The organism is Desulfococcus sp. (assembly GCF_041737845.1).
In the GTDB taxonomy this organism is placed as follows: Bacteria; Desulfobacterota; Desulfobacteria; order Desulfobacterales; family Desulfococcaceae; genus Desulfococcus.
On record NZ_JBGSQX010000131.1, the window covers coordinates 1 to 56723 of the forward strand.

The window sequence follows — 56723 nt, forward strand, 5'->3', positions numbered from 1 at the left end:
GCCGGCCCCGCCACGCTTCGATGCGGTGGAGGTGCCTCGGGAACAGGCCGATGACGGCTGCGGGGGCTTCCGCCCGGAGGGCTACGATGATGCGGGCCGCGTCGGCCTCCTCCTCCCGGCGGACGGAGCCCAGGATCACGAAGGGCGATCCGGGCGGCGCAGGCCTTGCGATGGGGCGGTTTTCGCCGTCGGCCGCTGACGGCAGGCTGCCCAGCCGGTCGAACTTGATGTTGGGCATGACCCCGACGCGGGCGGCCCCGAAAAGCCGCCGAAACCGGGACGCGTCAGCTTCGGAAACGGCCAGAACGCGATGGGGCGCAGCCCGGCCCCAGAAGGAGGGCCAGGTCAGGTAGCGGTTCAGGCTGCGGGGGGAGAGCCTCCCGTTGAGGATGAGGATGCATGCCCCCGACAGCCGCAGCTCTCGGAGGAGCCCCGGCCAGATCTCCGTCTCGAGCAGGACGGCCACGGCCGGCCGGACCCGGCGGACGACGCGTCTCATGACCCGCGGCCGGTCAAAGGGGAAGCAGGCGGCCGAGGGGCGGATATGGCGCGAGGCCAGGGCGGGAATGCGGAGCGTCTCGCGATGGATGTCCAGCCCCTGCCGGGTGTTGGCGGTGAGCAGCACCCTCAGGGGAAAGGCGCCGGGCTCCAGGCGCTTCACGATCTCCCGGGCAAGGTAGGCCTCCCCCACGGAGGCCGCCTGAATCCACAGCGGCGAAGGGGGCGGCAGATCGATGCCCCGGCGCTGGGCGAATCCGTCCGATAGACGGGGGCTCATGCGGAGGAGCGGCATAACCGCGCCCCACAGGAGGTCATAGCACAGATAGGCCGCCCGAATCCCCGGCGAGTCGATCTTCATGGAGTCATTCCACATTCAAGAGGGTGATGACGGCGAAGCAGGAGAAGAGGAGGTTGGCCGTCCACGCCGCGAGGATCGGGGGAATCACGCCGCCGTAGCCCAGGGAGATGCAGAAGCTGTAGAAGATCCAGTAGAGGAAGGCGATGCCGATGCCGGAGGCGACGCCCACGGGAATGCCGTCCCGGATGGCCTTCCGGCCGGCGATGCCGGCGCTCACGAAAGCGAGGATGAAACAGATGAGGGGAAAGGCGGTCTTGCCATGCAGATCAACCCGGTATCGGGTGGCATCATATCCTTCCGATTCGATTCTGCGGAGATATGCGTAAAGCTCCACGAGGCTCATCTCCTCGGATTTCTTGACGACCGCTTCGAGGCTCTCGGGGGAGATGCCGAGACGGAGACCGATCGGCCCGGGGTCGACGTGGACCCGGTACTGCCCGGTGGCCGTGTCCAGCACCTGCCGCATCATCCCGAAAACCTCACAGCGGCCGGATTCGATGCCGCCGGGGCCACCGTTCGGGCGGGCAGCATTTTCCGCCGGGCCGGGGGGCGGTTCCGAAAAAATCGCTTTTTCGGCGTCCATCCTCTCGACCAGACGGAAATCCCTGTCGAAATCGTAGACGGTGATGCCGAAGGCCGCGCGCCTGTCCCGGTCGTAGTATTTGATGTGTGTGATCCGCTGGTTCTCCTTCAACCAGATGTTCTTCTCCCGGGAGACCACCGCCGCCCGTTTCTTCACCTCCCCCCACCAGATGGCGTTGGCCCTTGCGGCCGTGACGGGTACGAAGACCTCGGCGGTGAGGAAGAGGAGGAGGCTGAAGGCCAGCCCCAGGCCCGCAAGGGGTTTGAGCAGGGTGTGGTAGCTGACGCCGCCGCTTTTCAGGGCGATGATCTCATTGTGCCTGCCCATGAGGCCGAAGGTGACCAGGACGGAGAGAAGAAGGACCACGGGCAGGACCTGTGCGGCGATCATGGGGATCTTGTAGGCCAGATACGCCGCCATCCGGGTCAGGGGAACGCCCGCCTCCATGAAGTTGTCGATACGCTCGAAGAAATCCACCACCAGGTAGATTCCGACGACGGAGATGAGGAGGATCACGGCATATCGAAGGATTTCCCGGATCAGGTATCGGTAGAGGATGGGCATGGGCTCTTCCGGCGGGTTCAGGCGCCCTGGGCGTCGACCCGCGTCTTCTCCGCCGGGGTGAACTGCATCGTGTGGAGCTTGAAATATTCTCCGCGGCGGGCCATGAGGTCGTCGTGGGTGCCCTCCTCGACAATCCGGCCGGCGACCAGCACGAAGATCCGGTCGGCATGGGCGATGGTCGACAGGCGGTGGGCGATGACAAAGGTCGTCCTCCCCTGCATGAGGTTTTCGAGGGCCTGCTGCACGAGCATCTCCGATTCCGTGTCCAGGGCCGACGTGGCCTCGTCGAGGATCAGGATCGGCGCATCCTTGAGAATCGCCCTCGCGATGCAGATCCGCTGTTTTTCTCCGCCGGAGAGGCGGCCTCCCAGCTCTCCGATCCGGGTGTCGAATCCGTCAGGAAACCCCTGAACGAAATCAAAGGTATAGGCGGCCCTGGCCGCGGCCGCTACCTCCGGCATGGGGGCCTCCGGCCGGCCGTAGGCGATATTGTTCCGGACCGTGTCGTCAAAGAGGATGGTGTCCTGGGTCACGATGGCGATCTGCCGCCTGAGGGAGGCGATGGAGAACTGCCGGATGTCGATGCCGTCGATGCATATCCGGCCACGGGTGACATCGTAAAACCGGGGAATCAGATTGACCAGGGAGGTCTTGCCGCCGCCGCTCATGCCCACCAGGGCGATGATTTCCCCCGCGCGGACCCGCAGATCCACGTCCGAAAGGGCGGGATTCTGGCCGTTGTAGGTGAGGCCGACCCCCTCGAACGCGATCTGCTGAAACGCCGGATCCAGGGTCAAGGGGCTCGCGGCATCCGCGATCTCCGACTCTTTTTCGATGACGTCGAAGACCCGGTCGGCGGCCGCGAGCCCCTGCTGGACCTTGTTGTTGAGCTTGCTCAGCTTTTTCACCGGATCGTAGAGCATGAGCACGGCCGCCATGAACGAGAAGAACGTCCCGGCGGTGGAGGTGCCGTCCACGACCCGGGAGCCCCCGTACCAGATGATGAAGGCGATGCCGATGCCCGCCAGGAATTCCATCACCGGGGAGGAGAGGGCGTTGACGATCACGGCCTTCATTTCAAGCCTGAAAAGATCTTCGGTTTTTCCGGCAAAGCGCTTCTTTTCGTAGGACTCCATGCCGAAGGCCTTGACGATCTTGTTTCCGGCAAAGGTTTCGTGAAGGAAGGCGTTCATGTCCGCCATGGCCCGCTGGCAGCCCGTGCTCACCTTCCGCATGCGCCGGCCCATGGCGACAATGGGGTAGAAGGCCGCCGGCAGGATCAGGAGCGCGAATACCGCCATCTTCCAGTCCCGGTAAAAAATCACCGCCGTCAGGCCTGCGATGGTGAAGACGTCCCGGAGCAGGCTGGTAACGGAGGTGGAGACCATCTCCTTGATGATATTGACGTCGTTGGTGATGCGCGACATCAGGACGCCGGTCTTCTCCTCCTGGAAAAAGGACAGGGGGAGGTCCTGGATATGGTCGTAGAGGGTGTTGCGGAGCCTCCGGATGACGTCTTCGCCCGCGTAGGCCATCAGGTAGTCCTGGCCGTAGGTGCCGATCCCCCGGAGAAAATAGATGGCGACGACGGCCATGGGGATCAGCATCAGCATCCTCGCGTCCCGGCTGAAAAAGATGTCGTCCAGGACCGGCTTGACCATGAACGCGGTGGCCGACGTGGTGGCGGCGATGACGAGCATGCACCCCATGGCCGCGGCGAGCCGCAGCCAGTTGCTGCGGATCATGCCGAGCAAACGTCTATGCCGGTTTTTCAGAGCGAATCGCTTCATCACATCCATCGGTGACGCGGCCGAAATACCGGTCGGCGTTCAGGGTAATGCGGCACAACTCCCCTTCGAGACGGAGGCGGCAGGCTTCCCTCACAAGGTCGTCGGCGTCCGCAGGGATGGAAATCGGATCGCCGTAGACGACGCGGCATTCGGTAAACGGACGCGGCAGCATGAACCGGTCCCAGCTCGAAAAAATTCTGGCATGCCTGGCGCTGTATGACGCAGGATAGATGGGGATTCCCGTCTTCTGCGCCAGCAGGATGACGCCGGGCTGGACCCGAAAACGGGGCCCCTGGGGGCCGTCGGGGATGATGACGGCCGACCCGCCGCTGCGAAGGCGCTGGATCAGCGTGCCCAGGGCCCGGCGCCCCCCTTTGTTCGTCGAGCCCCGTATGGTTTCGAACCCCTGGCGCTCCAGGATGCGGGCGATGATCTCGCCGTCATCCGAACGGCTCACCAGAATCGAGGCCCGCCAACCCCTGTAGAGGTAGGCGAACATCAGGATCCGGGAATGCCATATGGCGCCGATGCACTGTATCCGGGCGCCCGCCGCTTTGAGGTGGTTTGGGTCGCCGCCTTCAAAATGGATCCGGGTGGTGGAAAAAATCGCCTGGATCAGCCATGTCCCGAAAAGTCCGACCAGCCGCCATTTGAGTTCAGTCATGACAAAACCTCCGCTTAGCCCCGGCAAGCAGCTTCAGCGCGATTTCCGCCGTGCGCGCGGACGCGCCGGATTGCCCCAACCGCGCCCTCAGCGCCATGAGCGCCCTCCTCGTTTTCATGAGACCCTCCCTGTCCGAAAGCAGGGCCGTGACCGTCCCGGCGACCCGCTCAGGGCATGCGTCCTCCTGGACAAGCTCCGGAACCAGGCGCTTTTCCGCGATCAGGTTGACGAGGCTGATGTGGTCGACGCGGATCAGGGCCTTGCCCAACCGGTAGGAGACGGGCGAAACCTTGTAAATGACGACCATGGGTAAGCCCGCGAGGGCCGTTTCAAGGGTGGCCGTCCCGGATGCGGCGACCACCAGGGTCGCGCGGCGGTGGATATTCGCGAGATCCCCGGAGACCACCTCGATATCCGGCGGGTGCCGCTCTGCGGCCATGACGGCCGCAAACCGCCCGGGGCTGACGGAGGGCGAGCGGGAGAGCAGAAACCTTGCCCCGGGATGACGGCGGCGGAGGATGACGGCGGCGTCCAGCATGACCGGCAGGAGCCGCTCGATCTCTCCTTCGCGGGAGCCCGGCAAAAGCCCGATCACCGGGGGACCCCCCAGGCGTTCGGCATAGTCTTCCGACCCTGGTGTCTCCTTTGCCCCGTCCATGAGGGGATGTCCCACAAAGGTCGCGGCAATGCCGTGACGCCGGTAGAACGCCGCCTCAAAGGGCAGGATGACGGCCATGTGGTCGATCCGCCTCCCGATCTTATGAACCCGTCCCGATCGCCACGCCCAAATCTGAGGGCTGATGTAGTAGAGCACGGGAATGCCCCGTTTTTTGGCGCAGCCCGCGACATGAAGGTTGAAATCGGGGTAGTCGATCAGGATGAGAAGCCCGGGGCCCTGCCGCAGCAACTGTTTTGCGGCGGACATCGCCCTCAGGATGTTTTTCGCTTTGGAGAGAACCTCCGTGATGCCCACCACCGACAAATCCGAGGCATCGACCCGGATGTCGACCCCGGCGGCCGCCATCCGCCCGCCCCCGATGCCCACAAAGGGAATACGGGGATTTTTCTCCCGCATGGCCAGAACGAGCTTGGCCCCGTGGGCGTCTCCGGACGCCTCTCCGGCGATGATCATGACGGTGTCCGGGGAGAGGGTCGGACCGGACGGCAGGGCCTTCGGCATGGCTACTGCTCCAGAAATCGGCGGTTGGCCGCCTGGATCTGATCCATGACGGAGAGGGCCACCCGGAGGGCGTCCCGGCCCATCTGGCCGGTGACCTCGGGCGCCTCGCGGAACCGGACCGCCCGGACGAAGGCCCGGAGCTCGTCGTCGAGGGCATCCCCCTGGGTGAACCGGCGCCGCTCGATGTCCATGCCCGGAATGATGCCCCCTTCCCGCCCGTCCTTCCGGATGATGGTGATCTCGTGGTTGGCGAAATCGACGGAAATATACGCGTTTTTCTGGAAGAGCCGGATCTTCCGTTCATTTTTGATGGATATCCGGCTGGCCGTTACGTTGGCGACGCACCCGGTTTCGAACTCAAGGCGGGCGTTGGCGATGTCCACATGGTCGGAAACCGCGGGGATCCCGGCGGCGTGGATGCTCTTGACCTCCGATTTCACCACGGTGAGGATGATGTCGATGTCGTGGATCATGAGATCGAGAACCACGCTGACATCCGTGCACCGGCTCTTGAACATGCTGAGCCGGTGGGACTCGATGAACATGGGCTTGCTGACCACATCCTTCAGCGCCCCGACGGCGGAGTTGAAGCGCTCCAACTGGCCGACCTGAATGATCCGACCGCCCGCCTCGGCGATCTCGATGAGTTCATCGGCCTCCGCCAGGGTTGTGGTCATGGGTTTTTCAATGAGCACATCCACGTCATGGGCAAGAAAGAACCGGCTGATTTCATGATGCCGGGGGGTCGGGGCCGCGATGCTGACGGCATCCACCTTCCCCAGAAGTTCACGATAGTCTGCAAAGGCGGTGGTGCGGTTGGCGGCTGCCACCGACGCCGCCCGGGAGGCATCGGGGTCGACCACGCCCGCCAGGGCGACATCCGTCATGTTCGCATATTTTTCGGCGTGAAATTTTCCGATATACCCTGCCCCGATCACGCCAACCCGCAGTTTTTCCATGGTAATCCTGCCTCAAAAAGCAACGGGGAGCCGGTCGCTCCCCGAACATGAATGGTCAAGGTTCCGAGATCACTCGTTATCCAGCCGTCACCGGGTGATGCCCCGGCTGGAAGACTGAATGAAATCGACAAACTGGACCACCTCCGGAAGCTGATCCACCTCGGCTTTCACGCGCTGGATGGCCTCGTTCATCGTCAGTCCGATGCGGAACACGATTCTGTAGGTTTTTTTCAGCGCGGACAGGGTCTCTTCGTTCATGCCCCGCCGTCTCAGGCCGACCTTGTTGAGGCCGTGGAGCGTGGCCCGGTCGCCCGCTGCGATCACGTAGGGGGGAATGTCCTTGACCACCGCCGATTTGCCGCCCACATAAGCGTGCTTCCCGATCCTCACGAACTGGTGGATGGCCGTCAAGCCGCCGACCGTCACGTAATCCTCGATGGTGATGTGGCCGGCCAGGGTGGCGTTGTTGGCCAGGATCACCTGCCTGCCGGTCTTGCAGTCGTGGGCGATATGGCAATAGGCCATGAGAAAATTTTCCTCGCCGACCTCGGTGATGCCGCCGCCGAAGCCCGTTCCCCGGTTGATGGTGACAAACTCCCGGATGACGGTCCTTCTTCCGATCCTGACATAGGTTTTCTCCCCCTCGAACTTGATCGCCTGGGGCTCGGCCCCGATGGAGGCAAACTGGAAGATCCGGCACTCCTCCCCGATGGTCGTGTAGGGATCGACGGCCACATGGGGGCCGATGACCGTGCCGGCCCCGATGACGACCTCTTCACCGATGATGGCATAGGGGCCGATGGTGACGCTGGAATCGATCTCCGCTTTGGGGTCGACGATGGCTGTGGGATGTATCATGGCTGCTCTCCAATGGATGCAAGAACCTCGGCTTCGGCGACGCGGTTTCCATCCACCGTGGCGACGCCGGAAAGCTTTGCCGCCCTGCCCCGGGACTTGATCATATCGATTTCGAATATCAACTGGTCGCCGGGCACGACGGGCTGCCGGAACCGCGCCTTGTCGATGCCCATGAAATAGACCAGGGACCCGTGCTTTTCCGGCGGCAGGGATTCGATGACGAGCACGCCCCCGGCCTGGGCCATGGCCTCGATGATCAATACCCCGGGCATGATGGGCGTCCGGGGGAAATGGCCCTGGAAAAACGGCTCGTTGATGGTGACGTTCTTGAGGGCCTTGATGCGCCTTCCGGGTTCGAGTTCGAGAATCCTGTCCACCAGAATGAAGGGATACCGGTGGGGCAGGAACCTCATGATGTCGGTGACGGTATAGGGTCTATCCATTTTCCTCCACCTTGGCGATGCGTTTTTCCAGTTCGGATATTTTTTTCTTCAGTTCAGGCAGTCCGGGAATGATCCTTTGGACCCTGAGCCACAGCTTGTGGGGCATCTCCGGGGAGCCGGAAACCACCTCCCCTTCGGGCACGGGCCTGCCAACGCCCGCCTGGGGACCGACCACTGCGTTGTCCCCGATGGTGAGGTGTCCGGCGACGCCCGCCTGCCCGGCAAGAATGGCGTGCCTGCCGATGGTGACGCTGCCCGCGATGCCGACCTGGGCCACCAGGAGGGTGTCTTCACCGACGGTCACGTTGTGGGCGACATGGACCAGGTTGTCCGTCTTGACGCCCCGCTGGATCCATGTTTGGCCGAACGTCGCCCGGTCGATGGCGTTGAGCGCCCCGATTTCGACGTCGTCGTCGATCTGGACGATGCCGGTGTGGGGAATCTTGTGGTACCGTTTCCCGTCGGGGGAAAACCCGAAACCGTCCCCGCCGATGACCGTGCCCGCGTGGATGATGACCCGGCTGCCGATCCGGCAGCGGTATCGGATCGTCACATTCGGATGGATCTCGACGTCGTCGCCGATCACCGCGTCGGCCTCGATGACCGCACCCGCGTGGATGCGGACCCGGTCTCCGATGCTCACCCGGTCCCCGATCACGGCCGACGGCCCGATGGACACCGGGCTCCCCATCCGGACGCCTGTGCCGATAAACGCCCCGGGGCTGATATCGTCTGGAATTTCGGGCGGCGGGAAAAAGAGCGCGATGGCTTTTGCGAAGGCCACGGCGGGATTGATCGCCGCCAGGGTCGCCAGGGAGGCCGTCGTGAAGCCGCGGGGGACGATGGCCGCCCCGGCGCGGCAGTCGTGAATGCGCTTCAGGAATTTGGGGGCGGCCGCCAGGGTGAGGTGTCCTTCCGCCGCCTGATCGAAGGGGGCGACGCCGGAAATCTCCGTGTCCGGGTCCCCCTGGACCTCGCCGCCGATCCGCCGCGCGATCTCCGAAAGCTTCATCTTCATGGTCGCCGTCCCGCTATTTTTTGTCGTACATCTTGATCAACTGATCGGTAATGTCGATCCCGTTCGGATTGTAGAGCGCTGCGCTTTTTTCAAGGATGAGGGTGTAGTTTCCACTTTTCCCGATGCTTTCCACCAGGCTGAAAACATCCTTCTGCACCTTTCGGATGATCTCCATCTCATAGTCCTTGAAGTCTTCGGCGGACTTTTTCTGAAGGGCCTGGAAATCCATGATCTTGATCTTGAACTCGCGGGCCTTGGTTTCGCGCGCATCGGCGTTCATCACCATGGCTTCGGCCTCCAGCTTTTTCTTTTCAGCCTCCAGAGCCTTGCCCTTGCCGACCAGGGACGACTCGACGCTCTTTCCTTTTTTTTCGATCTCCGCCTTTGCGGCTTTCCCGCTCTTGGATTCCCTCAGGACCTTCTGGAAATCGATGACGCCGATCTTGATGTCGGCGGCAAACACCTGCGCGGTCAGCAGCACCGTGAGTAAAGATACCATCCATGCGAATTTGTTGAATTTCAAAATTTCCTCCTTCATGAGCAGGCGTGGCTTTGCACCCTGCTTTTTTGATGTTTTATTGAACAAACGTCTTTCAGGCGAAAACACCCCGGGTGGTAAACGATTTAAAAAGCGCTTCCCATGGCGAATTCCCACTTTCCGGCGTCCTCTCCCTCCTCACGGTCCAGTTTGTAGCCGTATTCGATGCGGATGGGGCCCATGGGGGAATACCAGCGGATTCCTGCGCCGGCGCTCTGGCGCAGGTTCCCGAAGTCGATGTTGTTCGATTCGGCGAACACGTTGCCCGTGTCGTAAAAGACCACCCCGACCATGCCGGCTTTCTGGATCAGCGGGAAGATGTATTCGGCATTGAACTGAACGAATTTCTCGCCGCCGATCTCGGCGCCGTCTTCATCGAAGAGGCTGATCTCCTGCCAGTCAAAACCGCGCACCGTATCGATGCCGCCCAGATAGAACTTTTCATAATCGGGCAGAAGCAACCCGGAAGATTCAGTTACATATCCGGTGCGCCCCCGCAGACGGCCGACGGTCTGCCAGAACAGGGGAACGTACTGACTCAGCTCTCCCACCACCTTGGTAAAGCCGATATCGCCCCCCAGGCCGGCATATTCCAGCGCCACTTCGTGGAACCCGCCGCGGGTGGGATTGAAGGCCCGGTCCCGGGAATCGTAGCGAAGCGTTGCCATGACGGCGCTGGTGGTGTTTTCACCCTCCAGTTCCTTCACGTCCCGGGAGGCATCCTCGGTGATGTCCGAGATGTCGCTGATGTCGTACCGGTAGCTCAGGTAGGCCCGGGTGTAGTCCCAGACCGGATATCCGAAGCGGACCACGCCGCCGACGGCGTTCTTGTTATAGGTATCGTATTCCCGATCCCAGTTGTAGAGGTCGAAACCGGCCGACAGGGGGATGTCAAACAGCCACGGCTCCGTGAAGCTCAGGGTATACCGGGTGGTCTCGGAACCCAGTTCGCCCCGGAGCTGGAGGGTCTGGCCCCGGCCGAAGAGGTTCCGCTGGGCGATGGACGCCATGACGAACAGATTTTCCGTGCTGCTGTAACCGCCGCCGAAGCTGAACATGCCGGTCGGTTTTTCGGTGACATCCAGCTTGAGGATCATCTTGTCGTCGCTGCTCCCCTTGCGGGTATCGACCTTGATGTCTTCAAAATAGTCGAGTCGGGTCAGGTTGGCGACGCTCCGCTTCAGCTTGCGGCCGCTGTAGAGGCCGTCCTCGGCGATAGTCAGCTCGCGGCGGATCACCTTGTCCCGGGTTTTGGTGTTGCCGCTGATGAGGATCTTCTCGAAACGAACCTGCTCTCCCTGAGTGACCTCATAGGTGATGTTCACCTGGAGATCCTCTTCGCTTTTGTCGATGATCGGGGCGATATCGGCGTAGGCATACCCTTCGTCGGAGTAGATGTCGGTGAGCCGAAGTACGTCCCCCCGGACCACCTCCCGGCTGTAGTACTCCTGCTGGGTGATCTTCAGAGAGCCCAGAAAATCCGCTTCCGGCAGGATGAGGTCGCCTGTCATGGAAACCTTTCCCACCTTGTACCGCCGCCCCTCGTCGAGCTTGATGGTGATGTAGATCCAGTTGTCCTCATAGGCGACCTCGGGATTTCCGACCTTGGCATCGATATACCCGCTGTTCTGGTAGTGGGCGATCAGCAGCGAGGCGTCCTGATTGAGGTTTTCCGTGTTCAACTCGCCCGAGGAGGTGATCCATGACCAGAATCCTTTTTCGGAGGTCTTCATGATCTTTTTCAGATCGTCTTCCGTAAAGGCCTGGTTTCCCATAAACTTGATCTCCTTGATGCGGACTTTCTCCCCTTCCTCGATGATGAAGGCCAAGTCGGCCTGGTTTTTTTCCAGGGCAAGCACCTCATAGGTCACCTTGACGTTATGATAGTTCTTTTCCTTGTACATCGACTCGATCCGTTTGATGTTGCTGTTGACCATGTAGATGTTAAGGATCGATCCCCGTTTGATGCTGAGCGCCTCTGAAATTTCCTTGTCATCGAAAATTCGGTTTCCCGTTGTCTTGATCCGCTTGATCGTGGGCTTTTCCTTGACCTCGAAAATGATGATTTTGCCCCCGGGCGCATCCTCCGATTTTATTTTGATGTCATCAAAATAGCCCATGCGGTAGACGGCCTTGAGGTCTTCCGAGAGTGTCTTGGGAAGAAACGCCTCGCCTTCCCGTATGCGGATGGCCCTCTTGATGGCGTCCTCCTCGATCCGCTCGTTCCCGACGACGTCGATCCGCACCACCGTCTCTCGTTTGAACAGGCGCAAACTCATGTCCTCCGTGAGTTCCTTGACCATGACCGAAAGATTTTCGATCCCCCGCCCCTCGACAAAGAACGGCATTGGCGGGGCCGACCCCTCGGCGGGCGCCATTTTGGCGTCGATGCTGATGTTCTGGCCGATGCGCGTGAGGCTTCCCCAGATGACGTAATCGGCATTCCGAGACCTGCCGAAGCCCTGGATCTCCGATATGCTTTTGGTGTCGACCGCGGCCCCCTCGGCCCCGGCGGGGACGATCTCGGCCCCCTCCTGCTTCAGGTAGGATTCGATCACCTCCGGGAGATTTTTCCGAAGGTAGTCACGGCCTTCCAATGCGTTGATTTCAAAGGGCAGGACCGAGACGCGAACGGTTTCAAGCCCCCATGAGATGCCGGCGGAAAAGCAGAATATCAAGAACACGGACAGCCTCAAAGGTCTCAACATACCCTTCCCCTTTCAAACAGCCAAATTGTAATCATTCTATCCCATCCCCTTCTTCGACCAATCGTCCTTCCTGCAGCGTCACCCGTCGGGCCATGTATCCGGCGAGTTCGGAACTGTGGGTCACCACCACGAGGGTCATGCCCAGTTCCCGGTTCAACTCATGGAGCAGTTCATGGATGTGATCGCTGTTCTTCTTGTCCAGGTTGCCGGTGGGTTCATCCGCCAGGAGCAATGCCGGCGACAGCACCAGTGCCCTTGCCAGGGCGACGCGCTGCTGCTCCCCCCCCGAGAGCTGGTTGACGCGATGTGTCAGGCGGTGCTGGAGGCCGACCTTGACCAGCAGCCCCTTGGCGCGCTCCTCCGCCTCGTCCTTCTTTCGACCGTTGATGAGCAGTGGCATCATGGCATTCTCGAGGGCGCTGAACTCCGCAAGAAGATGGTGAAACTGAAAAACGAAGCCGATGGATTCGTTTCGAAATGCCGCAAGCCGCTCCGGGTCGAAGGCAAACACGTCCTCGTTCTTGAAGAGGAGCGTGCCGCGATCCGGCCGGTCCAGAGTCCCCAGAATATGGAGGAGCGTCGATTTGCCGATTCCCGACGGCCCCGTGATGGCGACGGTCTCCCCCTGTTCAAGGATGAAATCCAGCTCATTCAGCACCTCAATCCGCCGGATGTCCGAGTTGAAGCTCTTGCAGATCGCCTTTCCCTGGACGAGCGGTACGCTCCGGCCTGACCGGCCCATGGTGAACCCGCCCCTATCCATGGCGCAGCGCCTCCACCGGATTCAGTCTGGCGGCCTGACCCGCGGGATAAAGCGTCGCGACCAAGCTGATGAGCAGGGTCGACAGGCTGATCAGGGCCACCATGGGCCATTCGAGCTGGACCGGGAGGGTGGTGATGTAGTAGACATCCGACGGCAGCTTCACGAATTCATAGCGTTTGAGCAGAAAACAGAGAAGCACCCCCAATCCGCCCCCCAGCAGGGTGCCGAACAGGCCGACGGCAACCCCCTTGAAAACGAATATCCTGCGGACGCTGGCATCGGTCGCCCCCATGGTTTTCAGGATGGCGATATCCCGTGTTTTTTCCATGACCATCATGATGAGGGAGCTTGAAATGTTGAAGGCGGCCACCAGGACGATCAGGGTGAGGAGGATGAACATCATGGTTTTTTCGAGCTTGAGGGCCGAAAAAAAATTTCGGTTCATCTCCATCCAGTCTTTGGCCGCATAGGGCGCCCCCAGGTCCGTCAGGATGCCGTCGGCGATTTTTCCCGCCCTGTAAATATCCGTCACGCGCAGCTCGATCCCGCTGACGGTCCGGCCCATCCGCATCAGGTGCTGGGCCTCCGCCAGGTGAATGAAGGCCAGGGAGCCGTCATATTCGTACATTCCGGTTTCAAACAGGCCCGCAACCCGGAAGCGTTTCATGGCGGGCATGTGGCCCACGGGCGAGATCATCCCCCGGGGGGAGATCAGGTAGAGAATGTCCCCCTCGATCACCCCGAGCGAGCTCGCGAGTTCTCGGCCGAGAACGATGCCCGGCAGACCGGCTCCCCTCTGTTCCCCCTCCGCGACCCGGACCCGCAGCCCCGACAGGACGGCCCCGTCCTGACCCGGAATCACCGGCCCGTCCCCGTCGGGGTCGATCCCCCTGACGACGGATCCGGCGATCCCCGCGTCCGACCGGAGCATGGTCTGGGTGGCGATGAAGGGCGTCGCGGATGTCACCCCTTCAATGGACCGGAGTCGCCGGCTGATCCCCTCATAATCCGTGAACTGACGGTCGGTTCGCTCCAGCACGATATGGGGATCGACCCCCAGAATCCTTTTCTTCAGATCGGATTCAAAGCCGGCCATAACCGCAATGACCACGATGAGCGCCATGACGCCCAGGGTCACCCCCGCCACGGAAAGAAACGTGATGAGCGAAATGAACCGCAGTTTCTGTCGCGACCTGAGGTAGCGACCGGCGATGAAAAGTTCAAAAGACATGACTGTCCGTCCGAATTGGCCGAGCCCGCGGCAGCCCGCTCCCGGGGGCGGCAGGGGCGGGCAAGGCGCCTTATTTCGATTTCATGTGCGGGAACAGAATGACCTCCCGGATGGATGCGGCATCGGTCAGCAGCATGGCCAGGCGGTCGATCCCGATCCCCTCGCCGGCGGTGGGCGGCATCCCGTACTCCAGGGCCTCAATGTAATCCTCATCCATGAAATGGGCCTCCCTGTCCCCGGCCGCCCGGTCCTCGACCTGCTGCAGGAAGCGCCCTCTCTGGTCTTCGGGATCGTTCAGCTCCGAAAAGCCGTTGGCGATCTCCCGGCCCGCGATAAAGAGCTCAAACCGTTCGGTCAGATCGGGCTGCGCATCGCTCCTTCGGGAGAGGGGCGACACCTCCACCGGATATCCGGTGATAAAGGTGGGCTGGATCAGTTCGGGTTCCACGAGGGCATCAAAAAGCTTGGTGATCACCTTGCCCAGACGGCCGGTCTTGGTCATCTTGATGTCTTTTTCCGCCGCGAAGGCGAGGAGTTTTTCCCTGTCGTCCAGGATTTCGGGGGGCACGCCGCCGATGGTCTCCAGGGATTCGGCCAGGGTCATGCGGCGCCACCCCTTCGAGAGATCGATGGTGTTGCCCTGGTAGGTGATCCGGGTGCCCCCCGTCACCTCTTCCGCCACGCGGGCGAACATCTCCTCGGTCAGGGCCATCAGGTCCGCAAAGGTTGCATAGGCCTCGTAGAACTCGACCATGGTGAATTCCGGGTTATGCTGGGTCGAGACCCCTTCATTCCTGAAATTGCGGTTGATTTCAAAGACCCGCTCGAAGCCGCCCACTACCAGGCGCTTGAGATAGAGTTCGGGCGCGATCCGGAGGTAGAGGTCCATGCCCAGGGCATTGTGGTGGGTCACAAACGGCTCGGCTTCCGCCCCGCCGGGGATCGGCTGCATCATGGGCGTCTCGACCTCGAGATAGCCCCGCTCCAGGAGAAAGCTGCGCACCGCCTGGATGATCCGGCTGCGCTTGAGGAAGATGTCGCGCACCTCGGGGTTCATGATGAGATCGACGTAGCGGCGCCGATAGCGTTTCTCCGGATCCTTCAGGCCGTGAAATTTCTCCGGGAGGGGCCGGATCGCCTTGCCGAGCAGACGGACTTCGGAGGCGAGGAGCGTCCACTCCCCGGTTTTGGTCTGGAACAGGGTGCCGACGATCCCGATGAAATCCCCTACATCCATCTCCTTGAAGAGTTCATAGGCCGGGGCGCCCACCTTGTCGTGGCGAACGTAGGCCTGGATCTGGCCGTCCTGGTCCTTGAAGCGGATGAAGGCGGACTTCCCGAAGCGGTTGACCGCCATGATGCGCCCGGCCGTCGAGAAGACGGCATCGTCGGGCCGGCCTTCGGGCATATTCTCCACATACCGCTGGATCGATAAAATCCCATGGGATACCCTGAAATCGTTGGGGTAGAGGTTGATACCCCTTTCTTTCAGCTCAATGGCCTTCTGCTTCCGCTTCAGCAATACGTCACTTTTTTCCATGTCGTCGTTTTTACCCTGTCGTCTCTATATCTATTTGAAACCCATACGGGAAAATACTGCGGTTCCGCAAAAAGACCGATATTCCCGCAGCGCGTGCACCCTGGACCGCGCCACAGCGCCATTGCGCCGCATTCCAGGGAATTTTCCGGCCGTGATCCCGGACTGTCGACGAAACCGTCTGAAATGCGTCTTTTTACAAGATGTTCCCATTTGACTTCCCGGCAAAATGCAGGCTGGGAATGCTATGCCATTCAGGATACGGTGTCAACCCCAAGTTCTTGCAGCGATTGCCGTCCGCCCGGCGCCGGCGGGATGTCGGCGGCTTCCAACCGCGGACCGTCCTATTTCATCCAGTCCGGTATGCCGGTTGTCTGGGACGGTTCGGGCGTCTCCCGGGGGGGGTCCGCCCCGGGGGGCTCCGGCAGACGACGGGCGGCAGGCGGCGCCCCCGAAGGCACCGTCCGGCCCTGCACGGGGGTGAACGGCACATACCCGGTCAATCCCGGCTCCACGACGGCATAGTTGGGAAAGTGAAGAAAACCAGCCACATCCGCTATAAACTGCCGCTCCACCGGGTCGGAGGAGCCGTCCGCGGCGCTGACATCATACATGAACCGGATCAGCATGGAGATATCGGCATCCTTCTTCACCTGCGCGATGGCCGCCACGCAGTACCCGTAGCCCGCGAGGACGTTGCCGGATTCATAGATGGACATGTACTTCGACAGGGTATGGGTGATCTCTTCCGGGGAGAAGTAGTTGGTGATCCCCTTCTCCGCCAGGCTGATCAGCAGTTTGTGCTCCTCGCTGGCACGGTCCCGGGCGCTCTTCTCCGCCAGGCCGGTGTTCATGATAAGAACGCATCCGGCGATGATGGCCTCGAAAAGGTCCTGGTTCAGTCTTCGGTCGATCTTGTGCTTTGTCTCGGCCGCCTTGCGTTTGGCGGTCTCGGCGGCCGTGGAGAGGCCCTCCTTGAGCCGACTCATCAGATCTCTCATGGTTCTTCCTCTCTATTTCCCCTTCCAGACGGGCTTCCGTTTTTCGATAAAGGCGGTGACCCCTTCCCGGGCATCCTCGGTGGTGCACAGCCTGGCGAACAGCTCGGCGTTGTAGGCGAACCGCCGTGAAAAAGGCATCTCCTGCATCTTCTGGCAGAACTCCTTTCCCAGACGGACGGCCGTGGGGCTTTTTGCGGCCAGCTTCCGCGCCAGGGCCAGGGTCTCCTCCTCAAGCCTGTCAGCGGGAACGACCTTGTTGACGAGGCCCAGGGCCTCGGCCTCGCGGGCGTCGATCATGTCGCCGCAAAGCAGCATCTCCATGGTCTTCTTTTTGCCCAGCCGGTCGGCGATGGGGATAATGGGCCCCGTGCACAGGAGGCCCACGTTGATGGCGGTCGTGCCGATCTGGGTCTCTTCGGAGATGATGGAGAAGTCTGCGGCGAAGAGAAGACCCGCGCCGTTGGCTACGGCGTACTTGTGCGCCATGGCGATCACCGGTTTTCCCATGTCCGCGATGGTGAAGTGCATTTTTTCCATCAGGGATATCCACGTGTGGTATTCCGAAGGGGATTTCCCCGGGTACTCCGTAATATCGATGCCCGTGGAAAAAACCTTTCCGGCGCCCTTCACGATGACGACCCGGACGGCATCGTCCGCGTCCAGGTCTTTCAGGGCTTCGTTCAGCTCCCGGGCCATTTCCGAACTGAAGGTATTGAACTGTTCCGGCCGGTTGAGGGTGATTGTTCCGATGTTGCCGTCCCTGTCTACGATTACCGTATTGAAGGCCATGCCGCTCTCCTTGCTTTAATGATAGGGGCCACCCGTCCGGATGGGTATGTTGGGTTTCGTCATCGACGGCCGCACCCGCTACTCGTCGGCCGCCCCGGAATCCTCGGGGAAAAATTTCAGGCGTCCGTCCGCCATGCGGCACGCGACGCCCAGGGGTCTCAGTGTTTCCACCAGCGGGCGCCCGAACAGGAAACCCGTCATCTCCATCGCGACCAGCCCCCGCTCCACCACAAGCACCCGGAGATGAATATCATACAGAACCTTCTCCCGCAGTTCCTGAACGGCCGCGGGGTCCCGATCCCTCACGCCGGCAAGAAGGTTCGGGAGGTCATTGTAACCGCACCGCGCCTGGTGATCCTCGATCAGCTCCCAGAGCCCCTCGGCCCCTCCCAGCAGCATTTTCCGGGTCAGCCGGTCCCGCAGGCAGACGGCTTCGATCTCCGTGGTATCCCAGCATTTCAGCACCCGGCACTCCAGGGGCCGATTCTCATAGATGCGGCACCCTTTCAGGACCTCGTCGTAGTAGATGCAGGTCCAGGCGTCGCCTGCGCCCCGGATCTTGATGAGATCGCCGTCGACGGGGTGGATGCCCCCCCGGATATTGTCGTGCGCCGGCTCCCCGCCGCGGATGGTGAACAGATGGGCGGGCGGCAGGATGCCTTCATCGACGAGACGCCGGTCCTCCAGATGCAGGGATGGGCCGCCCTTCCTGCAGCATGTGCCGCATCGCCTGCAGCCTCCTGTGCTGTTGTCGTCCATAGGGGATCCTGACGTCCTTTCCCGACGCCCGTGCTTCAAGGATGGCCGATGTCGGCGGCCCCGAAAGCCCTGAGGCGTCGATGGGTCTATATCGCATCTGGCTGGAAGGTTTCAATGGATAAATGGATCCGGCGCCTCCTTGGGGCTGTTTTTCTTTTTTTCCTGAATTTTTCATCGACCCCGCTCGGAGGGATTGACTTTTCCGCCGGTTTGGTCTACCTTCCGGTTGACTTTCTACAAAATTATGGATTTATTGAGATTACCTTTCAGCACAGGGAGGACGGGGCATCAACATCATATCTTCTCCCAAAGACATGCAGTCCTTCGCCGATCAGGCGAGGGCAGGCGGCCGGGTCATCGCTTTCATCCCCACCATGGGGTATCTTCATGACGGGCATCTCTCCCTCATCCGGGAGGGTTGCCGGCACGGGGACGAGGTGGTGGTGAGCATCTTCGTCAATCCCACCCAGTTCGCCCCCGGGGAAGACCTCGCCTCCTATCCCAGAGCCTTCGAACGGGACTGCCTCCTGGCGGAGGGCGCCGGCGCCACGACGATTTTCAGCCCCGCCGAGAGAGATCTCTACGGCGATGGGTACCAGACCTTCGTGGCGCTGGAGAAACTACCGTTTCACCTCTGCGGATTATCCCGACCGACGTTTTTCAGGGGGGTGGCCACGGTGGTGTCCAAGCTCTTCAACATCGTCAAACCCCACGTCGCCGTTTTCGGTGAAAAAGACTATCAGCAGCTTCTGGTGATCCGCCGGATGGTCAGCGATCTCAATTTCGATATCCGCATCATCGGGGGGCCCATCATCCGCGAGGCGGACGGGCTTGCCATGAGTTCCCGGAACAGCTATCTTACCCCCGGTGAAAGGCAGCGCGCCCTCTGCCTTTCAAAGGCCCTGAAACAGGCGGAAGCCATGGTTCGCGACGGGGTCAGCGGCGCCGCGGACCTGATCGACGCCGCCCGCAAGATCATCACCGCGCACCCCGACGCGGTCATCGACTATATTGAAATCTTTGACCCGGAAACCATCGAAGCGGTCCAGACCGTCGACGGCCCCGCCCGCATGGCCCTGGCTGTAAAGATTGGAACAACCCGCCTGATCGACAACACCCTTTTACTCCCATAATACAACCGCCGCCGGAGTCATGCCCGAAATGAAGCCCTTTACTGCGGTAGGACATGAATTCATGAGCGGTTTCAAGAATCGAGACAACAAGGAGAGCTGCGCATGACTGATAATTACTTATTTACGTCTGAATCGGTGACCGAGGGACACCCGGACAAGGTCGCCGACGCCATATCCGATGCCATCCTCGACGCCATCATGACCCAGGACAAACGCTGCCGCGTGGCCTGCGAGACCCTGGTCACCACCGGCATGGCCGTCATCGCCGGTGAAATCACCACCGAATGCTATGTCGACATGCCCCAGGTGGTGCGCGACACCATCCGGGATATCGGATACCATTCCTCCCAGATGGGGTTCGACTGGCAGACCTGCGCCGTTCTCACCAGCATCGACCACCAATCCCCGGATATCGCCCAGGGGGTGAACATCGGCGAGGGCCTTTTCAAGGATCAGGGTGCGGGCGATCAGGGCCTGATGTTCGGTTTCGCCTCGGATGAAACCGAGGAACTCATGCCCATGCCCATTATCTTTGCCCACAGGCTGACCCGCCGCCTGGCCAAGGTCCGGAAGAACGGCGCCCTGGATTTCCTGCGCCCCGACGGCAAGGCCCAGGTCACCATCGAATACGAAAACGGCGCCCCCAAACGGGTCGACACCATCGTCATCGCCGCCCAGCACAAGCCGGACGTCACCTACGATCAGCTCCGCGAAGCCATTATCGAAGAGGTGATCAAGAAGGTCATTCCCAGGAGCATGATCGACGGGGACACCCGGTATTTCATCAACTCCACCGGAAAATTCGTCATCGGCGGGCCCATGGGCGACTGCGGCCTCACCGGACGCAAAATCATCGTGGACACCTACGGGGGTCAGGGGAGCCACGGCGGCGGCTGCTTCTCCGGCAAGGACCCGTCCAAGGTGGACCGCAGCGCCTCATACATGGCGCGCCATGTGGCCAAGAACATGGTTGCGGCGGGCCTCGCCAAGAAATGCGAGGTCCAGATCGCCTATGCCATCGGCGTTGCACAACCGGTTTCGATCCTGGTCGACATGATGGGCACCGGCAAGATCCCGACGGTCCGCGCCAAGGACATCATCCTGGAAACCTTCGACCTTAGGCCCGCGGCCATCATTGAATACCTCGACCTCTTGAAGCCCATCTACCGGAACACCTCCGCCTACGGCCACTTCGGCAGGAACGAACCGGGCTTTACCTGGGAGCAGGTCAACAAAGCCGATGTATTGAAAGACAGGGCCGGCATTTAGAAAGGAGCCCATCATGACCGTTGTCAGCATCCAGAAGGAGAACCCGGAATGCATGCCGCTGGACCTCTCCCTTCCCTATAAGGTCGCCGATATCGCCCTTGCGGAATACGGCAACAAGGAAATGAAACTGTCCGAGAACGAAATGCCCGGACTCATGGCCGTCCGCGAGAAATACGGCGCAGTGAAGCCCCTGGCCGGGCTCAAGGTCACCGGCAGCCTCCATATGACCATTCAGACCGCCATGCTCATTGAAACCCTGAAAATTCTGGGGGCCGACATCCGCTGGGCGAGCTGCAACATCTTCTCCACCCAGGACCACGCGGCGGCGGCTGTCGCGAAAAACGGATCGGCCGCGGTATTCGCCTGGAAGGGGGAAACCCTCCCCGAGTACTGGTGGTGCACCGAACAGGCCCTGATCTGGCCCGACGGCTCGGGGCCGGACCTCATCGTGGATGACGGCGGCGACGCCACCATGTTCATCCACCAGGGGGTCGCCGTGGAAAGGGATCCGTCCCTGCTGGATCGCGTGTACGACAACAAGGACATGTTCTACCTCATGGAACGTCTGCGTTCGACCTGCGGGACAACCCCCGGCCAGTGGACCCGCAGGGTCGGAAAGATCCAGGGGGTTTCCGAGGAGACCACCACGGGCGTCCACCGCCTCTATCAGCTCTCAGAGAAGAATGAACTCCTCTTTCCGGCCTTCAACGTCAACGATTCCGTCACCAAATCGAAGTTCGACAACCTTTACGGATGCCGGGAATCCCTGGCCGACGGCATCAAGCGGGCCACCGATGTGATGATCGCCGGAAAGGTCGTCGTGGTCTGCGGCTACGGCGACGTGGGCAAAGGGTGCGCCCATTCCATGCGGGGCTACGGCGCACGGGTGCTCATCACCGAAGTCGATCCCATCTGCGCCCTTCAGGCGGCCATGGAGGGCTTCGAGGTGGTGACCATGGAGGATGCGGCCCCCGAGGGAAACATCTTCGTCACGGCTACGGGATGTTACCACGTCATCACGGGCGCCCACATGGAGCAGATGAAAAACGAGGCCATTGTCTGCAACATCGGCCATTTTGACAATGAAATCGATATGCGTTACCTGGAAACCTCCCCGAACTGTACCCGGGAAAACATTAAGCCCCAACTGGACAAATGGACACTGAAATCGGGGCGCTCCATTCTCGTTCTGGCGGAAGGCCGGCTGGTCAACCTGGGCTGCGCCACGGGGCACCCGAGCTTTGTGATGAGCAACAGCTTCACCAACCAGTGCATGGCCCAGATCGAACTGGCCGGAAAAACCTACGCGGTCGGCGTTCACACCCTTCCCAAGAAGCTGGATGAAGAGGTGGCCCGGCTTCACCTGGCCAAACTGGGCGTAAAGCTGACCCGCTTGAACGCCCTCCAGGCCGAATATCTGGGCGTCCCGGTGGACGGACCGTTCAAATCGGAGCTTTACCGGTATTAAAAAGAAAGACCCGAAACCTCGGATATGCCAAGGCCCCGGACGTGAAATCGTCCGGGGCCTTTTTTATCCGTCGATCCGCCCCGCTTCCGCCGTCGCTGAGCCTCCGGAGCCCCGGCCTCTTCCTGACAGCGATGAAAAAACGGCGTTTTTGACTTAGATCAACCACGGATTATCCTTTGTGGTGTAAATGTGCTCTCCAGAATCGAAACCATCCCCGGCACTCCGGGGATCCCATACCGATCTGGAGAGCGCAGATCGCCATAAAGGAGCGTTTATGAAACCTGTCAGAAAAATACTCGAGATCGATGAAGAAAAATGTGATGGATGCGGCCAGTGCGTCCCGGGATGCGCCGAAGGGGCGCTCCAGGTGGTCGACGGCAAGGCCCGCATCGTCGCGGACCGCTATTGCGACGGCCTGGGCGCCTGTATCGGGGAGTGCCCGCAAGGGGCGCTCCACATCATCGAGCGCGAGGCGGACGAGTTTGACGAGGAGGCGGTTCAGGCCTATCTGGAGGAACAGGCCGGGAAGGCTGACGAAGCACCCGCCCCTGCCCGCGGTTGCCCGTCGTCCCAGGTTCGGGTCCTGGCGCCCTTCGCCGCCGCCGGGATAACGCCGGATCCCGTTGCGCAGGCCGGAGAGATTCCGTCGGAACTGACCCACTGGCCGATCCAGATCCGCCTGATTCCGCCGAATGCGCCGTTCCTGAAACATGCCGACCTGCTGGTTCTGGCCGACTGCTCCGCCGTCGCCTTTCCGATGGTCCATCAGAAACTGTTGAAGGGGAAGGTCGTGATGATGGGATGCCCGAAGTTCGACGATGCCAATGACTACATCGAGCGCTTCAAGGCCATTTTCGAGCAGGCGGCCATCAACAGCGTCACGGTGGTGTACATGGAGGTTCCCTGCTGCTCGGCCCTGCCCGCCATTGTTCAGAAAGGCCTCAAGAAAGCGGGCAAAAAGGTGCCCTACCTGGAGCTTGTCGTCGGCAGGACCGGTGAGATCATCAACTGATCGGCCTGAAACAGGAACCGGTTCATCCCGGCGAAAACCGGTTCCCCGGCGTCAGATGTTCCGGTGCTTATGCTTGGCCGACAGGATCGGCGTGTTGACGACCAGCGCGGAGAGGTCGTCCGACCGCCGGATGTCGAGCCTGAAGGCTTTCTGATCGATCTCGAAGTAGCGGGAAATCACTTCAACCATGTCTTTGTGGAGGTTTTTGATGATATCATCGGAGACCTCCAGCTTATCGTATATTAATGCGAATTTGAGCCTGTTTTTGGCGACATCCTTGCTGGTGTCGTCTTTCTTTCCGATGATCTTCCGAAATAAGCCGTTAAACATTTGGCCCCCTTATCTCCCAAGACCGAGTTTGCTGCGAATCTTTTTAAAAAACCCTCCCTGGGCCTCTGGAACCTGTATCGGAAGATCTTCATGGCCATTCAGCCGCATGGCGATCCGGCGGAACGCCTCCCCCGCCTTCGACCCTTTCTGCAACGGCAGGGGAACGCCCGTGTTGGTGGCGATGATGACCTGGTCATCCATCTCCACCAGCCCGATCAGTTCGATCGACAGGACATCCACCATATCGAGATGGCTCAGCATATCTCCGCGGGCGACCATTTCGGGAACGATTCGATTGACCACGAGTTTGGGGGTGATCTGCCGGGCGTAGAGCAGGCCGATCACCCGATCGGCATCCCTGACCGCGGAAACATCGGGCGTACAGATGACCAGCGCCTCGTCGGCCGCGGCAACGGAATTTTCAAAGCCCCGCTCGATCCCGGCAGGACAGTCCATGAGAATAAAATCGAACTCGCTCCTGAGCTGCTCGCTGAAGATGACCATCTCATCGGGCGTCAGGACATCTTTGTTGTCGCTCTGAGAGGCAGGGATCAGAAAAAGATTGTCCACCCTCCGGTCTCGTATGGCCGCCTGCTTGAGCTGACATTTCGATTTGACCGCATCCACGACGTTGAAAACAATCCGGTTTTCCAGACCCATCACCACGTCCAGATTCCGAAGCCCGATATCCATGTCCACGACAGCCACCCGTTTACCCTCCATTGCCAGTGCCGCGCCGATGGAAGCGGTGGCCGTGGTTTTCCCCACACCGCCCTTGCCAGAAGTGACAACAATGATTTTCCCGTCCAATGCTCAACCTCTTACCTTAAAAAGGGTCATCGCCAAAATACGGTGCGTTCAGCGCACCTGCGGCCAGGGCAACCGCCCAAATGGATTGACATCCAGATAATTATCCACCACGATGGCGCCGTTTTCAACATGGGCAAATTCAGCAATTTTTCCAGGGGAGGACGGAAGGCCAGCCGCGACAAAGCTGCCGATCTGAATCTGGGTCGGCCGGAAATCCAGGGCGAATACGATGTTCTCGTCGTTGTCGGGCTGTCCGGCGATGGCAGTCCCCTTGAGGCTACCCAGGACAACGACGTCTCCGCCGGCCATGACCTCGGCGCCGGGGTTGACGTCTCCCAGGATGATGAGATGCCTTTCGGCGGCGACCCTCTGCCCGGAACGAACCCGGCCGGCCAGCATGAGCACGTCGGTGCTGTAGTGATGCCAGGACTGTTCCATGTCTCGAATGCGAATGCGCTCTTCCAGTTGAACCGGCCGCTTCGAAACCTTGTTTTTCTTTTCAGGACGGATGACCGATCCGACGCCGAAGGTCTCCTTGATAAACCCCGAAAGTTCGGTGACCAGATCCTCATGCCCTTCACCGGTCCCGACATCCAGAGTCACGCAACTGTCAACCACCTGATCCTTCAGCTCATTCATGAGCCGGGTGATCTCCTTGACAAGATTCTCGTTGGTTTCCAGAGGATCGACGATGATGCACAGGTTTTTTCCGACACCCTTGAGCCTGACTGGGGTTTTTTCCTGATCCATAACTTCCATTCGCGTTTGACGTAATCACTTGCCGCCGCCGCAATATAGGCGCTGTGCGGCAATCATCCTGAAAGAACTCGCCCGAACTATAGAGAAGATCGCCTATCCTGTCAATAACTCCATGGAACCGACCGGCGCGGCGAATGGATCTCGCACCCGGCGCCCGGCCCGGACGGCGGCGACCCGGGCGCCCCTATTCGGTCGGCTCTTCGGAAACGGCAAACCAGGCTGTCATCGACTGAAACATCTCGCAGTTGCGGCAAAACTCCATCTTTTCATCCCAGCTTTTCTGAATCCGGCCGCGGCATATCATGCCGTTGACCATCCAGCAGAAATCACGGGTCTGGAGCCCCCATGCCGGGCAGGTCCTCCGCATTTCATCCGGACAGTTTTTTACCATCCAGCACGGCTGATTCGAGCGGGTCCTGCATCCTTTCATGGCGGCCAGAAACAGCATCTGCCGCTCGACGTGGGCCGGAATACTTCGCCATCCCTGCTCAAAGCTCTGAACGCCCTTGAGGGAAATCCCCAGCATTGCCGCGAGTTCGCGCTGCGTCTTTTCCAAATGCTGCCGAATCCTTGCAAAAACCGCTTTATCCATGCAGAGCTCCGTGCGCTTTTTTTCATGAGGGCATATCTGAAACGGTGCTTTCCCCAACCCCGGCGGTCCGGTCTATCCTTACTATACTTTCAGTTATCTTCAAGTCATTTTTCCAGGGGGTTCGCCTTTTTCTCCGCGGGCGGATAGCCGGTTGCAAGCGCGTGCAAAATTTCCCCGATGATCGGCACTTTCTCGCGCGCGCATCCTCAGGGGGATGTTTTTGTGACAAAAAGCTTTGATTGGCGTACCACGATATGGTATATCATGGCTCAAAACAAAATCCTTATTATAAATATTATGGATCCAATCTCGAGACCGCCGTCAGATTCGCAACATTTTAACCACATGGAGGGACTTCAATGAGAATTTCAAAAATCGCCGCTGCCCTGATCATCGCCTGCGGCCTCGGTTTTCCCATACAGCAGAGTGCATTTGCGTTGGAGCGGGAGGTGGGCTTCATCATCTACGGGATGCCCACCTGACAGCTTTCCTCCAGGGTAGGTCCTGCCCTGATGGCAACACGCGGCGTGATCAGCTTCAAGGTCAGCAAAACGGGCACCCGGGTCGACGCGGTTTTTGATGATACGAAAACCACGCTCTTGCAGATGCAACAGAGTGTCATGAAAGTCGGCGCCGTGATTTCCGAGATGATCTACGACTTTTCGGACCATCCGCCCGGCGCGGATGCCGGACCCGACCAGAATGCCGCCCGGGGCGCCCTCGTCACCCTGGACGGTTCACGGTCCGTCTATCCCCTCATGGGGATCAAGCGTTATGAATGGACCCAGGTTTCCGGCCCGCCGGTCACCCTGTCGAGCCGGACCGTTCCCAAGCCGACCTTCACCATCCCCTCTGCGGCGGCAAACGGAAGCTCCCTCGTGTTTGAGTTGAAAATCACCACCAACAACGAGAAGCGCTTTACGGACACCACCAAAGTATCCATCGGTTCCGCCGGCGGCTACGATGGCCGGCCCATTGCCGATGCCGGCAGCAACCTCTCCGTCGACGAGGGATCCAAGATCGTCCTGGACGGCTCGGGCTCCTCCGACCCCGATGGGGGCCGCCTCACCTACAAATGGGTTCAGAAAAGCGGCGTCACGATGGTTGCCCTTTCCGACCCCGCCTCGGTTCGACCGACGCTGGATGTTCCGGAAGTCGGCCCCGCCGGCGGGTCGCTGACCTTCCGGCTGACCGTGACGAACGAAAACGGCGGATTCAGCTCCGATGAAATCACCATCCGGATCCTGTGGGTTCCGGAAGCGGGCTACAACAAGATCTCCGCCCAGGAAGCCAAGAACATGATCGACACCCGGGACGACCTGATCGTCGTCGATGTTCGGGAACAGAGCGAATACTGCGAGAGCGGCGGCCATATCCCCTGCGCCGTCAACTATCCGTGGGACACGGGCGTCCTTGAAGCGAAATATGGAAACCTTCCGCAGGAGGCCGATATCCTGGTCGTCTGCGACACCGGGGATCGGAGCGCCGTCGCGGCCGAGTTCCTCCTCTCCAAGGGATTTACCTCCGTGTACGACATGGGCGGCCTCAATGTGTGGCAGGGAGAGACCGCAACCTGCGGCCAGGTCTGCGATAAGCCCCCTGTCGGCGGCAAGGATGAAGAGTTCACCCCCCGGGGCTTCGTCGCCCGGTTCTATCGTCTGATTCTGGGCCGGAACCCGGATGAGGCCGGACTGGCGGGATGGACGGCCGCGATAGGCCGGGGTGCGGTCACCGGCGCGGACCTCGCGGAAGGGTTTCTCTCCAGCGAGGAGTTCAACCGCCGCGGCACGACGGATGAGGCGTTTCTGATCATCCTGTACCGGGCGCTGATGAACCGTGAACCCAATCCGGAATGGATCGACGAATGGGCGGCGGAGCTGGCTTCGGGAACCCCCCGCGGGGAAGTCGTTGAGGCGTTCATCTCTTCCGAGGAATTTGCAAACCTGGCCCGCGTGTACGGCGTCGCACCCTATACGGTGGACCCCGTCGAGGCCTTCGTTTCGCATTTCTATACCGCCGCGCTGAACAGAACCCCCGATGCCCCCGGGCTGGGGGGATGGGTGGGCGCACTCAAAAACGGTCGGGTGAGCGGCGCGGACCTCGCCGTCAGCTTCTTCCTGAGTCCGGAGTTCTTGAATCGGAAACTGACGGACGAGGCGTTCCTGACCGCGCTCTACCGGACGCTGATGAACCGGGAGCCCGATCCCGGAGGCCTTGCCGGATGGCTCTCTGAAATGAACCGCGGCCGGAGCCGCGCCGACGTACTCGACGGGTTCACCGGCTCGCCGGAGTTCGCAGGCCGGTGCGCCCAGGTCGGCATTACCGCCGAAGACCCGCCCAATTCCATCTGACCCGGGTTCCGGGGCGCATCCGCCTCACGGATAACGGAAGACAGGTCGCCCCACCCAACAACGGGCCATGATCCCGCCGGCATGCACATCGCCGGCACGGGTCATGGCCCTTTATCTTGTTGGAGAGACCGCTCCCCGCGGATGTTATCCGGCGGTCTGCGGCGTGGGCCTCAGGTACGCCCCCCAATATCCCAACCCGACGAAGACGACGCCGCCGATGGTGTTGCCCAGGGTCACCGGAAGGAGATTGTCTATCCAGAAAGCGGTCCAGTTGAGGGACGCCATATCAAGCCCGGACGGGGCGACGCCGGCCCATTGGTTCAGGAAGATGCCGACGGGGATGAAGTACATGTTGGCCACGCAGTGTTCAAAGCCGATCGCCACGAATCCCATGATGGGGAAAAAAATGGCAAAGATCTTTCCGATCACCTGGCGGGAAGCCAGCGCCATCCACACCGCCAGGCAGACCATCCAGTTGCAGCCCACGGCCCGGACGAACGCTTCCATAAACCCCAGATTCACCTTGGCGTGGGCCACCTTGACCGCCGTCTCCCCCAGAAGGCCGCCCCCGGTCTTCCAGAGGCCCGAGAAATAGAAGAGCAGCGCCAGGAGAACCGAACCGACGAGATTGGCGACATAGACGACGCTCCATTTGGCCAGGACCCGCCGCCAGGTGACCTCTCCGATCATGACGCTCGACACCATGAGGCTGTTGCCGGTATAGAGTTCGGCGCCGGCGATCACCACCAGCATCAGCCCGATGCTGAAGGCCGCGCCCCCGATGAGCTTCTTGAGCCCCAGGCCCAGGGCGGGCGAAAGATCGAAGGTCACGGATGCGGAGAAGAGCCCCCCGAATCCGATATATGCGCCGGCCAGGGTCCCCAGAACAAAGAGGGAGATCCAGGGCGAGTTGGCCTTGGCCACGCCGATGCTCTGGGCCACCGTCTCGGCGATGATCTTGGGCCCCTTGTCGTCGAGGCTGGGGATGGGGAATTTATTCCACATGGTCTCAAACCGGCTGAAGACTTTTTTCTCCTGTTTCAGCTTCCGGCGGACGGCCTTGTCGACCACCTCGGTGATTTCATCGGGCGTAAAGGGCTTGGCGAGAAAATCCATTGCGCCCCGCTTCATGGCCTCGGTCGCCCGGTCGACCGAGGGATAGCCGCTGAACATCACCACGGCGGAATCGGGCGCCCGCTCCTCCAGCAGGGCGATGACGTCAAGTCCGTCGAACCCGGGCATTTTCCAGTCGCACAGAATCACGCCGTAATGGCGCTGGGTGCTCAGTTCGAGGCCTTCCAAGGGGTTGTTCGTGGTTTCCACCACAAACCCATTGTCTCCGAAGATGGCCTCACAGGATCTCAGCACAGCGGGATCATCGTCGATCACGAGCATTCGTTCTTTCATCTTTCCTCCATTCATCTCTCATTCCGCCGGTTGGCGCGCCCCGTTCCGCCTCCGGAGAAGGGCGCGCGGTGTGCACGCGTCTATTCTGTTCGAAACCTGACGGCAGCGACGGCATCATGGACCGATGCGAGCAGCTCCTCAGGGGTAAATGGTTTGGCGATCAGAAGATCCGCCCCGCTCTCCGTTCCTTTCCGGATGGTTTCGGGAATCAAATAACCGGTCATCATCAGAATCGCCATTTCCGGATATGTCTTCCTTATCGGTCGAATCAGTTCAAATCCGTCGCTTCCGGGCATCTTGATGTCGGTCATGATCACATCGAAAGGACCCTCCGTTTCCAGCACGGCCCGGGCTGTTTCGGCGTTTTCGGCCGTATGGGCGGTGATGCCCTCCGCTTCCAGAATTCTTCGGCAGCTTTCCAGAACGATCCTGTCATCGTCAACAATGAGTATTCTCATGGCCGATAGCGCCCTCATGGGTTGGTGGTGGAATGGCCGGTTTCTACCGCTTCCCCGCTGCATGGCAGCCATATGGTGAACAGGCTGCCCGTGCCGGGGATGCTCTCCACGCTGATCCTTCCGCCGTGCCGCTCGATGATGCCGACGGACACCGCAAGCCCGAGCCCGGTTCCCTTTCCGACCTCCTTGGTCGTAAAAAACGGGTCGAAAAGCCTGCCCATGTGCTCCGGAGCGATCCCCGTCCCCGTGTCGCGGACCAGAATGTCAATGCCCCTCCCGCGGTCGCCGTCATGCAATTTCGACACGATCTCCACCTTTCCGCCGGGCTCCGTGGCATCCAGGGCGTTCAGGATCATGTTGACCATCACCGCCTGAATCTGGCTGCGGTCCAGTGTCAGGACAGGCATATCCTCCCGGGATTCGTACCGCAGGGTCACGCCCCGGATCAAGGCCTGATTCTCCATCAGGCGGACGCAGTCTTCCAGGAGCCGCTCCAGTTTCAGAGGTTCGGTGTCCAGTCGGCTCTGGCGTGAAAAATCGAGAAGCCCCTTGACGATTTTGCGGACCCGTTCGGTCTGCAGGGCGATGGTCTCGACGTCCTGCCGGACCTCCGCCGGAAGATCCTTGCGACGGAGGATGAGATGGGAGAAGGTGAGCACCGCCGTCAGCGGGTTGTTGATCTCGTGGGCCACCCCGGCGGCGAGTTTGCCGATGCTGGCCTGCTTTTCAGACTGGATCAGCCGCTTCTCGCTCTCCTCCCGATGCTCCTGATCGCGCCTCACGAGGGCCTCGCACATTTCCTTGAACGCATTCTGAAGCAGGCCGATGTCGCTTTTGGAGATGGGGCCGATCTGCGGAGAGAGGTTTCCCGCGGAGATCTCCGTGCTGGCGTGGATGAGTTGATGGACCGGCAGCATGATCCGGTTGGCCAGAAGGCATCCCAGGGCAATGGCGAAGGCCACCCCGGCCAGGGTGATCCCGGCGAAGACCCAGAGGGCGTTCTCCCGCACGTCCCGGTATTTTGCCTCCAGGACCCCGACGTAGAGCATCCCCACCCGGCGACGGTCGATGTCCGTGATGGGTTCATAGGCGGTGATGTACCAGTCGTTCACCACAAAGGCCCGGTCGGTCCATTTCCTGCCTTCGACCAGCACCCGCTGGGTCACCTCCGGGGATGCGAAGGTTCCGAGGGCGCGCTGGCCGGCCGTTTCCAGGACATTGGTGGCGATCCGGAGATTTCGGAAGAAGATGGTCGCCGTGCCGACGTTATGGCCCCGGTACACCTCGTTGCGGAAGACCGTCCCACCGATCTTGTCGACGATGGATTCATCGCGGTTGAGCAGCATCCCGCCGTATATGGCGCCGACGATGCCCCCGTTTTTCATGACGGGAACCGCAGCGGCAATGGCGAGCCCCGACACCTCCACGGCGATCGGCAACTCCTGACCCGCAGTCGGGGGGCTCGGGTCGGTCGACCGGGTCGGGATGCGGGATTTTTCGGCCAGTCCGGGAGCCTCGGCCTGAAGAACGCCGCTGTCCAGGACCACCGTGCCGGAGACCGCCCGCCTCCGCTGGAGGGCGGCATGCGCGATGGCCATCCCCCCGGGCGTTTGAACCGACGCGGCATCCCCTCCGCCGAGCCGGGAGAGAAGCGTTCCGTCGGCGGCGATGATGCCCGCGAAATCGAGGCGGATCGCCTTTGCGATCTTTTCCGTTCTGGCGCCCAGGAGGCCCCGGTCGCGGATGACCACCGCATCGCTGAAGCCGCTGTCCAGCCCCGTGGCTTCAAGCGACAGGCGGATGGCCGCAACCCGGTCGTCGTAAATCACCCGGGCCACATTCAGGTCCTGCCTCACGCGGTTATTGGCTTCATTTAACACCGAATCATACAGAAGCTGCCATCCCACCACCAGCGATACGGTGCCGACCAGCAGGGCGACGCTGAGAAAACTGAAGATGAGTTTTGAACGGGTCGAATAAAGCATGGTACCTCCCAAGCAGCAACGCAGTCGATTTCCGGACCTTTTCCGTACTCATGGACATCCTGCAATAAAGCAAGATAAATGCCAGAATTATTTTTGTCTGGGTGCATCTGCCCATTCCGATATTTTTTTGTAGATATTGCATATAGTTAATACTATCTGCCCCCCCTTCGAGGCTTCGTTCTCGAAAAAGGCGCCGCAGGCGGTCCCGCCCGCCAGGGAGGTGCCTGGCGCGCCCATTGCCGCCCGGCTGGCCGAACGCTTCGGTTGTCAGCATTTTTTTCATCGTGTAAATGTGGCGGAACCGCGCCATGGAGCTTCCCAAACCAGGAGGGGCCTTCGAAAGGGCTTCGTCAGGCGCCCGTGTTTGACACCCGTGGCGAACATCCCTATTCTTTTTGATCATAATGATTTTTTTGGAAGATAATATGGGTCGAACTGATCCGAACGACCGCATGGGCGGCAGGGACGCCCGGTGCCGGAACGGGGAGGATATGAATGGGGCGTGGGGACATCGTGAGGATTCTCTTCCATCCGGCATCCGTCGCAGTCGTGATTCTCTTCTCCGTGGCCCCGGTTTATTCGGCGGCGGAGCAGATGATCATTTTTGTCCAGCCCGGCGCCTCGCGCGTCGACGCCGCCTTCCAGGAGAAGTCGCTGCCTGAGATTCGAAGACTGGCCGAGGCCATGGAAATTCATGTCCACATAGTCGATGCGGCCGAAGGCGCCCCCGCGGAAGTCGCCATTACTCCCCTCATCGTTTATCAGAACCACCGGGGCCGGTCCGTCTACCAGGGAAGATACACCACCCTCGAGCGGATCCGCAATTTCATCCGCACGTCCCGGTTCGTTCCCCAGGCTTCGGCGGATCACGAGAGGGACGACATCCTTGTCTGGCCCAACGGCCGGGCCAGGGTCTGGGCTCCCATCAAGATCTCCCGGGTGACGGGCGCGCCGCCGCCGGGCCCCGGGGCTCACGACCACGACGCCTTCGTCAGGGAGGCGCGCGCGGCCATGGAAACCGGCCTGACCCGTTTCAGAACCATGGACGGGATTTCCCTCTCCCGCGCGGATCGGGGCTTCTACATGGACCTCTATCCGTGGCTGGCCGATGACGGCACCCTCTTCCTGTCGCTTGCCGTCTACTCCCAGTTTGACTGCAAATCTCCGGTGTTCGAGAAGAAAAAAGACCCCCTGGTCGGGCCGTGGCAGGAGCGGAAGAGGCTCTTCCGGGATGCGGCGCGCATTCTGGAAAAGGCCGTCGCGGACCGGATCGTCGATGCAGACAGGGGAGACGGGTTCGATCCGGTGGCTTCTACAGTGCCCGCGGCGGCGTGGGAAAGGATCGGATTCCCCCTTCCCGGAGCGCCGTCCGCATCCCCGTCGGCGCCCGCGGCCCGGGGTCCGATCCCCCGGAAATGGCGGCTGGCCCGGCCCGGCCCCGATGATCCGCCCGTCATCCAGTTTCACTTCGTAGCACCGCTGGATCACTACCGCGGCGAGGTCACCCGATACCGGGGAGGTTTCGAACTCAGCGGGGAGCGAAAGCTGGAGGGCGCGGCGGGTTGGGTGACGGCGGATCCATCGTCCGTCACCATGGGAGACGGCAGCCTGGACAGCGTCCTCGCGGGTGCCGTCTTTCTGGACGTCCGACATCACCCCGAGGCCGCATTCCGGGTCACGGCCGTGCGGGGGGACGGCAACCCCCTGGCCTACGGCCGGATGTCCGTCGCATCGGTTTCGGGCACCTTCAGGTTAAAAGGAAAAGAGGTCCCATTGGAGATGGCCGTGGAGATGGAACCGGTCCTGGGTGCGGACAATCAACCCCTGCTTCTGGCCCGGGGCATGTTTCGGATCGATCTGGAGGTGTTCGGCATCGAAGGGGCGGACGGCCCGGCCCCGGCCAACCGGAGCCTGGTTTTCGATCTTTTCCTGTTGTTTGAACCCGATCCGGGATGAACGCCCGAGGGCCGTCCATCCCGGCTGCATAATCAGAAATGATAGACGTAGCGCATGTTGACGCGGGTGCCTTCGGGCCGGTTTTCCGCCTCGGTTTCCCAGTAGAGGTTAAAGAAGAAATGGTTGTCCGGTGAAATGTGCCACAGGAGCCCAGGGCCGATGCCGATGACCTGCTCTTTGGACCCCGACACCTCGTTTCCGTCCACCTCGGTCTCGCTGATCTGCTTGAAGTAGTACCCGTTGAGACCAACGCGCAGAGATGCGGGAATGACCTCGTATGCGGAGGCGAAGTTGAGGTGGAAAGCCTGGCCGGCCTGGGTGTCAGCGGCATCGCCGTAGGCCCGGTTGGGGTCGTCGTTCTTGTCGTTCCAGAGGTAGTGGATTCGTGAGGTGACGGTCCACTGGGGGGTGATGAAGAAGGTGCCGGTCCAGTAGGGATTGAAGGAGAAAAAATTGCTGCCCGGGTTGATCTCCTTGTCCTCGTCGTATTTCCCGGTGGGGAAGATCATCTGGAGCTCCACCCGGTGCATGAAAAGCGGCCCCGAGGCGCCCATGACGGGGTCCCACTGGAGGAACGGGCCCACCAGGATGTCGCCGAAGCCGCCCCCGTTGGCCTGGGGAAAGGGACCGGGCGCATCATAATCGAGATCGATGGAAGCATAGGGAATGATGACATCCAGGCCCCATTTTCCGCCCATCAGAAGCTCCTGGTCGGACTGATAGATGAACTGGGAGAGGCTGATCCACCCCTCCAGGTCCGGACCCGGCAGGGGGAGGTCGCTGCCGTCGTTGTCTTTGAGGTCTTCCGCGCCGTAGTACTGGAGGTACTGGGTGAAATAGAGGCCGGGTCCGGCCGGCGGCCCCCCGTCCATGAAGCTCGTAAACCCGAGGTTGACGGCGGGCTGGTCATAGCCTGACGCCCCCGGAGCCGCAATCAATGCCGCCAGCACAACACAGATCCCCACGCGGATGAATGTCCGTTTCATCTCTTCCTCCTTCGGTCGATACGGTTCGGTTACGGTGGGCGGCACCCCCGGCGCCGGGACAGGCCCGCGGCGCTTTCACGGACGCCGGAGAATGCCGCCCCTGGTTGACCGAAAGATATTCCATGACCCATCGCAAAGATCAACTCATTTCAGAAACTGAACCGGATTTTTTTTGCGATGCCCAATCAATCTCCTCCCCCAGGATTTTCACGGCGCGGCGGATCTCCTCCGCTTCGGCCAGGGTGAAATTGAGCCGCATGGCTCCCCTCCCTTCGCCGTCGTGGGCGTAAAAATACCGTCCCGGCACAAAGGCGGTGTTCCGCGCGACGGCCCGCTGATACACCGTTTCCATGTCCACCCCGCCGTCTGCGTCAGCCCATATGAACATCCCCCCCTCGGGTCGGCTCCACCGGATGGTTTCAGGAAAACAGGCCGCCATTGCCGTCAGCATGGCCTCCTGACGGGGCCGGTAGAGCGCAAGGATCCCGGGCAGGTGACGCTCCAGGTGTCCGCCGGCAAGATATTCCGCAGCCAGGGCCTGGTTGAAGGTGCTGGTATGGAGATCGGTCCCCTGCTTCACCCGGACCAGCCACTCCCGGATCAGGGGCGGGGCCGCGCAGAAGCCGATCCGCAGCCCCGGCGCCAAAATTTTGGAGAGGGTGCTGATGTAGACCACGTGATCCGGAGCAAAGCTTTTCACGGGCGGCGGGGCCTCGCCCCGGTATCTCAAATCGCTGTAGGGATCGTCCTCGATCACAAGGGCGTCGTACGTCTGAATGATCCGGGCGATCTCCCGTCTTCTGGCGAGGGGAATGGTCCGGCCGGTGGGGTTCTGGAAGGTGGGCACGAGGTAGACGAACTTGACGCTTCCCGAGGCCAGGGTTCGTTCCAGGGACTCGGGCACCACGCCGTCCTCATCCGTTTCCAGGCGGACATATTCCGGTTCATAGGGATTGAACGCCGAGATGGCGCCCAGATAGGTCGGGGCCTCCACGGCCACCCGGTCGCCCCGGGTGATCAGCACCTTGCCCAAGGCATCCAGAAATCCCTGGGAGCCGCTCGCGATGATGATCTCCTCCGGGGAGGCCGTCACGCCCTTCCGCTCAAGCCGCACGGACAGGGCCTCCCTGAGAGGCATGAACCCTTCTGTGAGATCGTACTGAAATGCGCCGGACCCGTATTTTTCAATGACCGCGGCGGACAGGCCGTTCATGATTTCCATGGGGAAGCTCTCGGGCGCCGGGATGCCGCCGGCAAGGGAGATCATGCCCGGACGCGAGACGACCTTGAGGATCTCCCGGATGGCGTTGTCGTGTATCTTCAGGGTTCTTGCCGCCAGCAGATGTTCAAATTTCATGGCCTCTTTTCCTTCTTCAAAATTTTAGGTTGAAGCCATCTTAGACCCTGTGGTAAAAAAAAACAGATACACATTCTCTAAAAAATCAGCATAACAGATTCAAGGCCGCCGTGACCGGACACCCGATGCCCGACAGAACCGTTTTTCGATACCAGTCCCTTGCGGAGGAGATCGAAGGCAACATCCTGGACGGGACCTATGCGCCCGGGGAGCGGCTTCCCTCCATCCGCCAGTTGCATCGCCGGTTGAACCTGAGCATCAGCACGGTGCACCAGGCCTACATGGCGCTGGAGATGACCGGCCTCATCGAGGCCCGGCCAAAATCCGGGTATTTCGTCAGTCCGGTATCCCTGAAAAGCTTCGATCCGCCGGTTCTGCCCGAGCCCGCGGCCGGGCCCCTCAGGGTCGAAACCACCGGCATGGTCAACGCCGTGCTCAGGGCCATCGCCGACCCCGGGATGCTGCCGCTGGCCTCCTCCGCCACGGCCACGGACCTCCTTCCCCACCGGCAGTTCGCCCGGATCCTCAAATCCCTTTCCGAAAAGGAGATCAAAAAAACCCTCTCCTACTCTTTGACCGAAGGGCACCCGGAACTGCGGCGACAGCTCTCCCACCGCATGGTGGGGATGCCGAATGGGGTGTCGCCCGAGGAGATCGTCGTCACCACCGGCTGCATGGAGGCCGTTACCCTCTGCCTTCAGGCCGTCCTGAAACCGGGGGAGACGCTGGCCATCGAGACGCCGACCCATTTCGGGTTCCTGCAGCTCTTCAAGGAGATGGGAATCATGGTCGTGGAGGTGCCCACCCATCCCGGAACGGGCGTGGATATCGACGCTCTCGCGCGGATCATAGGCCGGACCGCCGTCAAGGCATGCCTCTTCATGCCCAATTTTCACAACCCGTTGGGCACCCTCCTGTCGGAAGAAGGCAAGGAGCGGCTTGTGGGCCTGCTGAACCGGCATGAGATTCCCGTCATCGAAGACGACATCTGTGCGGAGCTGTATTTCGAGGGACACCGGCGCCCGTCGCTTCTGAAGGCCTTCGATCGGAAGGATCTGGTGCTGACCTGCTCATCGTTTTCCAAAACCCTGGCCCCGGGCTTCCGCATCGGATGGACCCTCCCCGGGCCCCGGTTCCGGGACAAGATCCTGAGGCTCAAGGCCGGATCCACCGTGTGCACCGCGACCCTGGACCAGGAGCTCATGGCCCGCTTCCTGGCCGGCGGCACCTGCGACCGCCACCTGCGGGCACTCAGAAGCTCCCTCAAATCCCAGACCCTCAAAACGGCCCTTGCGGTGAAAAAATATTTCCCGGAAAACACGCGCCTCTCCTTCCCGGCCGGGGGGTCGCTCCTCTGGATCGAACTCAACCGGCGGATCGACGGGATGGCGCTCTATCGAAAGGCCCTGGAACACCGGATCGCCATCCTGCCGGGGGCGGTCTGCTCGGTATCGGGGATGTTCACAAACTATATCCGCATCGGCTGCGGAGCGCCCTTCACGGCCGAGGTCGAAGGGGGGATCGAGATCCTGGGCCGCCTTGCCGGCCAGTGCCTCCGGGAGCGGGGCTCCGGGTGAATCCGCTGATGATGCTCAATTTCCTGCTGTTCCCCAGCAGAATCAGCGCCGCGGACCATGGCGCCCACTTCCGGCGCCTTCTGGACGTTGCCTGGTAGAGTCCGGCGGTGCCGGCCTTTTCCAGGTCCACCTTCACCGTCGTCAGGGCCGAAATGGATGGCGTCCTCACTCCGTCTTAACGATCTCGATCCGGCTTCTCGCGGTGAGCTCGTAGAGGTCCGGCCGGCGGTCGTGGAGGGGGCGCACGGTGGCCACGTGCCGCTGCTGGGCCAGGGACGAAAGCGCCAGGTCCGAGACCACCACTGCCTCGACGTTCGGGTCCGCCTCTCCCCCGACCCCTTTCTCGGGAAACGAGAAATCGCTGGGCGTCAGGATGGCGGCCTGGCTGTAGCTCATGAAAGACCCGATCTCCGTTCGCATGTTGCCTACGCTCCCGGTCATGACCACATAGATGAAGTTTTCCACGGCCCGAGCCTGGGAGCAGTGGCGAACCCGGTAATATGCCTTCTTCTCCTCGGTGTAGAACGGCACGAAGATCACCTCCACCCCGGCCAGGGTCAGAAGGCGGGATATTTCGGGGAACTCGATATCGTAGCAGACCTGGATCGCGATTCTGGACAGGGGGGTGTTGAAAATCCGGATGCTCTCGCCGGGCTGGATACCGCCTGCCGAACGCTCGGCCGGGGTGATGTGAAGCTTATCCTGGGTGTAGACATTGCCCGAGGGTGTGAAGAGGTGCGCCGTATTGTAGATCAAGCCGTCCCGCATGACAGGATGGGAGCCGCCGATGATGTAGATGTTATACTTCTCGGCAAACCGGCGGAACATCTCGATATAGCGGTCCGTCAGGGCAACCAGCTCCCGGACCATCATCTTCATGTCCGCGCCCTTGAGGTAGCTCAGGAGCTGGTATGTCAGGTATTCGGGAAAGAGCAGGAAGTGGCAGTGATATCCATCGGCGGTGTCGACGAAAAACTCCACGCTCTTCTCAAAGTCCTCCCATCGGTCGATCTGCCGCAGGCTGTACTGGGCCGCGCAGACCCTTATCTGCCGGGCTTTTTGCTTGGGGGCGTTGGCCGAAGAGATCCGTTTCTTGGCGATGTCGAAATCAGGGTTGAGCAGTTCGAGGTAGGTCGAATAGTTGAGGCTTGAAAAATCGACGGTGATGTCCAGTTGGACCTTCCTCACCCGGTAGCCGGCCTTGAGGTGGGCGTTGAGCGCAGGATCCCGGATCTCCCCCTTGAGGACCGCCTCGACGTACTGCTCGGCCGTCATCTTGCCGGCATAGTCTTTGTAGCCGGGAATTCGCCCGTAGCCGATCATCCGTCTCAGGTTGTACCGCTTCAGCAGGCCGAGCCGCCGCTTATAGAGCAGCATGGCGATGCCGCGACGGCGGTAGTCGGGATGAACCCCGATATCCGCTCCGTAGAGCGTGTCGCCGTCGGGATTGTGGGTGCTGAAGGTGCTGGCCCCGGAAATTTCATCCACGGTGTACCAGTAATCATCGTCGATGTTCACGATGATGGAGGTTGCATACCCGACGATCTTTCCGTCGGCGACGGCCACGAACTGGCCGTCGGGAAACGTCTTCAACTGCATTTCGTACTGGCGCTCGGTATACGTGTATTCCGGCGGATAGTCGGCGTAAATCCGCCGGCTGCACTCGATCAGTTCGGGAATATCGCCGATCCGGCACCGGCGGGTCGTCACCTTCGATTTCGTTTTCTTCACAAGCAGGCTCCTTTGAACATCATCTAAACATAACCGGCCAATTCCACGAGGCGGCGGAACGCCTCCGGGACGGGTGCTTCAATGCACAGCGGCCGTCCGGTGCGGGGGTGGTGAAATTCGAGAGCGGCGGCGTGGAGGGCCTGCCGTTCCATCCGCAGGCGCGCCCGGTCCGGATCGGTCAGACGATCCTCAATGAACCGGACAAAAAGGGCTTCCTCCACGCCGTAGATCTTGTCCCCGACCACCGGATAACCCAGGGCGAGAAGGGTCGCACGGATCTGGTGACGCCGTCCGGTGATGGGCATGGCGGAAACAAGGCTTAGGGAATGGCCCGTCCGAAGGGTGCTGAATTGGGTGCAGCAGGGTTTGCCCTTATCCGGGGGGCTCTCCAGGGACCCCGTCGGAAAGAACCGCATTTTCTTCCGGATGACGCTCGCCGGGTCCGTTGAGATCAGCCCTTCGGCGGTCACGGGTTCAGACGGAAAGCGTCCCTCGACCAGTGCGGCATATCGCTTGCGGAACTCCCCGCGGGCCATCTGCCGGCCCAGGTCCGAGGCGTCGCGGGAGTGTTTGGCAATCAGGATCACCCCCGAGGTCTCCCGGTCGAGGCGGTGTACGAAGAAGAGGCCCTGCCCCGGGGACCTGTCCTGGAGCATGGCCCAGAGGGTGTGCCGGAAGTAACGGCCGCCCGGGTGGCAGGGAAGGTTTCCGGGCTTGTTCACCGCAAGGAGGGCCTCATCTTCGAAGAGAACGGCATAGAGGCCGTCCACGGGCGGTTCCGGGGCATCCGCCGGGAGGTAGGCCACCGTCTCGCCCCCGCGGAGCACGAGGCCTGCTGAGGCCCGTTGCCCGTTGACGAGGACCCTTCCGCCGTCGATCTCGGCCATCCATGACGCGCGATCCAGATAGGAGAAGCGTCCGGCAAGGAAATCCACCGGCCCGACCCCCGCCGCATGGCGCGGGATCGATACGTACAGGCGGCGGGTCAGCATCATGCGTCGTCGTTCATCATGTCGATCAACTGTCTCAGCCGGCCGAAGCTTTTCCGGTTGAAATCGATGACAAGCCTGGGAAGATGGGCGATCTCCTGTTCATTGACCTCCCCGGGGAGCTGTGTCGACAGGGTGATGGCCCCGTCCGGCAAAAGGATGTCGCCGAATTCCCCGCGGATCTTTTCGAGTGTGGCGGGTTCGGGCGGCTGGTTCATGCGGATCACCAGCTTTTCCTCCACGTATCTCAGGCTGTGGAACCGCCTATAGAAATGGTCGATGCGCCGAACCGCCTCCTCGCTCGACTCGACCCGCTCGAACAGGCTGAAATCCTCGGGGTGGATGTATCCCTCCGCCATCAGCTTCCCGTTCAGGAATTCGAGCCAGTGGGACCAGTAGGCGCAGCCGGGGGGATCGATCAGGATCAGCGGGATGGGGTCCCGCTTTCCGGTCTGGACCAGGGTCAGGGTTTCCATGGCCTCGTCCAGGGTACCGAACCCCCCGGGAAAAAGGGCGACCGCATGGGCCTCCTTCAAAAACGCCACCTTCCGGTTGAAGAAATACTTGTAGGTGATGCTCCGGGGGTTGCCGTGGATCACCGGGTTCGATTTCTGCTCGAAAGGCAGCCGGATGTTGACCCCGAAGGAGTGCTCGGCGCCGGCCCCCTCGTTGACGGCCTGCATGATCCCCGGTCCGCCGCCCGTGATGACCATGTACCCGGCCTCCCTCAACTGCTCCCCCAGGCGAAAGGCCATGCGGTAGGCCGGGGCGTCCGATCTGGTGCGGGCGGAGCCGAAGACCGTCACCTTTTTTACGGCGCTGTAAGGCCCGAATATCTTGGAGGTGAAGCGCATCTCCTTCAGGGTGGTGTTCATGAGCTTGAGGTCGGCCTTGTCGTCGTCCTCCTGGCCGGCCTTGAGGGCCGCGATGATCATCTCGCGGATCAGTTCCGGGCTCTTGATCCCGCCGACCATCTGGATCAGGTCCGCGATGGCATTGTCCGCAGGGCCGTTGGATGCGTGGAAACGAAGTTTCATGGATGTGTCCTTTGTCGGGATGGATGCCTGCGGATGGGTCATGGATGCGCTGCTCCTTTCAGTTATGCCTGCGGCCGCTTCCGGTCGGTACGCAAACGGCGCTTCCCGCGCCTGAGAGATCTGTTGCAATTGGGCGCCAAAACATATACAGATTCCACGGCTTTTGCAAGATGAACGCGCATTCTTATCCGGGGGAAGGGACCTTGCGGGATGGACATTCACATGACGGCGGAGATTGCTGCGCTGCTTTTCATTACCGGGCTTTCCGCCGGATTTGTGGATGCCATCGCCGGCGGCGGGGGGCTCATCGCGCTGCCCGTTCTCCTGTCCATCGGGCTTCCGCCGCAGATCGCCCTGGGGACCAACAAGCTCCAGGGGACCTTCGGAACCCTTGCGTCATCCTATCAGTTTTTCCGGAAGGGACAGGTCGATTTCAGGGAGGCCATGCCCGGAATTCTGTATACCTTTGTCGGGGCCGCCGCCGGTACGACGCTGGTTCAGAACATCAGCCCCTCATTTCTGGGCTACATGGTCCCCGTGCTTCTGGTGGGCGTCTTCGTTTACACCCTTTTCTCCAAGAGCCTGGGGTATGAAAGAAGACCACCGAAAATGGCCTCCAGGGTGTTTTATACCGTTTTCGGTCTCGCGCTGGGGTTTTATGACGGCTTCTTCGGGCCGGGCGCCGGATCCTTCTGGATGGCCGCATTCTGCGTTTTCCTGGGATTTGACCTGACGCGCTCCGCCGGGTTCACGCGGGCCATGAACTTCACCAGCAACCTTGTTTCGCTCGCGGTGTTCATCCTCGGCGGAAACGTGCTCTATTCCGTAGGCCTCCTGATGGCCGCGGGCCAGTTCATCGGCGGGCGCCTGGGCGCCAACCTGGCCATGAAAAAAGGCGCGGGATTCATCCGCCTGGTATTCTTGACGGTGGTCGCCGCCACCGTGGCGCGGCTGGTCTACGTCACCTATTTGGCCTGACACCCCGCCGACAGGCAGAAAAACGCGCTTCCCCCAATAGATTCCTCCGGGTCAATCCCGGAGGATCCGCTTGACATCGGGAAGGGTTTCCGGCCGCCCCCGGACCATGTAGCGGCTCTCGCCGTCCCGGCGGGTGACGTTTTCATAGACCCCGTCATCCCGCCGGACCAGCTTGGTGAACCCCATGTCCTTGAGCTGGGCATTGCCTTTGGGTGCGCTGACGGCAACCCGCGACACGAGCTTCTTGACCGGGCCGCCGCACGCCGGGCATACTGCCAGGGGAGCGTCGTGGATGGACTGCCGGATCTCGAAGGCCCTCCCGATGTCGCAGGGGGTGTCCGTATGTTCATATTCATACACCGGCATCTGCAAACCTCCTCTGGTGCTTCTCTTTCATCTTTTCGGAAGCCGGCCCGGGTCAACCCGATCGCTTGCCGCTCATCTCAAGGATCTTCACCTTGAATACCGATATGCGCTCCAGCTCCGCGTCTTGATATGCGAAGGACGGTTCGTCCGAATACTGGGCCATGATAATATCGAGGGCCCTGCGGCACGCCTCCGGCGCCGAAATGAATTCCACCTTGCCGAAACCGATGACGCTCCGAAAGGCCATGCCCCATTTGCAGGGCACCTCCCCCGCGGAGACCGAAACATCCACATCGAATTCGAAGCAGACCCGGGGATTTTGCCGGAGGAGATCCAGCTTCTTTCCCTTCCGGGCCGAGTGGAAATAGAGGCTGTCGCCGTCGTATCCGAAAGAGAGGGGAATGATGTAGGGGCCGTCTCCGTCCAGCATCGCCAGCCGGCAGACCCTTGCCTTCCGGATCACGGCATCGATCTCCGACCGAAGGGTGATCTCCTTGTCCGTTCGTCTCATATCCTTCTTCCTGTGTCTTCCTATTTCAAGGTTTCTTCTTCTGGTAGTGCGCCTCGAGCCGGTCATAGGCGGCATTGAGGATCTGCATGATCTCCTTGGAGGTTTTAAACCGCTCCGGATCGTCAATAAACCGGTCGGAATGGTATTTTTTCACCTCCCGGTTCCTGGCCTTCCGGACCGCCTCCAGGGAGGCGGGCGGCACGAGGCCGAAGACGGCCAGATCCTCCTCGACCTTGGGCGGGACGCCGCCGTCGGACGAAGCGCTTCCGGCACCCTCCTTTGCCTTGAAACGGGGGTCACCGTCCAGGGAGGCGCCGTTTCCGGGACCGGTTTCCCCCGCAGCCCCCTCCCGAAACCTTACCCACGGGCGGGGGATGGCCGCTTTGGCGATCCGGTAGAATCTGTTCAGCAGGGAGGCCATGCCATTCGCCCGGCCATGCCTGGATATGCTCTCGGGCCGGCGGTTCCCCGGGGTGCTGAAAAGGTTTTCACCGCCGTGCCGCCCTCACGCTTTCTGCCCATAGGTCTTGAATTTTTCGATGATGCGGTCCATTTCCGCGTCAGGCAGGATCCGGGGCGTCCCCACGGCGCGGGTCTGATAATAGATCCGGGCGACGAACTCGATCTCCTCCGCTGCGGCAAAAGCCTGCGGCAGGTCCCGGCCCACTGTCACCAGGCCATGATTGGCCAGCAGCACGGCGTTGTAAGATCCGATGGCTCCGGCCACACCGGCCGCAAGGCCCGCCGTTCCGAAGGTCTCATAGGGCGCCAGGGGGACCTTCCTCCCTGAAAACCCCACAAGATAATGGACCGCGGGGATTTCCCATCCCAGGCAGGCCATGGTGGTGGCGTACGGGGAATGGGTGTGAACGACGGCCGCCACGTCGGGCCGCGCCCGATAGAGGGCCTGATGAAACCCCAGTTCGCTGGTGGGCTTCCGATCTCCGTCGACGACCGACCCGTCCAGGGTCAAGACCACCACATCCCCGGGCGTGAGGCGGTCGTAGGCGATGCCGGTGGGGGTGACGGCCATGAGCCCGTCGTCCCGCTTGAACAGGCTCAGATTTCCGCCCGTCCCCGTGGTCAGGCCCGCCGCAACCATCCGCATCCCGAACTCGACCACCAGCGATCTTTCCGATGCCAGCAGCATTTCTTCCCTCCCCTACTCCCGCCTCTCTTCCGACAGGTTCGCCAGAATCAGGCCGTAAAACCCCGCCCCTGCCAAGGATTGATAAAACCATCCGAGGTGGGCGCCGCAGGCGCCGCACAGGGCAAAACACCAGTTGTACCCGTCAAACCAGGTGAATTCCAGGGTCGGTCGGCCTTCGGTGACGCACCCTTCCGCCGCGGCAAAGCAGCCGATCTCGAAAACGACGCCGGCCGGATTGTTGAAGACATGGTCAAACCGCCCGCCCACCCTGATCCGGTCGGCGGACCTGGCGACGTTGCCGCCGCACCGGACGCACCGGAGCCACCGGTCGTCCCGGTCGGTCGATGCGTCATCCGTCTCCCGCTCCGGGAGCCCCCGGTATCCGCCGGGGCGGTTTTCCTCCCGCCGGAACGCCTCGATCCGGTCATGCCGGCGCCCGTCGATCCCAGGGCGAGCATCGGGGTGTGCTTTCCGCGGATGCATCATCGCCCTCCTCCGTTGTGATCCCCGTTCTCCATGCCGCGGCGGCAATCCTCCCGCCATGACGCCAGGGCCATACTATCCTGATGGAGGCCGTTAGTAAAGACCGATCCCTCGGGGTCCGGCCAAAAAACGCCGGGATGGGGCGCTGTCCGTCGGGCGAATGCGACCCCGGACTTGATCTTTTCAAAACGGTGTGTATAGTGGTCATAAGAATTTGACATGGTATGGATTTTTCACCGGCATCCGCCACGGAACCGGTCCGCATGCCCCTGACCGGGAAGGAAAAAAAGGAAAACATGAAACATGCCGTCCGCGGCCTGGCCGCACTGCTTCTTTTCTCTTTTCTCCTCCCGGCGCACGGCGTCGCGGCGGCGTGGTGGGTGATTGGAACTGTCAAAGGGGAAAAAATAAAGCATAAAGGCATCGCTGTCCGCCTTGTCCGGGTGGGCGACCCCATGGAGTCGCCCGTCGGAAAAACCATGACCAACAAAAGCGGACAGTACGCCTTTTCCGATCCGGGCGAAGGGCTTCCGCCGAGTGCCTACAAGGTCGTTCTCAAGGTCACGTCCGAGCTTTCCATCGACGTCAGCCTGGAGGAAATGGAGCCCCGGGGATGGATGCCGACCATCATCCCGCCGGTCACCGTCTACTGGTAGCGGTGCCGGCGAAAGGGTCCGCTGCCCCGCCTTACGCCGTAAGGGAGATGCTGCGCTCCCGAAGCAGCCCTGAATGTCCCCGCGGAAAGACGGGTTTCAGAAAAAAAGCACACCATCGTTAAAAAAAACTTGCCTTTTTTTTTCTTTTGCATTAAAAAGCGCGCGTCTTTTTTTTTGACTGCAAAGAATAGGAGATTTATGTCACCCGATTAGCAGCGCCGGCCAGCCGCCCGTATGGGTCTTTCTGAACCCGGCGCTATTTTGTCACAACCCAATCAGAAAATACCCAGAAAGAGGGGGGCGAATGGATGATTAAAGAAGCTCTTGTCGGTCGCGACGTCGTTCATCCTTTTAAGAAAGCCGCTGCTGCAAAGCCTTGGCCTGAACATCATAATCTTCTCTCCGACGAAACACCTCAGGATCACTTTATAACAAGAGATGATACTGTTTTCGCCGGCATACACCTGATCATCGATCTGTGGGGCGCAAAGCACCTGGATGACCTCGAACGGATGGAGAAGGCGCTGCGGGAATGTGTTGACAAAGCAAAAGCAACGCTCCTGCACATTCACCTTCACCATTTCACACCCAACGGGGGCATTTCCGGCGTGGCCGTGCTGGCCGAGTCGCATATCAGCGTGCATACCTGGCCGGAGCGGGATTTCGCCGCATTTGACGTGTTCATGTGCGGAAATTCACGGCCCGCCGAGGCCATCCCCGTACTGAGCAACGCGTTCTATCCGAAAAAGATTATCGTCAGTGAAAATCTTAGAGGGGTGCTGGATCATGCGTAACTTTACGGAGACCCTGTATGACGCCTTTGCCCAGGAGTTTCGGGTGGATGAGATGCTGCACGAGGTGAAAACCGAGCATCAGCACCTGCTGATCTTCAAGAATGCCGCGTTTGGGCGGATCATGGCCCTGGACGGCATCGTTCAGACCACCCAGAAGGATGAATTCATCTATCATGAAATGATGTCGCACGTGCCGATTTTCGCCCACGGAAATGTCCGCAAGGTCCTGATCGTGGGAGGCGGCGACGGCGGGATGCTGAGGGAGGTCTGCCGTCATGAGACCGTCCAGCGGATTACCCAGGTGGAGATCGACCAGGCGGTGATCGACATGTGCCGGGAGTACCTTCCGGGGCACAGTGACGGCGCCTATGACGACCCGAGAGCAACCATCGTGATCGACGACGGCATCCATTTCGTTCAGAAGACCGACGAGACATTCGACGTCATCATCTCCGACAGCACCGATCCGCTCGGGCCCGGAGAAGCGCTTTTCACGGAATCGTTTTACGCCGCGTGCAGGCGGTGCCTCACCCCCGGCGGCGTGCTGGTGACCCAGAACGGTGTGCCGTTCCACCAGATGGATGAAATCCGGCAGACGGGCCTGCACCTCAAGGCCCTCTTCCAGGACTGGCATTTCTTCATGGCCGCCGTGCCGAGCTACATCGGCGGCGCCATGAGCTTTGCGTGGGCGACGGACAACCCCGGGCTCCGGCATGTCGATCCTGCCGTCCTCAGGGAGCGGTACCGGAAGAGCGGGCTTACCACCCGCTATTACAATCCGGAAATCCATTTTTCCGCTTTCGCACTGCCCCAGTATGTGCTGAAGGCGATTGGGAAGGAAGATAATGAATACCTTTAAAATATCATCCGCCGAATCGGACGCCTTCTACCGTGAGCTCGTCAAGACCCATGGAGGTCCCCTGTTTCTGCTGGACTGCGACATTGCACGGCAGCAGTACCGGTCGCTCCGGCAGGCGCTTCCCGACGTCGATCTCTATTACGCCGTCAAGGCCCTGCCCCATCCCGACCTCATCTCGCTCCTCCACGAGGAAGGGGCCGGGTTCGATATCGCCAGTTCGGGCGAAATCGACCTGGTGCGGCAGCTCCATATCGCGCCGCGAAGGACCATCCACACCCACCCTATCAAGCGGGACCGGGATATCCGGGATGCCCTTCGCTACGGCTGCACCACCTTCGTGGTCGACAACCCGGATGAACTGCTGAAGTTTCTCCCCTACCGCAACCGGGTGGGGATTCTCCTCAGGGTCAGCTTCAGGAGTCCGTCGGCCCTGGTGGACCTGTCCAGGAAATTCGGGTGCGCCGTGGAGCAGGTCCCGGAGATCCTGGGCCTGGCCGAGCGGACCGGGATCCACATCAAGGGGCTCTCCTTCCATGTGGGGTCCCAGTGTACGGACACCCGCCAGCAGGTCCGGGCCATCGAGACCTGCAATCTGCTGATCCGGCAGCATCATGATGTGGCCACCATGCCCATCAGCATCCTCGACATCGGGGGCGGATTTCCGGTCTCCTACGAATGGCGGCCGGTCGATATCGCGGTCTACTGCGCCCCCATCCGGGAGGCCCTGGCCCAGCTCCCGTCACATGTGCGGGTCATCGCCGAGCCGGGGCGCTATATCTGCGCCCCCGCGGCCAGGACCGTCACGACCGTGGTGGGCCGGGCCGACCGCCAGGGCATGAGCTGGTATTATCTGGACGACGGCGTCTACGGCTCCTTCAGCGGGCAGATCTTCGACCATGTGCGCTACCCGCTGGAGATCTTCGCGAACGACGGCCCCGTCCGGCCGAGCGTGTTCGCGGGGCCGACCTGCGACAGCATCGATGTGGTCGCAGAAGACATTGCCCTGCCCGATCTCCCCCTGGGGAGCATCGTTGTCGGGCACATGATGGGGGCCTACACGGCGGCGACGGCCACCGAGTTCAACTCGCTCAAAAAGGCCAAAATCCTGGTCCAGAACCGCCACAGCGGATTCGGGGCGGCCCTTCCCCTGCCGGAGCATTTCATCAGCGCCATAGGGATGACCCCGCCGCGGGGCCAGGGATGGGTCCACTGACGGCTGCGGGACTTTCCCGTTATTCCTGAACCATAACCCCCGCCGCGGCGGGACGGTCTGAGCTCAAAGGGGTGCCTTCCGGGCGGAGGCACCCCTTTTTTGGATGAGTTTTACCCAGCGTGCGCGATTCAAGTTCGAGAGGGCCGTGTTTCAGCCGCCGGCAATGACGGACCTGGATGCACCCTGACCCTCTGGCTGCGGCCCGGCACCCGCTGAGGCGCGGACCGGACATCATGCCCTGGAGAAAAACGGCAGCATCGAATAGAAAAAAAGGATGAGAATGGTGATGGAGAGACCGATCACCATCAGCGCCTGCTGCCATTTCAACGCGAGGTTCCGCGTGAGCCCCGTATAGATCAGCCACCACTTCCATGGCTCCGCAATAAACAGGAAATAAGGCATCCATGAGGAGAGGAGCGTCACGCCCGCGGAAAAGGCGTAAACGGCGAAAAAACGGCCATAACCGTCCTTTCGGCCGAGGGCCAGGACCGTCACCATGAAGCCCAGACCCGAGGTGATGAACACCATGCCCACGGCGTTGGCCATAAAAATCGCCACGGCAACCAGGGGCCCGACGGCCGCATTCATGAGGCTGGCCAGTGTGAAGATGATGCTGGAGACCATCAGGAAGCAGAACGGCGTCGCCATCCCCATATCAGAAGGCAGTTCGGTGAAAAACCCCTTCGGGTTTGCCAGGAGCTGCGACAGGGTCCGGAAATAGAATCGCACTGAAAATCGTGGGGTCGCCATGAGGTCTTCCGTTACAGCCATCCAAATTTATAGAGAACGCCCAAAATGAGCATGACGATGGTCAGGATAAAGAATACCCGCCGTTCCATTGTCTTCGTGTAATAGGTGACGCCCCCCTCCTGCTGGACTGGCTTCACCGTGTCGTTTTCATCGGTATGATTCATCTGTTTATCCTCTAAGCATGATTGTCGGTTCCGCAAAAAGGCCGATATCTGCGTTACGCTTCACCCCTCGTCACTGCAGCGTACTGTAAGTACGCCGCATTCTTCGGGATTCGCAAGCCTTGATCTTGGCCTTTTTGCGAAACCGTCTGGAAATCGACTTGTTACAAACGCGTCATGATACTGGCCATTTCAAAGAAGAGCTCCTGTTCCCGGACCACCCCGATCACCCTCCCCTTTGCGCGGGTCACCACCAGCCTCCGAATGTTCCGGCTGTACATGAGGTCGGCCAGTTCCATGAGATTGGCGTTTTCGTCCACGGCGGGCGGGGAGTCCGACATGATGTCTGCAATCCGGGTGTCGGCGAGCTTGGCGGCCTGGCTCGTGAACAGTCCGGTCCAGAACATGGCCGAATACTGCATGGAATCGGCCATGGAGGGCTTTGGGGCCGAAAGATAGGCCGGACGGACGGCGGAGATCAGGTCCTGAATGCTCAACATCCCCTCCAGTTCGCCGTCCCGGTCGAACACCAGGATGGACCTGTGGCCGGTTTCCATGACCGAACCGCTGGCGATCAGCCCCTCGAAGGAACGCATCAGCATTTCGATGCCCTCCCTGACGGTCTTCTCCCCCAGGATCGTGGTGTAATGATCCACGGGGATCATGATCTCGCGGGCTTTTTTCTCCCCCCGCCACCTCTCGGTATCTTCGATCGCCTTGTACGCGTCGTTGATCTTGGAGGTCAGAAGGCTGATGTCGCACGGTTTGTTCAGGTAGTCGAAGGCCCCTTTGTCGAGGGAGGCTATAGCCGATTCCACCCCGCCATGCCCGGTCAGCATGATCACCTGGGTCCTGGGCGCGATCTCCTTGATCCTGGCCAGCGCCTCATGGCCGTCCATGCCCGGCATCCGGATATCGAGCACCACCACGTCCGCCGGCTGTTTTTTCAGAATTTCGACCGCCTCCTCCCCGGTTGCGGCCATCATCATGTCAAACCCCTGCTTCCTCAGGATCTTCGACGTGGTCTCGCGAAACTTGTCTTCGTCGTCGACCATCAGGACCTTGATCGGTTGCGGCATCTGCGGCTCCTTTCATGGGTTGTTCCGGTTGGACGCGCGGCTTTCCGCCGTTTGAAGGCCTGCCCTATCCGTCGTCGCCGGCTGCATCCGGCGGCGTCATATATCTCCCGCCGGTCGCGAGCTGGATTTTATCCTCCATGAGCTTCCACCGGAGAAATGCCGCTTCCGTCTTTTGAATCAGTTCTTCCATGCTGGTGGGCTTCATCAGGTAATCCGTGGCCCCCGACTTGAGGCCGTCGACGGCGGATTCGACCGTGGCGTGACCGGTGAGCATGACCACCTCCACGAGGGGAAAGCGCGATTTGATCTCCCTGAGGGTCTGAATGCCGTCCATGCCCGGCATCTTGACATCGAGGACGACCACGTGAATGATGTTCTTTTCCAGAATGTCCAGCGCCTCGGGACCGCTGGCGGCGATCAGCGCATCATATCCGTGCTTTTTCAGAAGTTTCTGGGTGGTGGTGAGAAACCGCATCTCGTCATCCACCAGCAGCAGCTTCATTTTTTCCATGGTGATCCCCTTTCCTGTTTACGTGATGTGCCCCTATTGTTTCGGGGGGGATGATGAGGCCGACGAGGGCAGGGAGATCGTGAAGGTCGATCCGCCTCCCGGCGTGCTGTCCACATCCATGGTCCCGCCCAGGGTATTGATGATGCCGTAGCAAACCGCCAGTCCCAGACCCGTACCTCTTCCCACCGGCTTGGTCGTGAAAAACGGGCTGAAGATCTTCTTTATGTTTTCGGCGTCGATACCGCAGCCGTTGTCTCTGACGACGATCCTGGTCCGCTTGTCGTCTCCCGCCCCGGCTTGGATGGCGATGCTTCCCCCGGAAGGCCCGTGCAGATCCATGACGGCATCCATGGCATTGTTGAAGAGGTTGACCAGGACCTGCTGGAGCTGCCCCGGGTCGCCGTGGACCGGCGGCGTGTTTTCCGCGATCTCCTGAATGATCTCGATCCCGTTGACGCTCGCTTTTTTGGACACCATGGCCACGACCTGCGGGATGAAGGCTTTCAGGTCCACATCCCGCATCTGGGGATCGCTCTGACGCCCGAACTTCAGGATCGCCTGGGTGATGCCGGCGCATCTGTCGATCTGGAGTTTGATCTGGGACATGGAATCTTCGATCTCCGCCAGGGACTCGGACGGCTTGAGCGCGCCGGAGGACGTGAGTTCCGACATGTTCATATCAATCAGGGCCTGCTCGCTGCGGATGATCTGGAGCGGGTTGTTGATCTCATGGGCGAATCCGGCGGCCATCTCCCCCAGCTCCGCCAGCCGCTGGGCCCGGATCAACTGCTGGTTGAGGCTTTCCTTTTCCGTGTCGGTCTCCTGCATCCTCTGGACGATCCGGCCCGAGACGATGAAGGCTACCGTGACGATGGCTCCGAGGCCCAGGAGGGAGATCACGAAGATGCCGTAGGTCGCGGCCCGGAGGGACCTGAAGGCGTCCGCCTTCTCCTTCCGGATCACCAGGAGCCACTCCTTGTCCTTGAGCCATGCCGTGGCGTAGAGATACTCCTCGCCGGTGGCGTCCGGGGCGACATAGGCATGGATGTCGTTCAGCCCTTCGGGATATTCGATGCGGTCAACGGGTTTCTGCATCAGGTCCCGGCCCGAGCGCGGCTGGGTCTGGAGCACCCCCTCCGAGTTGAGCAGATAGGCCTCCCCGGTCCTTCCGATGCGAACCCCCTCCACCAGCCGGGAAAAGAACTGCGTGTCGATGGTGGCCCGAATGGCCCACCGGCCGTCGCTCTGGTCCTTGCTCACGGCGATGATGAAATGGGGCACCTTCCGGTACCCCAGGAAAATATCGCTGATGTAAAGCCCCTCGGAGATGGCCCGCTGAAACCAGGTTTCCCTCCCGTAGTTCTTCCATTTCAGCTCATAGGGGCCTTCATAGGCCACGTGGTTGCCCTCCTGATCGAACACCCCGAGGTCCACGAAGGCGGCCGACCGGGCCTGCAAATTCCGGAAGACATCACTCAGATACTCCGGGCGGCTCAGTTCGTCATAGGAATAGGCGTTGAGGATGAACTCCAGATCGGCGGTGCGTTCGAGGAGAAAGGATTCGATCATCTGGCGGTGGTCGGTAACGATCCGTTTCAGGCTTTCGATGGTGGATGTCGAAAGGGAATTCGTGAAATAATAGTATCCCATGGCCAGGCTCAGGAAGAGCGGAAAGAACGGCACCAGGATCATACTGAGCAAAATTCTGTTCTGTATCGACGAGTAGTAGCTATGCTTCATGCGCTTTCTCCGATTCGACGCCCCGCACGGCCTCAGCCACCTGCCCGAGGCGCGCACCCATGTTGCCGCCATGGAATAAGCAAAGATCGTGCCCCGTCCACTCGCGCCCGAACTATGCTAAAATCCAAATATTTTCATATAGTAACGACATCCGGGCCGGTGGCGGAATCGCCTGTTCTGTCGATAAATTTTACAGCGTGGAAAACCGCCATCGGCGCCCCTGCACCCCTACGCCAGGTCAAAATGCCGGATGACGATCCCCAGGTAGCCGTCCACGGTGATGTCATCGCCGGTGGCGATGAAGCGGACGGCGTCCGGCACCCCGGTGACGCACGGCAGGCCGTATTCCCGGGCGATGATGGCGCCGTGGATGAGCATCCCGCCCCGACGCTCCACCACGGCCGCCGCGAGCGGTACCAGGAAGGTCATATTGGGATCGACCGCGTCGCATACCAGGATCTCGCCGGCCTGGAAGTCGAAGAGGTCGTCCGGCCCGGCCACGACCCGGGCCTTTCCTCGGGCAAGGCCCGGCCCCGCGGGCTGCCCGACGATCTGCCGGGCTTTGATCTCCCGCTCATGGCCCGTCGGCAGGGCATCTTCACGGCCGGGCGGCCTGGGCTCGTCTTTCTTCCGTGCGAGCTCGGCGGTTCGCCGGTCGATCACCCGCAGCAGGTCCGACCGTCCGGCGGGGTCCTCGATGGGCATTGCGGCCTTCATGCGCCGCCGGCCCTCTTCAAAGGCCGTGAGCAGGTGTCCCTCAATCCGGCCCAGGTAGATGTTGTCGTCGTCCCTCAGGCGATAGCTCTCCCTCCCCACGGCCAGCATCTCCCGGGCCCGGGCCTGTTTTTCTCCGGCGAAGCGCGCGAGGAATGCGCTTTCGAGATCCTCCGGACGGCGGGATGCCCCGACGGCGTCGTGCACCGCTGTTTCAGGAAGCCCGGCAAGGGAGAGGAGCATCCGGATCACCCGGTCCCGGTCCTGTATCACGCCGGCGCCCCAGGCCGCAAGGCCGAACTCCTCCATGAACCGTGCCAGGGCCTCCGCAAACGGTCCCTGGGTAGGGGGCGCCCCGGAAGTCAGGGATTCGGCCAGCCGGGCGTCCTTTCGGAGCTTTCCGGCCATCTCCGTGATCATCCGGTTGCGCTGAAGGCTCAGCAGTTCCTCGCCCTTGAGGAGATCCACAAATTCGAAGGGGTCCCGGGGCCGGACCGCCTCATTGTAGACCTGGCCGAAGAGACGGATGCCGTGGGCCAGGGGGATGAACTCATCCCAGTAAACCTGCTTCCATGTCGCGTAGGTTTCCTCCCGGCGGCAAATCTCCTTCGCCAGGTCACCGTCGGTGAGGGACGAAAGATCCCGGCCGGCCATGGCGTGCGCCGCTTCCGCCATCCGGGGTAGCAGAACCTCTTTGACCCGCACCAAGAGTTGTTTCAGGTTTTCGAGGCTGCGGTGCTGGCTCAGATACCAGGCGCGGTTGTCGGCGCCCGCCTCCCCCCGGCCGGCTGCCGTGACGGGCCGGGACTGAAGGATGAAGAGCCGCCCGTCCCGGAAGGTCCATTCCATGTCCTGGGGCACGCCGAAGAGGGCTTCCGCGGTGCCCATCATGCGGAAGAGGGCCGTGACCGCCGAAGGCGTCAGCGGCGGCCGGTCTTTCTCGTCGGCCGAAAGGGGCACGAGGCGGACGCCTTCGCCGCCGTCGTCCGTGACCGGCTTCATGGCCTTGTCCCGCTGGGGGGACCGGTGGGCGAGAACGGCGCCGTCATCCCGGCGGAGGATCCAGGTATCCGGGGCCACATCCCCATCCACGAGCCCCTGGTTGAGGCCGTAGACGGCCTCGATCACCGCCTGGGCCGGATCATTGGGCGAGACGCCGAAGGCCACGCCCGAGACCTCCCCGGCCACGATGGCCTGGACCGCCACCCCCATGGCGCTGTCCGAAGCGGACAACCCCAGTTCCCGCCGGTAGAGCAAAGCCCGGTCCGACCAGAGGGAGGCCCAGACCAGCAGGATATGGCCCAGGACCGAATCGAGGCCGCGGACGTTGACAAACGAATCGTGGAGCCCGGCAAACGAGGTTCCGGCGGCATCCTCCCGGGGGGCCGACGAGCGGACGACCACCGGCCGGCTTCCGAAACGGGATTGGATCGACCCCGACAGTTCGGCCCGGAGGTCGTCCGGCAGGGGCGTCCGGATGAACCGGTTCCGGATGCGGAGGGCCGTGTCCCAGATCTCCTCCCATCGCATCTCCTCGAAAACCTTGCGGTTCAATTCGAGCACGATCCGCGCCTCGAGGCCCGTCGCTTCGACAAACCGCCGATAGGCTTCCACGCCCACGCAAAGGGTGTCGGGAACGGGCAGGCCCTCTGCCGCCATCCGTGCCAGGGCCGTATTCTTCCCGCCGACGATCGCTTCGTCCCCGGGCCGGATATCGCCCAGTTCGTAAACGAGCTTCATGGCGAAAGCTCCCACACGCTGACGTTTTGAAACCGGCTCACCAGGTAGTACTGCTCGACCGAGACCTGGAGGAGGGCGCAGGACGGCGCCTCGACGAACGATGCCAGGTGGGGATGCCTCGCAAGGTAGAGGGCCGCCAGGGGCGCCTTTTCATCCCCTGAAACCTCCGCGGCGCTCCCCAGGACGGTGACGGCGACGGCGTTCCGGAAATCCGACACCTCATTGGCACGGTTGTCGATGAGCAGGGAGACGCGGGGGTTTCCGAGGATATTGGCAAATTTCCGTGTGGCGCGGGTCGTTGCGAAAACGAGGCGGGCGAGTTCCGGGGTCGCGGCAAACGCCACGAGGCTGGTGTACGGGCGGCCGCCGCCGTCGGTGGCGAGGACCGCGAGCTGCTGTCCGCTGAAGAGTTCCCTCATCTGTTGTTCGAATTGGCTTTGTGTCGTCAAGGCCGTTCCTCCGTGTTTCAAACAGGCGCCGATGGATGACTCGCATCCCATCCAGCATATATCCCATGGGGCGGAAAAAGGGAAGCGGGAATCAAATCAGAGTCTTGCAAAGGGCTGCAATCTCGGGTATGCTGGCCTCTTTTTTCGGCCGGGAATCGCGCCGCTGCGCGGCGGGGCCGGGGCGTTTCCGGGGGCCCGGTCCGGAATCATCCTCCGGAATTCCATGGATGAAATTGACGGTCTCGCAAAAATTCGATTACCTACAGAACAAAAGGTGGGCTGCGTGATGGAGGAAATTCGGTTTCACGGCCGCGGCGGACAGGGGACGGTGGTGGCCTCGGTCATCCTCGCCAAGGCTTTTTTCAATGCCGGGTATGATGTTCAGACCTTCCCGGTGTTCGGCGTGGAGCGCCGGGGCGCGCCGGTGGAAGCTTATCTCCGGCTCGACCACCGCAAGATCATGATTCGAAGCAACATCTATGCGCCGAACCACGTGCTGGTCCAGGACATGAAGCTCCTGGGAAGCGTTGATGTGACCCGCGGCCTCAAACCCGGCGGATGGATCCTCCTCAACACCGCCCTGCCCCCGGAGATGCAGGCGTTCAAGGGTTTCCGCGTGGCCGTGGTCGATGCGGGGCGGATCGCTCAGGCCCACCATCTCGGCACCCGCACCCACCCCATCATCAACACGGCCATGGTCGGGGCCTTCGCCAGGATACTGGCGGCGCCGCCCATGGCAGCCCTTGAAGAGGCCATTCGCGGGGAGCTGCCCGTAAAGCAGGAGGAAAACATCGCGGCGGCAAAACAGGCATATGCGGAGGTCAGGTTTACGGACGGAACTACAGGCGGGGAAGACTCATGAAAGACGTTTGGGAAAGCACGGAGGAGGCGCCGATGCGGATATCGCGCTCCAGCATCTCCACGGAGGTCAACATGACCGGCTCCTGGCGCTTTGTGCGGCCGGGATATGATGAAAAGACGGCGCCATGCAGCAGCGCCTGCCCGGCCGGCGAGGACATCGCCCGCATCGAGATGCTCGCGGGCCAGGGCATGTTCCCGGCGGCCTGGGAAACCATCCTGAGGGAAAACCCCTTCCCGGCCGTCTGCGGGCGGGTCTG

Annotated in this window: 56 protein-coding genes (1 of these 56 running past the window's edge); 15 read left to right on the forward strand and 41 right to left on the reverse strand. The window is 61.2% G+C overall.

Translation table 11 applies throughout. From position 1 onward, the window contains the following. The 17 genes from ACEW8N_RS15045 to ACEW8N_RS15125 form a co-directional block, all read right to left on the reverse strand. The coding region (locus tag ACEW8N_RS15045) for a 3-deoxy-D-manno-octulosonic acid transferase (protein ID WP_373500656.1) at positions 1-859 on the reverse strand (859 nt) is incomplete at its 3' end. Between the two features lie 4 nt (positions 860-863). Beyond that, on the reverse strand, positions 864-2006 hold the full coding sequence (locus tag ACEW8N_RS15050; RefSeq protein WP_373500657.1) for an LptF/LptG family permease: 1143 nt from the start codon (positions 2004-2006) through the stop codon (positions 864-866). A gap of 17 nt (positions 2007-2023) precedes the next feature. Continuing rightward, positions 2024-3796 (reverse strand): lipid A export permease/ATP-binding protein MsbA, encoded by a 1773-nt coding sequence (gene msbA / locus ACEW8N_RS15055; protein WP_373500658.1) that lies wholly within the window; start codon positions 3794-3796, stop codon positions 2024-2026. After that, positions 3765-4460 (reverse strand): lysophospholipid acyltransferase family protein, encoded by a 696-nt coding sequence (locus ACEW8N_RS15060; protein WP_373500659.1) that lies wholly within the window; start codon positions 4458-4460, stop codon positions 3765-3767. Before ACEW8N_RS15060 ends, msbA begins: the two co-directional genes overlap by 32 nt. Continuing rightward, entirely contained in the window at positions 4453-5640 is a 1188-nt protein-coding gene (lpxB, locus tag ACEW8N_RS15065; protein WP_373500660.1) for a lipid-A-disaccharide synthase, read from the reverse strand. Before lpxB ends, ACEW8N_RS15060 begins: the two co-directional genes overlap by 8 nt. Before the next feature lie 2 nt (positions 5641-5642). Continuing rightward, positions 5643-6599: a Gfo/Idh/MocA family protein gene (locus ACEW8N_RS15070; RefSeq protein WP_373500661.1), complete on the reverse strand. Its 957-nt coding sequence runs from the start codon at positions 6597-6599 to the stop codon at positions 5643-5645. 87 nt (positions 6600-6686) lie between these two features. Then, positions 6687-7457: an acyl-ACP--UDP-N-acetylglucosamine O-acyltransferase gene (gene lpxA, locus ACEW8N_RS15075; protein WP_373500662.1), complete on the reverse strand. Its 771-nt coding sequence runs from the start codon at positions 7455-7457 to the stop codon at positions 6687-6689. Next, positions 7454-7900, reverse strand: coding sequence for a 3-hydroxyacyl-ACP dehydratase FabZ (fabZ, locus tag ACEW8N_RS15080; protein ID WP_373500663.1), 447 nt, complete (start codon positions 7898-7900; stop codon positions 7454-7456). The genes lpxA and fabZ overlap by 4 nt, the downstream gene beginning before the upstream one ends. Continuing rightward, complete coding sequence (lpxD, locus tag ACEW8N_RS15085) at positions 7893-8918, reverse strand: UDP-3-O-(3-hydroxymyristoyl)glucosamine N-acyltransferase (protein WP_373500664.1); 1026 nt, start codon at positions 8916-8918, stop codon at positions 7893-7895. The genes fabZ and lpxD overlap by 8 nt, the downstream gene beginning before the upstream one ends. A 13-nt stretch (positions 8919-8931) precedes the next feature. Next, positions 8932-9441, reverse strand: a complete 510-nt coding sequence (locus tag ACEW8N_RS15090) for an OmpH family outer membrane protein (protein WP_373500665.1) — start codon at positions 9439-9441, stop codon at positions 8932-8934. A gap of 101 nt (positions 9442-9542) precedes the next feature. Beyond that, a complete protein-coding gene (bamA, locus tag ACEW8N_RS15095) occupies positions 9543-12164 on the reverse strand; it encodes an outer membrane protein assembly factor BamA (RefSeq protein ID WP_373500666.1) in 2622 nt (873 codons plus the stop codon). Between the two features lie 31 nt (positions 12165-12195). Beyond that, positions 12196-12927 carry an ABC transporter ATP-binding protein gene (locus ACEW8N_RS15100; protein ID WP_373500667.1) on the reverse strand — a complete coding sequence of 244 codons (732 nt, stop codon included), beginning with the start codon at positions 12925-12927 and terminating at the stop codon, positions 12196-12198. Beyond that, on the reverse strand, positions 12920-14158 hold the full coding sequence (locus ACEW8N_RS15105) for a lipoprotein-releasing ABC transporter permease subunit (RefSeq protein ID WP_373500668.1): 1239 nt from the start codon (positions 14156-14158) through the stop codon (positions 12920-12922). The genes ACEW8N_RS15100 and ACEW8N_RS15105 overlap by 8 nt, the downstream gene beginning before the upstream one ends. A 70-nt stretch (positions 14159-14228) precedes the next feature. Next, positions 14229-15698: a lysine--tRNA ligase gene (gene lysS / locus ACEW8N_RS15110; protein ID WP_373500669.1), complete on the reverse strand. Its 1470-nt coding sequence runs from the start codon at positions 15696-15698 to the stop codon at positions 14229-14231. A 341-nt stretch (positions 15699-16039) separates the two neighbouring features. Then, positions 16040-16696: a hypothetical protein gene (locus ACEW8N_RS15115; protein WP_373500670.1), complete on the reverse strand. Its 657-nt coding sequence runs from the start codon at positions 16694-16696 to the stop codon at positions 16040-16042. 12 nt (positions 16697-16708) lie between these two features. Further along, positions 16709-17485 (reverse strand): enoyl-CoA hydratase/isomerase family protein, encoded by a 777-nt coding sequence (locus ACEW8N_RS15120; RefSeq protein WP_373500671.1) that lies wholly within the window; start codon positions 17483-17485, stop codon positions 16709-16711. A 78-nt stretch (positions 17486-17563) separates the two neighbouring features. Beyond that, positions 17564-18244: a YkgJ family cysteine cluster protein gene (locus ACEW8N_RS15125; RefSeq protein WP_373500672.1), complete on the reverse strand. Its 681-nt coding sequence runs from the start codon at positions 18242-18244 to the stop codon at positions 17564-17566. A 287-nt stretch (positions 18245-18531) separates the two neighbouring features. Between ACEW8N_RS15125 and panC the strand changes: the two genes are divergently transcribed. The 4 genes from panC (at position 18532) to ACEW8N_RS15145 (ending at position 23126) form a co-directional block, all read left to right on the forward strand. Next, positions 18532-19377 (forward strand): pantoate--beta-alanine ligase, encoded by an 846-nt coding sequence (panC, locus tag ACEW8N_RS15130; RefSeq protein ID WP_373500713.1) that lies wholly within the window; start codon positions 18532-18534, stop codon positions 19375-19377. Positions 19378-19479: 102 nt separating this feature from the next. Further along, positions 19480-20646, forward strand: coding sequence for a methionine adenosyltransferase (metK, locus tag ACEW8N_RS15135; RefSeq protein ID WP_373500673.1), 1167 nt, complete (start codon positions 19480-19482; stop codon positions 20644-20646). Between the two features lie 52 nt (positions 20647-20698). After that, positions 20699-22114, forward strand: coding sequence for an adenosylhomocysteinase (ahcY, locus tag ACEW8N_RS15140; RefSeq protein WP_373500714.1), 1416 nt, complete (start codon positions 20699-20701; stop codon positions 22112-22114). A gap of 274 nt (positions 22115-22388) precedes the next feature. After that, positions 22389-23126 (forward strand): 4Fe-4S binding protein, encoded by a 738-nt coding sequence (locus tag ACEW8N_RS15145; RefSeq protein ID WP_373500674.1) that lies wholly within the window; start codon positions 22389-22391, stop codon positions 23124-23126. Positions 23127-23177: 51 nt separating this feature from the next. Here the strand turns inward: ACEW8N_RS15145 and minE are convergent, their stop codons facing one another. From minE to ACEW8N_RS15165, 4 genes are all read right to left on the reverse strand, one after another. After that, positions 23178-23456 carry a cell division topological specificity factor MinE gene (minE, locus tag ACEW8N_RS15150; protein WP_373500675.1) on the reverse strand — a complete coding sequence of 93 codons (279 nt, stop codon included), beginning with the start codon at positions 23454-23456 and terminating at the stop codon, positions 23178-23180. Between the two features lie 9 nt (positions 23457-23465). Continuing rightward, the gene (minD, locus tag ACEW8N_RS15155) at positions 23466-24266 is read right to left on the reverse strand and encodes a septum site-determining protein MinD (protein ID WP_373500676.1); all 801 of its coding nucleotides are present in this window, start codon (positions 24264-24266) and stop codon (positions 23466-23468) included. 48 nt (positions 24267-24314) lie between these two features. After that, positions 24315-25016 (reverse strand): septum site-determining protein MinC, encoded by a 702-nt coding sequence (gene minC, locus ACEW8N_RS15160; protein WP_373500677.1) that lies wholly within the window; start codon positions 25014-25016, stop codon positions 24315-24317. A 193-nt stretch (positions 25017-25209) separates the two neighbouring features. Further along, positions 25210-25617 (reverse strand): helix-turn-helix domain-containing protein, encoded by a 408-nt coding sequence (locus ACEW8N_RS15165; RefSeq protein WP_373500678.1) that lies wholly within the window; start codon positions 25615-25617, stop codon positions 25210-25212. Positions 25618-25976: 359 nt separating this feature from the next. Between ACEW8N_RS15165 and ACEW8N_RS15170 the strand changes: the two genes are divergently transcribed. Together ACEW8N_RS15170 and ACEW8N_RS15175 are read left to right on the forward strand one after the other, a co-directional pair. Continuing rightward, entirely contained in the window at positions 25977-26099 is a 123-nt protein-coding gene (locus tag ACEW8N_RS15170; protein ID WP_373500679.1) for a hypothetical protein, read from the forward strand. 30 nt (positions 26100-26129) lie between these two features. Beyond that, the gene (locus ACEW8N_RS15175) at positions 26130-27968 is read left to right on the forward strand and encodes a DUF4214 domain-containing protein (RefSeq protein WP_373500680.1); all 1839 of its coding nucleotides are present in this window, start codon (positions 26130-26132) and stop codon (positions 27966-27968) included. A gap of 144 nt (positions 27969-28112) precedes the next feature. Here ACEW8N_RS15175 and ACEW8N_RS15180 read toward each other — a convergent pair whose 3' ends face one another. The 3 genes from ACEW8N_RS15180 to ACEW8N_RS15190 all read right to left on the reverse strand — a co-directional run bounded on the left by ACEW8N_RS15180 (position 28113) and on the right by ACEW8N_RS15190 (position 31818). Next, positions 28113-29375 carry a formate/nitrite family transporter gene (locus tag ACEW8N_RS15180; protein ID WP_373500681.1) on the reverse strand — a complete coding sequence of 421 codons (1263 nt, stop codon included), beginning with the start codon at positions 29373-29375 and terminating at the stop codon, positions 28113-28115. Between the two features lie 80 nt (positions 29376-29455). Next, complete coding sequence (locus tag ACEW8N_RS15185; protein ID WP_373500682.1) at positions 29456-29833, reverse strand: response regulator; 378 nt, start codon at positions 29831-29833, stop codon at positions 29456-29458. Positions 29834-29847: 14 nt separating this feature from the next. After that, a complete protein-coding gene (locus ACEW8N_RS15190) occupies positions 29848-31818 on the reverse strand; it encodes a cache domain-containing protein (protein ID WP_373500683.1) in 1971 nt (656 codons plus the stop codon). A 495-nt stretch (positions 31819-32313) separates the two neighbouring features. On the opposite strand from ACEW8N_RS15190, the gene ACEW8N_RS15195 reads away from it, so the two are divergent. Continuing rightward, positions 32314-33774, forward strand: coding sequence for a YceI family protein (locus tag ACEW8N_RS15195; protein ID WP_373500684.1), 1461 nt, complete (start codon positions 32314-32316; stop codon positions 33772-33774). A gap of 32 nt (positions 33775-33806) precedes the next feature. Here the strand turns inward: ACEW8N_RS15195 and ACEW8N_RS15200 are convergent, their stop codons facing one another. Together ACEW8N_RS15200 and ACEW8N_RS15205 are read right to left on the reverse strand one after the other, a co-directional pair. Then, positions 33807-34760, reverse strand: coding sequence for a transporter (locus tag ACEW8N_RS15200; RefSeq protein WP_373500685.1), 954 nt, complete (start codon positions 34758-34760; stop codon positions 33807-33809). 139 nt (positions 34761-34899) lie between these two features. Then, a complete protein-coding gene (locus ACEW8N_RS15205; RefSeq protein ID WP_373500686.1) occupies positions 34900-36117 on the reverse strand; it encodes a PLP-dependent aminotransferase family protein in 1218 nt (405 codons plus the stop codon). 125 nt (positions 36118-36242) lie between these two features. Between ACEW8N_RS15205 and ACEW8N_RS15210 the strand changes: the two genes are divergently transcribed. Further along, positions 36243-37694: a PLP-dependent aminotransferase family protein gene (locus tag ACEW8N_RS15210; RefSeq protein ID WP_373500687.1), complete on the forward strand. Its 1452-nt coding sequence runs from the start codon at positions 36243-36245 to the stop codon at positions 37692-37694. Between the two features lie 165 nt (positions 37695-37859). Here ACEW8N_RS15210 and ACEW8N_RS15215 read toward each other — a convergent pair whose 3' ends face one another. Genes ACEW8N_RS15215 through ACEW8N_RS15225 form a run of 3 tightly spaced genes read right to left on the reverse strand, consistent with a single transcriptional unit; the run spans position 37860 to position 41451 of the window. Then, on the reverse strand, positions 37860-39425 hold the full coding sequence (locus ACEW8N_RS15215; RefSeq protein WP_373500688.1) for a GNAT family N-acetyltransferase: 1566 nt from the start codon (positions 39423-39425) through the stop codon (positions 37860-37862). 23 nt (positions 39426-39448) lie between these two features. Beyond that, positions 39449-40420, reverse strand: a complete 972-nt coding sequence (locus tag ACEW8N_RS15220) for an RluA family pseudouridine synthase (RefSeq protein WP_373500689.1) — start codon at positions 40418-40420, stop codon at positions 39449-39451. Continuing rightward, complete coding sequence (locus tag ACEW8N_RS15225) at positions 40417-41451, reverse strand: TIGR00730 family Rossman fold protein (protein ID WP_373500690.1); 1035 nt, start codon at positions 41449-41451, stop codon at positions 40417-40419. Before ACEW8N_RS15225 ends, ACEW8N_RS15220 begins: the two co-directional genes overlap by 4 nt. A 210-nt stretch (positions 41452-41661) precedes the next feature. On the opposite strand from ACEW8N_RS15225, the gene ACEW8N_RS15230 reads away from it, so the two are divergent. Next, positions 41662-42429, forward strand: coding sequence for a TSUP family transporter (locus ACEW8N_RS15230; protein WP_373500691.1), 768 nt, complete (start codon positions 41662-41664; stop codon positions 42427-42429). 51 nt (positions 42430-42480) lie between these two features. Here ACEW8N_RS15230 and ACEW8N_RS15235 read toward each other — a convergent pair whose 3' ends face one another. The 5 genes from ACEW8N_RS15235 to ACEW8N_RS15255 form a co-directional block, all read right to left on the reverse strand. After that, complete coding sequence (locus ACEW8N_RS15235; protein ID WP_373500692.1) at positions 42481-42795, reverse strand: FmdB family zinc ribbon protein; 315 nt, start codon at positions 42793-42795, stop codon at positions 42481-42483. A gap of 52 nt (positions 42796-42847) precedes the next feature. Continuing rightward, positions 42848-43306 (reverse strand): pyridoxamine 5'-phosphate oxidase family protein, encoded by a 459-nt coding sequence (locus ACEW8N_RS15240; protein WP_373500693.1) that lies wholly within the window; start codon positions 43304-43306, stop codon positions 42848-42850. A 25-nt stretch (positions 43307-43331) separates the two neighbouring features. Next, the gene (locus ACEW8N_RS15245) at positions 43332-43727 is read right to left on the reverse strand and encodes a DnaJ family molecular chaperone (RefSeq protein WP_373500694.1); all 396 of its coding nucleotides are present in this window, start codon (positions 43725-43727) and stop codon (positions 43332-43334) included. Positions 43728-43811: 84 nt separating this feature from the next. After that, a complete protein-coding gene (locus tag ACEW8N_RS15250; RefSeq protein ID WP_373500695.1) occupies positions 43812-44456 on the reverse strand; it encodes an L-fuculose-phosphate aldolase in 645 nt (214 codons plus the stop codon). A 12-nt stretch (positions 44457-44468) separates the two neighbouring features. Then, the gene (locus tag ACEW8N_RS15255; RefSeq protein ID WP_373500696.1) at positions 44469-44942 is read right to left on the reverse strand and encodes a cereblon family protein; all 474 of its coding nucleotides are present in this window, start codon (positions 44940-44942) and stop codon (positions 44469-44471) included. A 293-nt stretch (positions 44943-45235) separates the two neighbouring features. Between ACEW8N_RS15255 and ACEW8N_RS15260 the strand changes: the two genes are divergently transcribed. The 4 genes from ACEW8N_RS15260 (at position 45236) to ACEW8N_RS15275 (ending at position 48461) form a co-directional block, all read left to right on the forward strand. Next, positions 45236-45595, forward strand: a complete 360-nt coding sequence (locus ACEW8N_RS15260) for a hypothetical protein (RefSeq protein ID WP_373500697.1) — start codon at positions 45236-45238, stop codon at positions 45593-45595. A 308-nt stretch (positions 45596-45903) separates the two neighbouring features. Further along, entirely contained in the window at positions 45904-46389 is a 486-nt protein-coding gene (gene speD, locus ACEW8N_RS15265; RefSeq protein ID WP_373500698.1) for an adenosylmethionine decarboxylase, read from the forward strand. After that, positions 46382-47248 carry a polyamine aminopropyltransferase gene (gene speE / locus ACEW8N_RS15270; protein WP_373500699.1) on the forward strand — a complete coding sequence of 289 codons (867 nt, stop codon included), beginning with the start codon at positions 46382-46384 and terminating at the stop codon, positions 47246-47248. Before speD ends, speE begins: the two co-directional genes overlap by 8 nt. Then, positions 47235-48461, forward strand: a complete 1227-nt coding sequence (locus ACEW8N_RS15275; RefSeq protein WP_373500700.1) for a type III PLP-dependent enzyme — start codon at positions 47235-47237, stop codon at positions 48459-48461. Before speE ends, ACEW8N_RS15275 begins: the two co-directional genes overlap by 14 nt. A 231-nt stretch (positions 48462-48692) precedes the next feature. Here ACEW8N_RS15275 and ACEW8N_RS15280 read toward each other — a convergent pair whose 3' ends face one another. From ACEW8N_RS15280 to ACEW8N_RS15310, 7 genes are all read right to left on the reverse strand, one after another. Further along, complete coding sequence (locus ACEW8N_RS15280; protein WP_373500701.1) at positions 48693-49211, reverse strand: YIP1 family protein; 519 nt, start codon at positions 49209-49211, stop codon at positions 48693-48695. A gap of 11 nt (positions 49212-49222) precedes the next feature. Then, on the reverse strand, positions 49223-49375 hold the full coding sequence (locus tag ACEW8N_RS15285; protein WP_373500702.1) for a hypothetical protein: 153 nt from the start codon (positions 49373-49375) through the stop codon (positions 49223-49225). A gap of 161 nt (positions 49376-49536) precedes the next feature. Then, on the reverse strand, positions 49537-50451 hold the full coding sequence (locus tag ACEW8N_RS15290; protein WP_373500703.1) for a response regulator: 915 nt from the start codon (positions 50449-50451) through the stop codon (positions 49537-49539). 64 nt (positions 50452-50515) lie between these two features. Continuing rightward, positions 50516-50962, reverse strand: a complete 447-nt coding sequence (locus ACEW8N_RS15295; protein ID WP_373500704.1) for a response regulator — start codon at positions 50960-50962, stop codon at positions 50516-50518. A gap of 33 nt (positions 50963-50995) precedes the next feature. Next, positions 50996-52702 (reverse strand): ATP-binding protein, encoded by a 1707-nt coding sequence (locus ACEW8N_RS15300; RefSeq protein WP_373500705.1) that lies wholly within the window; start codon positions 52700-52702, stop codon positions 50996-50998. A 228-nt stretch (positions 52703-52930) separates the two neighbouring features. Further along, positions 52931-55156, reverse strand: a complete 2226-nt coding sequence (locus ACEW8N_RS15305; protein ID WP_373500706.1) for a PEP/pyruvate-binding domain-containing protein — start codon at positions 55154-55156, stop codon at positions 52931-52933. Further along, positions 55153-55605, reverse strand: a complete 453-nt coding sequence (locus ACEW8N_RS15310; protein ID WP_373500707.1) for a pyridoxamine 5'-phosphate oxidase family protein — start codon at positions 55603-55605, stop codon at positions 55153-55155. Before ACEW8N_RS15310 ends, ACEW8N_RS15305 begins: the two co-directional genes overlap by 4 nt. A gap of 286 nt (positions 55606-55891) precedes the next feature. Between ACEW8N_RS15310 and ACEW8N_RS15315 the strand changes: the two genes are divergently transcribed. Further along, positions 55892-56467, forward strand: coding sequence for a 2-oxoacid:acceptor oxidoreductase family protein (locus ACEW8N_RS15315; RefSeq protein WP_373500715.1), 576 nt, complete (start codon positions 55892-55894; stop codon positions 56465-56467). Next, positions 56464-56723 carry the 5' portion of an FAD-dependent oxidoreductase gene (locus tag ACEW8N_RS15320; RefSeq protein ID WP_373500708.1) on the forward strand. The gene runs 1513 nt beyond the window's last position, so only the first 260 of its 1773 coding nucleotides appear in the window; the start codon lies at positions 56464-56466; its stop codon lies beyond the right edge, outside the window. Before ACEW8N_RS15315 ends, ACEW8N_RS15320 begins: the two co-directional genes overlap by 4 nt.

Bases quoted from the DNA above. Each gene is read 5' to 3' on its own strand.
- ACEW8N_RS15050 (WP_373500657.1), bottom strand. From the start codon at position 2,006: ATGCCCATCCTCTACCGATACCTGATCCGGGAAATCCTTCGATATGCC.
- msbA (WP_373500658.1), bottom strand. From the start codon at position 3,796: ATGAAGCGATTCGCTCTGAAAAACCGGCATAGACGTTTGCTCGGCATG.
- ACEW8N_RS15060 (WP_373500659.1), bottom strand. From the start codon at position 4,460: ATGACTGAACTCAAATGGCGGCTGGTCGGACTTTTCGGGACATGGCTG.
- lpxB (WP_373500660.1), bottom strand. From the start codon at position 5,640: ATGCCGAAGGCCCTGCCGTCCGGTCCGACCCTCTCCCCGGACACCGTC.
- ACEW8N_RS15070 (WP_373500661.1), bottom strand. From the start codon at position 6,599: ATGGAAAAACTGCGGGTTGGCGTGATCGGGGCAGGGTATATCGGAAAA.
- lpxA (WP_373500662.1), bottom strand. From the start codon at position 7,457: ATGATACATCCCACAGCCATCGTCGACCCCAAAGCGGAGATCGATTCC.
- fabZ (WP_373500663.1), bottom strand. From the start codon at position 7,900: ATGGATAGACCCTATACCGTCACCGACATCATGAGGTTCCTGCCCCAC.
- lpxD (WP_373500664.1), bottom strand. From the start codon at position 8,918: ATGAAGATGAAGCTTTCGGAGATCGCGCGGCGGATCGGCGGCGAGGTC.
- bamA (WP_373500666.1), bottom strand. From the start codon at position 12,164: ATGTTGAGACCTTTGAGGCTGTCCGTGTTCTTGATATTCTGCTTTTCC.
- ACEW8N_RS15100 (WP_373500667.1), bottom strand. From the start codon at position 12,927: ATGGATAGGGGCGGGTTCACCATGGGCCGGTCAGGCCGGAGCGTACCG.
- ACEW8N_RS15105 (WP_373500668.1), bottom strand. From the start codon at position 14,158: ATGTCTTTTGAACTTTTCATCGCCGGTCGCTACCTCAGGTCGCGACAG.
- lysS (WP_373500669.1), bottom strand. From the start codon at position 15,698: ATGGAAAAAAGTGACGTATTGCTGAAGCGGAAGCAGAAGGCCATTGAG.
- ACEW8N_RS15115 (WP_373500670.1), bottom strand. From the start codon at position 16,696: ATGAGAGATCTGATGAGTCGGCTCAAGGAGGGCCTCTCCACGGCCGCC.
- ACEW8N_RS15120 (WP_373500671.1), bottom strand. From the start codon at position 17,485: ATGGCCTTCAATACGGTAATCGTAGACAGGGACGGCAACATCGGAACA.
- ACEW8N_RS15125 (WP_373500672.1), bottom strand. From the start codon at position 18,244: ATGGACGACAACAGCACAGGAGGCTGCAGGCGATGCGGCACATGCTGC.
- metK (WP_373500673.1), top strand. From the start codon at position 19,480: ATGACTGATAATTACTTATTTACGTCTGAATCGGTGACCGAGGGACAC.
- ahcY (WP_373500714.1), top strand. From the start codon at position 20,699: ATGCCGCTGGACCTCTCCCTTCCCTATAAGGTCGCCGATATCGCCCTT.
- ACEW8N_RS15145 (WP_373500674.1), top strand. From the start codon at position 22,389: ATGAAACCTGTCAGAAAAATACTCGAGATCGATGAAGAAAAATGTGAT.
- minE (WP_373500675.1), bottom strand. From the start codon at position 23,456: ATGTTTAACGGCTTATTTCGGAAGATCATCGGAAAGAAAGACGACACC.
- minC (WP_373500677.1), bottom strand. From the start codon at position 25,016: ATGGATCAGGAAAAAACCCCAGTCAGGCTCAAGGGTGTCGGAAAAAAC.
- ACEW8N_RS15165 (WP_373500678.1), bottom strand. From the start codon at position 25,617: ATGGATAAAGCGGTTTTTGCAAGGATTCGGCAGCATTTGGAAAAGACG.
- ACEW8N_RS15170 (WP_373500679.1), top strand. From the start codon at position 25,977: ATGAGAATTTCAAAAATCGCCGCTGCCCTGATCATCGCCTGCGGCCTC.
- ACEW8N_RS15175 (WP_373500680.1), top strand. From the start codon at position 26,130: ATGGCAACACGCGGCGTGATCAGCTTCAAGGTCAGCAAAACGGGCACC.
- ACEW8N_RS15180 (WP_373500681.1), bottom strand. From the start codon at position 29,375: ATGAAAGAACGAATGCTCGTGATCGACGATGATCCCGCTGTGCTGAGA.
- ACEW8N_RS15185 (WP_373500682.1), bottom strand. From the start codon at position 29,833: ATGAGAATACTCATTGTTGACGATGACAGGATCGTTCTGGAAAGCTGC.
- ACEW8N_RS15190 (WP_373500683.1), bottom strand. From the start codon at position 31,818: ATGCTTTATTCGACCCGTTCAAAACTCATCTTCAGTTTTCTCAGCGTC.
- ACEW8N_RS15195 (WP_373500684.1), top strand. From the start codon at position 32,314: ATGGGGCGTGGGGACATCGTGAGGATTCTCTTCCATCCGGCATCCGTC.
- ACEW8N_RS15200 (WP_373500685.1), bottom strand. From the start codon at position 34,760: ATGAAACGGACATTCATCCGCGTGGGGATCTGTGTTGTGCTGGCGGCA.
- ACEW8N_RS15205 (WP_373500686.1), bottom strand. From the start codon at position 36,117: ATGAAATTTGAACATCTGCTGGCGGCAAGAACCCTGAAGATACACGAC.
- ACEW8N_RS15210 (WP_373500687.1), top strand. From the start codon at position 36,243: ATGCCCGACAGAACCGTTTTTCGATACCAGTCCCTTGCGGAGGAGATC.
- ACEW8N_RS15220 (WP_373500689.1), bottom strand. From the start codon at position 40,420: ATGATGCTGACCCGCCGCCTGTACGTATCGATCCCGCGCCATGCGGCG.
- ACEW8N_RS15225 (WP_373500690.1), bottom strand. From the start codon at position 41,451: ATGAAACTTCGTTTCCACGCATCCAACGGCCCTGCGGACAATGCCATC.
- ACEW8N_RS15230 (WP_373500691.1), top strand. From the start codon at position 41,662: ATGGACATTCACATGACGGCGGAGATTGCTGCGCTGCTTTTCATTACC.
- ACEW8N_RS15235 (WP_373500692.1), bottom strand. From the start codon at position 42,795: ATGCCGGTGTATGAATATGAACATACGGACACCCCCTGCGACATCGGG.
- ACEW8N_RS15240 (WP_373500693.1), bottom strand. From the start codon at position 43,306: ATGAGACGAACGGACAAGGAGATCACCCTTCGGTCGGAGATCGATGCC.
- ACEW8N_RS15245 (WP_373500694.1), bottom strand. From the start codon at position 43,727: ATGGCCTCCCTGCTGAACAGATTCTACCGGATCGCCAAAGCGGCCATC.
- ACEW8N_RS15250 (WP_373500695.1), bottom strand. From the start codon at position 44,456: ATGCTGCTGGCATCGGAAAGATCGCTGGTGGTCGAGTTCGGGATGCGG.
- ACEW8N_RS15255 (WP_373500696.1), bottom strand. From the start codon at position 44,942: ATGATGCATCCGCGGAAAGCACACCCCGATGCTCGCCCTGGGATCGAC.
- ACEW8N_RS15260 (WP_373500697.1), top strand. From the start codon at position 45,236: ATGAAACATGCCGTCCGCGGCCTGGCCGCACTGCTTCTTTTCTCTTTT.
- speD (WP_373500698.1), top strand. From the start codon at position 45,904: ATGATTAAAGAAGCTCTTGTCGGTCGCGACGTCGTTCATCCTTTTAAG.
- speE (WP_373500699.1), top strand. From the start codon at position 46,382: ATGCGTAACTTTACGGAGACCCTGTATGACGCCTTTGCCCAGGAGTTT.
- ACEW8N_RS15275 (WP_373500700.1), top strand. From the start codon at position 47,235: ATGAATACCTTTAAAATATCATCCGCCGAATCGGACGCCTTCTACCGT.
- ACEW8N_RS15280 (WP_373500701.1), bottom strand. From the start codon at position 49,211: ATGGCGACCCCACGATTTTCAGTGCGATTCTATTTCCGGACCCTGTCG.
- ACEW8N_RS15285 (WP_373500702.1), bottom strand. From the start codon at position 49,375: ATGAATCATACCGATGAAAACGACACGGTGAAGCCAGTCCAGCAGGAG.
- ACEW8N_RS15290 (WP_373500703.1), bottom strand. From the start codon at position 50,451: ATGCCGCAACCGATCAAGGTCCTGATGGTCGACGACGAAGACAAGTTT.
- ACEW8N_RS15295 (WP_373500704.1), bottom strand. From the start codon at position 50,962: ATGGAAAAAATGAAGCTGCTGCTGGTGGATGACGAGATGCGGTTTCTC.
- ACEW8N_RS15300 (WP_373500705.1), bottom strand. From the start codon at position 52,702: ATGAAGCATAGCTACTACTCGTCGATACAGAACAGAATTTTGCTCAGT.
- ACEW8N_RS15305 (WP_373500706.1), bottom strand. From the start codon at position 55,156: ATGAAGCTCGTTTACGAACTGGGCGATATCCGGCCCGGGGACGAAGCG.
- ACEW8N_RS15315 (WP_373500715.1), top strand. From the start codon at position 55,892: ATGGAGGAAATTCGGTTTCACGGCCGCGGCGGACAGGGGACGGTGGTG.